52 protein-coding genes (2 of these 52 only partly in view) are annotated in these 57671 nt (G+C 34.8%); 17 read left to right on the top strand and 35 right to left on the bottom strand.

The features are described 5' to 3' along the window. From CWS01_RS01855 to CWS01_RS01840, 4 genes are all read right to left on the bottom strand, one after another. A protein-coding gene (locus tag CWS01_RS01855; RefSeq protein ID WP_101175363.1) for a carbohydrate kinase family protein crosses the window boundary here: on the bottom strand, positions 1–271 show its start. The gene continues 716 nt to the left of window position 1, outside the view; only the first 271 of its 987 coding nucleotides appear in the window; it begins with the start codon at positions 269–271; its stop codon lies beyond the left edge, outside the window. A gap of 21 nt (positions 272–292) precedes the next feature. Further along, a complete protein-coding gene (locus CWS01_RS01850) occupies positions 293–1765 on the bottom strand; it encodes a sucrose-6-phosphate hydrolase (protein WP_101175336.1) in 1473 nt (490 codons plus the stop codon). Between the two features lie 88 nt (positions 1766–1853). Continuing rightward, on the bottom strand, positions 1854–3302 hold the full coding sequence (locus CWS01_RS01845; RefSeq protein ID WP_101175335.1) for a sucrose-specific PTS transporter subunit IIBC: 1449 nt from the start codon (positions 3300–3302) through the stop codon (positions 1854–1856). A 157-nt stretch (positions 3303–3459) separates the two neighbouring features. Beyond that, a complete protein-coding gene (locus tag CWS01_RS01840; protein WP_101175334.1) occupies positions 3460–4443 on the bottom strand; it encodes a LacI family DNA-binding transcriptional regulator in 984 nt (327 codons plus the stop codon). 236 nt (positions 4444–4679) lie between these two features. On the opposite strand from CWS01_RS01840, the gene CWS01_RS01835 reads away from it, so the two are divergent. Continuing rightward, positions 4680–6266 (top strand): glycosyltransferase family 2 protein, encoded by a 1587-nt coding sequence (locus CWS01_RS01835; RefSeq protein WP_157827517.1) that lies wholly within the window; start codon positions 4680–4682, stop codon positions 6264–6266. A 290-nt stretch (positions 6267–6556) separates the two neighbouring features. Here the strand turns inward: CWS01_RS01835 and CWS01_RS01830 are convergent, their stop codons facing one another. From CWS01_RS01830 to xylA, 5 genes are all read right to left on the bottom strand, one after another. Then, positions 6557–7084: a DUF3231 family protein gene (locus tag CWS01_RS01830; RefSeq protein ID WP_101175332.1), complete on the bottom strand. Its 528-nt coding sequence runs from the start codon at positions 7082–7084 to the stop codon at positions 6557–6559. 72 nt (positions 7085–7156) lie between these two features. Next, positions 7157–8860, bottom strand: coding sequence for a GMC family oxidoreductase N-terminal domain-containing protein (locus CWS01_RS01825; protein WP_101175331.1), 1704 nt, complete (start codon positions 8858–8860; stop codon positions 7157–7159). Further along, positions 8860–9513 carry a hypothetical protein gene (locus CWS01_RS01820; protein ID WP_101175330.1) on the bottom strand — a complete coding sequence of 218 codons (654 nt, stop codon included), beginning with the start codon at positions 9511–9513 and terminating at the stop codon, positions 8860–8862. The genes CWS01_RS01825 and CWS01_RS01820 overlap by 1 nt, the downstream gene beginning before the upstream one ends. Positions 9514–10217: 704 nt before the next feature. Then, a complete protein-coding gene (gene xylB / locus CWS01_RS01815) occupies positions 10218–11717 on the bottom strand; it encodes a xylulokinase (RefSeq protein WP_101175329.1) in 1500 nt (499 codons plus the stop codon). A 91-nt stretch (positions 11718–11808) separates the two neighbouring features. Continuing rightward, positions 11809–13140: a xylose isomerase gene (xylA, locus tag CWS01_RS01810; RefSeq protein WP_101175328.1), complete on the bottom strand. Its 1332-nt coding sequence runs from the start codon at positions 13138–13140 to the stop codon at positions 11809–11811. Positions 13141–13742: 602 nt separating this feature from the next. Here xylA and CWS01_RS01805 point away from each other — a divergent pair. The 3 genes from CWS01_RS01805 (at position 13743) to CWS01_RS01795 (ending at position 16223) form a co-directional block, all read left to right on the top strand. Further along, the gene (locus tag CWS01_RS01805; protein WP_101175327.1) at positions 13743–14924 is read left to right on the top strand and encodes an ROK family transcriptional regulator; all 1182 of its coding nucleotides are present in this window, start codon (positions 13743–13745) and stop codon (positions 14922–14924) included. A gap of 304 nt (positions 14925–15228) precedes the next feature. Further along, entirely contained in the window at positions 15229–15723 is a 495-nt protein-coding gene (locus CWS01_RS01800) for a MarR family winged helix-turn-helix transcriptional regulator (protein ID WP_101175326.1), read from the top strand. Positions 15724–15755: 32 nt separating this feature from the next. Continuing rightward, positions 15756–16223, top strand: coding sequence for a hypothetical protein (locus CWS01_RS01795; RefSeq protein WP_101175325.1), 468 nt, complete (start codon positions 15756–15758; stop codon positions 16221–16223). Positions 16224–16601: 378 nt separating this feature from the next. Here the strand turns inward: CWS01_RS01795 and CWS01_RS01790 are convergent, their stop codons facing one another. The 4 genes from CWS01_RS01790 to CWS01_RS01770 form a co-directional block, all read right to left on the bottom strand. Then, positions 16602–19577 (bottom strand): EAL domain-containing protein, encoded by a 2976-nt coding sequence (locus tag CWS01_RS01790; protein WP_101175324.1) that lies wholly within the window; start codon positions 19575–19577, stop codon positions 16602–16604. Positions 19578–20183: 606 nt separating this feature from the next. Further along, positions 20184–21704, bottom strand: coding sequence for a UDP-glucose--hexose-1-phosphate uridylyltransferase (gene galT, locus CWS01_RS01780; protein ID WP_101175322.1), 1521 nt, complete (start codon positions 21702–21704; stop codon positions 20184–20186). Between the two features lie 56 nt (positions 21705–21760). Beyond that, on the bottom strand, positions 21761–22765 hold the full coding sequence (gene galE / locus CWS01_RS01775) for a UDP-glucose 4-epimerase GalE (RefSeq protein WP_101175321.1): 1005 nt from the start codon (positions 22763–22765) through the stop codon (positions 21761–21763). Positions 22766–22810: 45 nt separating this feature from the next. After that, positions 22811–24001 (bottom strand): galactokinase, encoded by a 1191-nt coding sequence (locus CWS01_RS01770; protein WP_101175320.1) that lies wholly within the window; start codon positions 23999–24001, stop codon positions 22811–22813. A gap of 201 nt (positions 24002–24202) precedes the next feature. Here CWS01_RS01770 and CWS01_RS01765 point away from each other — a divergent pair, with 201 nt between their 5' ends. Next, positions 24203–25072 carry a helix-turn-helix domain-containing protein gene (locus tag CWS01_RS01765; RefSeq protein ID WP_101175319.1) on the top strand — a complete coding sequence of 290 codons (870 nt, stop codon included), beginning with the start codon at positions 24203–24205 and terminating at the stop codon, positions 25070–25072. A gap of 37 nt (positions 25073–25109) precedes the next feature. On the opposite strand, the gene CWS01_RS01760 is transcribed toward CWS01_RS01765, so the two are convergent. From CWS01_RS01760 to CWS01_RS01730, 6 genes are all read right to left on the bottom strand, one after another. Then, positions 25110–25352, bottom strand: a complete 243-nt coding sequence (locus CWS01_RS01760) for a hypothetical protein (protein WP_101175318.1) — start codon at positions 25350–25352, stop codon at positions 25110–25112. 210 nt (positions 25353–25562) lie between these two features. After that, entirely contained in the window at positions 25563–27752 is a 2190-nt protein-coding gene (locus CWS01_RS01750) for an alpha-galactosidase (protein ID WP_101175316.1), read from the bottom strand. A gap of 22 nt (positions 27753–27774) precedes the next feature. Next, positions 27775–28593, bottom strand: a complete 819-nt coding sequence (locus tag CWS01_RS01745; protein ID WP_101175315.1) for a carbohydrate ABC transporter permease — start codon at positions 28591–28593, stop codon at positions 27775–27777. After that, complete coding sequence (locus tag CWS01_RS01740) at positions 28593–29480, bottom strand: carbohydrate ABC transporter permease (protein ID WP_407938522.1); 888 nt, start codon at positions 29478–29480, stop codon at positions 28593–28595. The genes CWS01_RS01745 and CWS01_RS01740 overlap by 1 nt, the downstream gene beginning before the upstream one ends. A 142-nt stretch (positions 29481–29622) precedes the next feature. Continuing rightward, on the bottom strand, positions 29623–30852 hold the full coding sequence (locus tag CWS01_RS01735; RefSeq protein ID WP_101175314.1) for an ABC transporter substrate-binding protein: 1230 nt from the start codon (positions 30850–30852) through the stop codon (positions 29623–29625). Between the two features lie 124 nt (positions 30853–30976). After that, positions 30977–32023 carry a LacI family DNA-binding transcriptional regulator gene (locus CWS01_RS01730; RefSeq protein ID WP_101175313.1) on the bottom strand — a complete coding sequence of 349 codons (1047 nt, stop codon included), beginning with the start codon at positions 32021–32023 and terminating at the stop codon, positions 30977–30979. A gap of 601 nt (positions 32024–32624) precedes the next feature. On the opposite strand from CWS01_RS01730, the gene gntK reads away from it, so the two are divergent. Then, on the top strand, positions 32625–34169 hold the full coding sequence (gene gntK / locus CWS01_RS01725; RefSeq protein WP_101175312.1) for a gluconokinase: 1545 nt from the start codon (positions 32625–32627) through the stop codon (positions 34167–34169). A gap of 626 nt (positions 34170–34795) precedes the next feature. Here gntK and gnd read toward each other — a convergent pair. After that, positions 34796–35692 (bottom strand): phosphogluconate dehydrogenase (NAD(+)-dependent, decarboxylating), encoded by an 897-nt coding sequence (gene gnd, locus CWS01_RS01715; RefSeq protein ID WP_101175310.1) that lies wholly within the window; start codon positions 35690–35692, stop codon positions 34796–34798. A gap of 144 nt (positions 35693–35836) precedes the next feature. On the opposite strand from gnd, the gene CWS01_RS01710 reads away from it, so the two are divergent. Beyond that, positions 35837–36682: a MurR/RpiR family transcriptional regulator gene (locus CWS01_RS01710; protein WP_101175309.1), complete on the top strand. Its 846-nt coding sequence runs from the start codon at positions 35837–35839 to the stop codon at positions 36680–36682. A gap of 233 nt (positions 36683–36915) precedes the next feature. On the opposite strand, the gene CWS01_RS01705 is transcribed toward CWS01_RS01710, so the two are convergent. Then, on the bottom strand, positions 36916–38247 hold the full coding sequence (locus CWS01_RS01705; protein WP_101175308.1) for a GntT/GntP/DsdX family permease: 1332 nt from the start codon (positions 38245–38247) through the stop codon (positions 36916–36918). A 392-nt stretch (positions 38248–38639) separates the two neighbouring features. On the opposite strand from CWS01_RS01705, the gene CWS01_RS01700 reads away from it, so the two are divergent. The 4 genes from CWS01_RS01700 to CWS01_RS01685 all read left to right on the top strand — a co-directional run bounded on the left by CWS01_RS01700 (position 38640) and on the right by CWS01_RS01685 (position 42347). After that, positions 38640–39089: a MarR family winged helix-turn-helix transcriptional regulator gene (locus tag CWS01_RS01700; protein ID WP_101175307.1), complete on the top strand. Its 450-nt coding sequence runs from the start codon at positions 38640–38642 to the stop codon at positions 39087–39089. Next, on the top strand, positions 39089–39739 hold the full coding sequence (locus tag CWS01_RS01695) for an HlyD family secretion protein (RefSeq protein WP_101175306.1): 651 nt from the start codon (positions 39089–39091) through the stop codon (positions 39737–39739). Before CWS01_RS01700 ends, CWS01_RS01695 begins: the two co-directional genes overlap by 1 nt. Before the next feature lie 8 nt (positions 39740–39747). Then, the gene (locus CWS01_RS01690; RefSeq protein WP_101175305.1) at positions 39748–41589 is read left to right on the top strand and encodes a DHA2 family efflux MFS transporter permease subunit; all 1842 of its coding nucleotides are present in this window, start codon (positions 39748–39750) and stop codon (positions 41587–41589) included. A 239-nt stretch (positions 41590–41828) separates the two neighbouring features. Further along, positions 41829–42347 carry a DoxX family protein gene (locus CWS01_RS01685; RefSeq protein WP_101175304.1) on the top strand — a complete coding sequence of 173 codons (519 nt, stop codon included), beginning with the start codon at positions 41829–41831 and terminating at the stop codon, positions 42345–42347. A gap of 110 nt (positions 42348–42457) precedes the next feature. Here CWS01_RS01685 and CWS01_RS01680 read toward each other — a convergent pair whose 3' ends face one another. From CWS01_RS01680 to CWS01_RS01665, 4 genes are all read right to left on the bottom strand, one after another. Continuing rightward, a complete protein-coding gene (locus CWS01_RS01680; protein ID WP_101175303.1) occupies positions 42458–42781 on the bottom strand; it encodes an ArsR/SmtB family transcription factor in 324 nt (107 codons plus the stop codon). Beyond that, complete coding sequence (locus CWS01_RS01675) at positions 42774–43202, bottom strand: SRPBCC family protein (RefSeq protein ID WP_101175302.1); 429 nt, start codon at positions 43200–43202, stop codon at positions 42774–42776. The genes CWS01_RS01680 and CWS01_RS01675 overlap by 8 nt, the downstream gene beginning before the upstream one ends. A gap of 106 nt (positions 43203–43308) precedes the next feature. Next, complete coding sequence (gene nrdG, locus CWS01_RS01670) at positions 43309–43794, bottom strand: anaerobic ribonucleoside-triphosphate reductase activating protein (RefSeq protein ID WP_101175301.1); 486 nt, start codon at positions 43792–43794, stop codon at positions 43309–43311. Continuing rightward, entirely contained in the window at positions 43791–45635 is a 1845-nt protein-coding gene (locus CWS01_RS01665; protein WP_101175300.1) for an anaerobic ribonucleoside triphosphate reductase, read from the bottom strand. Before CWS01_RS01665 ends, nrdG begins: the two co-directional genes overlap by 4 nt. Before the next feature lie 277 nt (positions 45636–45912). Between CWS01_RS01665 and CWS01_RS01660 the strand changes: the two genes are divergently transcribed. The 4 genes from CWS01_RS01660 to CWS01_RS01645 all read left to right on the top strand — a co-directional run bounded on the left by CWS01_RS01660 (position 45913) and on the right by CWS01_RS01645 (position 48704). Beyond that, positions 45913–46638 carry an alpha/beta hydrolase gene (locus CWS01_RS01660; RefSeq protein WP_101175299.1) on the top strand — a complete coding sequence of 242 codons (726 nt, stop codon included), beginning with the start codon at positions 45913–45915 and terminating at the stop codon, positions 46636–46638. A gap of 168 nt (positions 46639–46806) precedes the next feature. Beyond that, positions 46807–47322 carry a 2'-5' RNA ligase family protein gene (locus CWS01_RS01655; protein WP_101175298.1) on the top strand — a complete coding sequence of 172 codons (516 nt, stop codon included), beginning with the start codon at positions 46807–46809 and terminating at the stop codon, positions 47320–47322. A 7-nt stretch (positions 47323–47329) separates the two neighbouring features. Beyond that, positions 47330–47758, top strand: a complete 429-nt coding sequence (locus CWS01_RS01650; protein ID WP_101175297.1) for a GNAT family N-acetyltransferase — start codon at positions 47330–47332, stop codon at positions 47756–47758. Between the two features lie 247 nt (positions 47759–48005). Beyond that, positions 48006–48704: a DUF421 domain-containing protein gene (locus tag CWS01_RS01645; RefSeq protein ID WP_235851952.1), complete on the top strand. Its 699-nt coding sequence runs from the start codon at positions 48006–48008 to the stop codon at positions 48702–48704. A 57-nt stretch (positions 48705–48761) separates the two neighbouring features. Here the strand turns inward: CWS01_RS01645 and CWS01_RS01640 are convergent, their stop codons facing one another. Next, positions 48762–49034, bottom strand: a complete 273-nt coding sequence (locus CWS01_RS01640; RefSeq protein WP_101175296.1) for a hypothetical protein — start codon at positions 49032–49034, stop codon at positions 48762–48764. Between the two features lie 219 nt (positions 49035–49253). On the opposite strand from CWS01_RS01640, the gene CWS01_RS01635 reads away from it, so the two are divergent. Beyond that, complete coding sequence (locus tag CWS01_RS01635; RefSeq protein WP_101175295.1) at positions 49254–51524, top strand: UvrD-helicase domain-containing protein; 2271 nt, start codon at positions 49254–49256, stop codon at positions 51522–51524. Positions 51525–51839: 315 nt separating this feature from the next. On the opposite strand, the gene CWS01_RS01630 is transcribed toward CWS01_RS01635, so the two are convergent. The 8 genes from CWS01_RS01630 to CWS01_RS01595 form a co-directional block, all read right to left on the bottom strand. Then, entirely contained in the window at positions 51840–52094 is a 255-nt protein-coding gene (locus CWS01_RS01630) for a stage VI sporulation protein F (protein ID WP_101175294.1), read from the bottom strand. 206 nt (positions 52095–52300) lie between these two features. Beyond that, on the bottom strand, positions 52301–52426 hold the full coding sequence (locus CWS01_RS01625; RefSeq protein WP_101175293.1) for a YjcZ family sporulation protein: 126 nt from the start codon (positions 52424–52426) through the stop codon (positions 52301–52303). A gap of 100 nt (positions 52427–52526) precedes the next feature. Then, positions 52527–53228 carry a DUF421 domain-containing protein gene (locus CWS01_RS01620; protein WP_101175292.1) on the bottom strand — a complete coding sequence of 234 codons (702 nt, stop codon included), beginning with the start codon at positions 53226–53228 and terminating at the stop codon, positions 52527–52529. 26 nt (positions 53229–53254) lie between these two features. Further along, the gene (gene spoVAE / locus CWS01_RS01615; RefSeq protein WP_101175291.1) at positions 53255–53611 is read right to left on the bottom strand and encodes a stage V sporulation protein AE; all 357 of its coding nucleotides are present in this window, start codon (positions 53609–53611) and stop codon (positions 53255–53257) included. A 55-nt stretch (positions 53612–53666) separates the two neighbouring features. Further along, positions 53667–54686, bottom strand: a complete 1020-nt coding sequence (gene spoVAD / locus CWS01_RS01610; RefSeq protein WP_101175290.1) for a stage V sporulation protein AD — start codon at positions 54684–54686, stop codon at positions 53667–53669. Then, positions 54687–55166 carry a stage V sporulation protein AC gene (gene spoVAC / locus CWS01_RS01605; protein WP_101175289.1) on the bottom strand — a complete coding sequence of 160 codons (480 nt, stop codon included), beginning with the start codon at positions 55164–55166 and terminating at the stop codon, positions 54687–54689. Between the two features lie 13 nt (positions 55167–55179). Further along, positions 55180–55659 (bottom strand): YhcN/YlaJ family sporulation lipoprotein, encoded by a 480-nt coding sequence (locus CWS01_RS01600; protein ID WP_101175288.1) that lies wholly within the window; start codon positions 55657–55659, stop codon positions 55180–55182. A gap of 419 nt (positions 55660–56078) precedes the next feature. Continuing rightward, positions 56079–56438: a DUF1360 domain-containing protein gene (locus CWS01_RS01595; protein ID WP_101175287.1), complete on the bottom strand. Its 360-nt coding sequence runs from the start codon at positions 56436–56438 to the stop codon at positions 56079–56081. A 171-nt stretch (positions 56439–56609) separates the two neighbouring features. Here CWS01_RS01595 and CWS01_RS01590 point away from each other — a divergent pair, with 171 nt between their 5' ends. Next, entirely contained in the window at positions 56610–57107 is a 498-nt protein-coding gene (locus CWS01_RS01590) for a CotY/CotZ family spore coat protein (RefSeq protein ID WP_101175286.1), read from the top strand. Between the two features lie 316 nt (positions 57108–57423). Here CWS01_RS01590 and CWS01_RS01585 read toward each other — a convergent pair whose 3' ends face one another. After that, positions 57424–57671, bottom strand: the end of a protein-coding gene (locus tag CWS01_RS01585; protein ID WP_101175285.1) for a CotO family spore coat protein. 301 nt of this gene lie beyond the right edge of the window; only the last 248 of its 549 coding nucleotides appear in the window; its start codon lies off the right edge, out of view; its stop codon occupies positions 57424–57426.

Below are 57671 nucleotides of genomic sequence, written 5' to 3'. Positions count from 1 at the left end.
CAAGTCCAGTATTTGCTTGAGAAGTTCTTGAAACTTTATCTATTTGAACTCCTGCTTCTATCAGTTGCTCCAATAAAAAATCACCAAAGGCATCATTGCCTAATTTCGTTATCATCGAAGCCTCTGCTCCATATTTTGCAACCGCTGCAGCAACATTCGCTGGTGCCCCGCCTGGAGCTCGTTCAAAAGCAATGGCATCCTTTAACGCCTTTCCTTTTTCTAAAGGAATAAAATCAATCAATACTTCTCCTATTGAAAATAAGCGGTTCATCCTATCTCCCCTTTTCACCATCTAGATTTGCCACATCGTCGCTTCAACTGCACAGCCTCCTTCTTCTGCAAAAAATACAATTCCTTCGCTCCCTTCACTTGGAAATATTCTGCTTGTAAATACTTCTTCACCATCGTTTATAAAAATTTCCACGGAAGATACATCTACAAAAAGATGGAATGTTACTGCAGCAGCATCTAAATGGCATTTTCTAATCGTTCCATTAGTTAAAGCAAATGGTTCTCCTGCATCGGTGCGGTCTAATATTACCTTTTTTTCTAAACTGTTGTACATGATAACTGTCTTTTCCCCATTATTCGTTGCACGAAATTCAATTCCTACTAATGATGCATCAATAGAATGAAATGTAGCTGACATTTCATAAGTTTTCCCGTTAAAACCTTCCAATGATTTTCTTTCACTAGTAAGAACAGCCTTTTTAGACTGCTCATCTTTACGCAATAACTTTAGTTCTGCAGCTGGCTTTTGTACCAACTTATTATTTTTTACAGATAACTCTCTTGGCAATGTTAAACAATGAGCCCATCCATTTCTATCTGTTGGATAATCAATTTCTGGAAGCCCCATCCAACCGACTAGAATTCTGCGTCCTTTCTCATCCGTTGCAGTTTGTGGTGCATAAAAGTCAAAGCCGCGATCAAGCTCTGTAAAGCCAGTATGATGTAAACTTTTATCTTTAATATCTAAAGGTTCTCCCAACAAGTAGCCTGACTGATAGATATTTTGATAGATATCACCAGTCGGCTTTAAACCTTGTGGAGAAAAGATAAGTACTCCATGGTTATCTAATTCAAAATAATCTGGGCATTCCCACATATATCCAAAATCATTTAAACCAGTATCCACTTCTCCTAAAAGCTGCCACTCCAACAAGTCAGGTGATTCATATAATACAATACATCCTGTCTCATTCTTTCGCTGAATTCCTAGGACCGCATAAAATAAATCATTCTCCTTCCAAACTTTCGGATCACGGAAATGATCTGTATATCCAGCCGGCACTTGTGTAATAACAGGATTGTCTAATTTTTTAATCTGGCCTTTTTTATCCATAATAGCCATACATTGATACGGATGCCTTATCCAGTTTTCATCTCTTGTATTCCCTGTATACATTAAATAAAGTAAATCATTATGAACAATGCCACTTCCAGAGTATGCTCCATGGCTTTCATAATAATTCTCTGGCTTAATGGCAACTCCTTGATCTTGCCAATTGACAAGATCTTTTGAACTCATATGATACCAATACTTTAATCCATGAACAGGTCCTAATGGAAACCATTGATAAAATAAGTGATATTCTCCATTAAAAAAAGAAAATCCATTTGGATCATTCAGAAGTCCTGTATTCGGCTGAATATGGTATGTTTGCCTCCATGAACAGTTTGTTACCTCTCTTTTTAAGTCTGTTAATTCCTTTTCACTCACTTCTTCCAGTCGACGATATCGCTGTTCTTTCGTCCATTCCATCCAAATCGCTCCTTAAAATAAAAGAGAGAAAATAGTATTCTCCCTTTTAAGTTATATAAAATTTATTTTGAGTAATATCTTCTTAGTATTAAGCTGCTTTACCGTTCACTCCATTTGCCGTTTTCACTGCATCTCGTTTTGCAAGGAAAATAGTAACCACAAATGCAACAACAAATGCAACTGCCATACTAATCACATAAGCAATGATTGATCCTGGTTTGATCGAAATAATTCCAGGCAAGCCTGCTGCACCTAATGCAATTGCTTTTACTTTAAGCATGGAAATAAATAGAGAACCTGCCGCAGAACCAATAATGGCTCCTATAAATGGATAACGAAGCTTTAAATTTACTCCAAACATCGCCGGCTCTGTAATTCCCAATAATGCAGAGATGCCTGCTGCTGAAGCTACTCCTTTTACTTTTTGGTCTTTTGTTAGAAGCAATACCGCAAGTGTTGCAGCACCTTGAGCAATATTGGACATTGCTGCTATCGGGAAAATAAAAGATCCTCCTGTTTTAGCAATATCAGCCAGCAACTGTGTTTCAACTGCAATGAAACTATGATGCATTCCTGTTATAACAATTGGTGCATAAATTAAACCAAAGATTGCTCCACCAATAAATCCAGTAGAATCATATAACCATACTAAGCCATCTGTTAATAAGTTTCCTGCTGATCTAGTAAGCGGTCCTACTAATGTAAAGGTCAAAATTCCTGTAATAAAAATGGAAAGCAACGGTGTTAATAAATTATCTAACGCAGATGGTGTTATTTTTCGAATATAGGTTTCTAACTGGGCTAAAATAAAAGATGCTACTAATACTGGCAGAACTGTACCTTGGTATCCTACTTTTTCTATTTCAAATCCAAATATTTTCCAAACAGGAACATCTCCACTCAAAGTAGCTGCTCCGTAATTGTAGCCATTCAATAAATCTGGATGCACCATCAGCATTCCTAAAGCTACACCTAAGTATGGATTACCCCCAAATCTTTTTGTCGCTGAAAATCCAATTAAGATTGGCAAAAATACAAAGGCAGCGTTTGCAAAAGTATTAATAAGTGCAGCTAAATCTGTTAAACCTGGGTTAGCATCAACAAGGGATTTACCGTCAATAAATAAATCCTGTGCCGTTAATACATTGTTTATTCCCATTAACAAACCGCCTGCAACAATTGCTGGAATAATAGGTACAAAGATATCAGAAAGCATCTTTACAAAGCGTTGAAGCGGGTTTAGCTTTTTGCTGCTGGCACTTTTCACATCACTTGTGGACATCTCTGAAATACCAGTTAGTTTCGTTAATTCTTTGTATACTTCATTTACAATTCCTGCGCCTAAAATAATCTGGAATTGCCCGCCGGTAGAAAATGTTCCTTTTACTGCGTCCATTTGATCCAACGCTTGCTGATCTACTTTGCTTTCATCCTCTAACACTAATCGTAGTCTTGTTGAACAATGAGCTGCGGCGCTGATATTTTCTTTATCGCCTATGCTTGCCAGTATCTCTTTAGCAATTTCTTGATAATTCATAACAATCCTCCTCAAATATAATGTAAGAATGGAACCGGTTTCTAATACAACTAAAAAAATATTTATATAATAACAAAACCTTAAGGAACCGGTTCCTTTTTTGTCTTTTTTATTGAAACCGATAATAGGAACCGGTTTCAACACGATTATAGGATAATTAAACTATACTGTCAACGCTTTCTCTGAAAATTAATTGAAAACTTGAAACATTTAATAATTCCAGTTCTTCTTGCCGAACTAGTTTTACAATGCTCCTTGCCGCAAGTTGACCAGCTTCCTGATAAAAGAATTTAGCTGTCGTTAAACCGGGATGAATCATGCCAGTAATTTCATAACCTCCAAATCCTGTTATTGATAAATCTTTAGGTATATTTAATCCTTTTATAGATGCTGCTTTCATCGCACCAAGTGCAATATTATCAGTAGCGCAAACCAGGATGGACGGTTGAAACGAATCAATAATTTCCGGAACCTTTTCAAGAGCTTCAGTGATATTAAAGCTTGTCTCATAATACTTCACTTCACAGTCTGAAGTAGATTTCATGCTTTCTTTAAACCCTTGTTTTCTTTTCACTCCGACAGCAATATCCTTTTCTGTTACACCTAAGTAAGCGATTTTTTTATGCCCTTTATCCAAAATATATTTTCCCATTTCATATGCTGCATGATAATCGTCATGAATCACACTGTATATATGTTCATGCTGCTGTCCTACTAATAAAACCGGAACATCTATTTTAGCGAATGCTTCCAAATGCATTTCTGTTATTTCTGCCGCAAGCAGGATAATGCCTGCAACTTTTTGTTTTGCTAATGTATAAATATTTTCTATTTCTGTTTCCAAATGCTGATTGGAATTAGAAATTAACATTTGATAATTTAGTTCCTTTAATTGTTCGTCAATTCCAATTAATGTTCGAGATGTAGCATAAGAATCTAATCTTGGAACAATTGTGCCAATTATATTTGTATTTTTTGCTTTTAAACTTTGTGCAAAAGCATTAGGAGTATAACCCGTTTCATTAATTACTCTCTCTATTTTCTTTTTGGTTCCTTCGCTAACAGAGCCATCATTTAAGTAACGGGAAACTGTACTTTTTGCAACACCTGCAAGTTTTGCTATATCTGCGATCGTTGTCATGATTCCCTCCATAATATAGATAATAATTTTATTATACTATATGGCCAATTTTCCAGGGAGAATTTCACTATAATATTCCATTTGTCGCCGATTAACAGGCAATAAGACAAGGATTAGAGTATTCAAGAGAAGTTTAGTTGGGAAACCAGATTGGTTCAACTAACCATATATTGCAAAAGAATTCATCCGTTCATGTATAGCTACAGAAAAATCTATAAATAATGGAGAATAACTATATGGAGAAAGAAAGGGTCACAATGAATATTATTCCTTTTAATTTACGTAATAATCTAAAGCCTAAAGCAAAAAAAATGGCATATGAAATCATTCAGCATAATCGTACCTCGCAAAAGCCATTGGTTTCTATTATTACACCGATTTTTAATAATGAAAAAAACATCCATCACACTGTAGAATCTGTGTTAAACCAGTCTATCGGCCATGATCATCTAGAATATATACTTATAGATGATGGCTCAACAGACAACACTCGCAATATTTTAATAAAGTATGCAGAAGAATATCCCTCTATCACTCTTGCTTTTTTAAAAAGCAATACAGGAACTCCAGCATTCCCTAGAAATCTTGGCATGGAGTTAGCCACTTCTCCATATTTAACATTTCTTGATGCAGATGATTGGCTGGAAAAAACAGGTTTAGAAAAATTATATTCTGTATTAGAAGAAACGGGCGATGATTATGTAGTTGGCAGAACAATAAAAATGGGAATGAAGCAGCCAAAAGTGATGGCAGAACATGAATCATGTATAGATAGACGAAGTGTGTCACCATCCTCTATTCCACATATTTTTCATCACTTAGGTCCAAGAGCAAGAATGATTAAATCTAGTATTGTAAAGAAGCATAATCTCACCTTTCCTGAAATGAAATACGCGGAAGACAAACAGTTTTTTATCGACTATCTTTTACATGCAAAAAAAATTTCTACTACAACTAGCACGGTTTATTATTTAAACCGTTCAGATGATAACGACCACTCTTTAACCAAACAAACCAATGTTCTAAAAAAAATGCATTGCAATATGAAAGTGATGCATTATTTTCACCAAAAAAAAATGGAGCCAGAATTAAAACAGATGGTGATGAACCGCTTATATGAATTTGATTGCTTTAACCAGTTTATGCACCGATACTATACATTACGAAGCGATGACTCATCCTACCGAATAAAGACAAAAGATTTTTTCAAAAGGATTGCTTACATACGAACATTTCGCAGCATATTAAACAAAACTGCAAAGCTTAATGAAGATGTTGCAAACTATGTTAACGAGCCAATTAATCATATTTGCTACGAGCTTTTTCAAAAGAAACAGTATAAAAAGATAGAGGAACTTTTCAAATGGCATAAGGAAGAAAAAATCAAGCAATATGTTATTAAAAAAAATAAGGCATGTATGATATCTCCCTTAATGGAACCTTATCATTTAATTCCGATTCCAATGTATGCAGAAGTTATCAAAATATATATATTAGATAATAAATTTCATTTACATCTTAAGATTGCTGGTGATTTTCTAGACACTTCCGCTGAATTACTGTTCCGTGATCGAAAAGCTATAGATAATGAATTCTCTGTTAAACTTTCAGCTGTATCCTTTGAAAATGCAGTTGTAAAATTGCCAATATCTTGGTTTCAACCATTCAGCTCCACCGTTTACAGCATCTTTTTCCGCTATAAAGAGTATCATAAAATTCATATACTAATACCACACTCTAAAGCTAAAGTTCAATTTACAGACAAAAAGAAATATCTGTTTTATACAACAAATCATCATCAACTCGCTTTAAAGGTGGAATAAGCCCTGACAATATTGAATAAAAAAGGACTGTACATATAACATTTATAGACAGTCCCCCTTATCTTTTTTTAGTTATTTATTTTTTAATCTGTTTAATATATGACTAGGGATTTATTAAAGCTTGTCATTTTTTGATTTCTGCTAAGAAAGATAAGGTATACTGATGAACTCTCGAAAAAGAGTATATGCTACAAAAAGAAAAATATAAGTGTTTTATCTATCAATTAGAAGACTAATTATTAAAAATCCTACAAATCTCTGATGATCTTTGAAAACTCATAAATATTCTTCTAAGCTTTATAATAAGGCGGGATACGAAGCCATTTATGCTGATCTAAATATTGTTTAACGGTTAAGCCAGCAATAGTCTTCTTCAAGATAAATTTGGAAAAAAGCAATCCAACATCTGCGCGAATGGATTCCGTAAGTCCTTTGGCTGCATAATTTACTCCCATCGCAAGATTATAGGACATTAAATTAGCCGTTTCTTCGTCATTTAATTTAGCCCCCTCCGGTATATTATGAAAATCTCCAAGAGGTTTTTCTGGAGTCGATTGGGGTAATTGAATGCCTTCTTTCATTAGGAAATCTTTAAGCTCGTCTCTCATCGGTGCATGTACCGATGTTGTTATATCCCTTATTATTTTTCTCAATTCTGGATCCTCAACTAGGTTGTCAGCAAGTTCCTCATTACGCATCGTCGTTTCCGTTCCTAAAAGAAAAAACCAAAGGTTGGAAACCTCCATTACATTTAATGGTCTTTTCTCTCCATCCAAAAAGGGTTCAAATGCATCATGAATCACTTCAAATAGTTTCATTTTTAAAAATCCCACCGATCTTCAGATATAATTTGTTATGATGGTATTTTTTCCATTTTGATAAAAAACATGCTAACAAAAATAATTTTCAAATAGCTTTTCAGCTGTTCGTACAGCCAAGGCTTGTGTTGTAAGGGTTGGATTTACTCCGCCTAAACTATTGAAATGTACGCTGTTGTCAGCAATATACAGCCGCTTTACTTGAAATGCTTCACAATTCTCATCCACTACGTGACCTATTCTCATTGTGCTTTCTATATGAATCATCATGCCTGGCGACCAATTGGATCTGATGATTTTTTTTGCTCCTGCTTTTCGTAAAAGATCAGCTGCTATTTTAACCAGCTCACTGCGTTTTTTGATAGATTGTTTGGTAGGCGTATAGCTTATTACAGGAACAAAGCCATTTTCATCGCTGATTAATGGATCGAGAGTAACTCCGTTTCGCTGATCAACTTCATCATCAGTAGTTACTAATATACTTAATGATTTTCGGTAAGAATCCATCAACTCTTTTAATTCATATCCAAAAGAACGACCTTCTATATTCCATGGAACATTCTGTTTGGGCGGGTATAAGAAAGAGTATCCAGATTCACTCAATCCATGAAAAGAAGCCGTTAATCCAGGACTCATCCCAACTGACTGCAATGCCCCTAATCCTGGATAATCCAACCTTGCCCCGCATGTATTTCCGACAAAGGGATTAATATCAGTGGTACCCAGAATAGAAATTAAATCTTTTTCATCAAAAATTCCGGTTAGCCAGTCCATATAATGATTTACTAATCCTCTCCCCACCCAAGGATTTTCCGGCAAGTCTGAATTTAACCATAAACGCGGGCTTTCTATACTTCCACAAGCCATAACAACAATCTTTGCTCTTATGACTTCTTGTTCTCCCGTCCATGTGTTCCTTATTTTTACGCCATTGGCCCTCAGCTTATTAGAGCTACTCTTTTCAGTTAGTATTTTCACGGCAAAAGCATTAGGATGTATGCTGACATTTCCAGTCTTTAAGGCAAGAGGAACATAACTGACATTTGTTGAACGTTTTGCCACTTTATCCATAGATGGTCCATGTGGACAACCATTGATGCAGTGTCCCGCAAGTGTACAGCCTTCCATCCAAGAAAGTTGCTCATCAGAAATATTTGGATTGGTAATATTTTCATTAGGAGGTAAAATAGCATTCGGCTGCGATCTATACCCAGGCACTATCACATCTAATGTAGGTATCATAGGCCAGCCCATCTTTTTAGCTCCATAATAAAATAATTCTTCTTTGGCAGTTACAGCGGCAAAGTTTACAGGCAATGTAGCCTCAACCTTTTCATAATAAGGAATAAGTTCCCGATAAGAAAGGGGCCATCTATCATTTATAGCCATTGGATATGCCCTGGGACAATTCGCCGTATAGATTTGAGTTGTTCCCCCGACACCAGCGCATTGCCAGATCATTGCCTTTTGCTTTATATTTCGAAACCATTGAGCACGGCTTCGATCTGCTGGCCCCCAACGAAACCTTCCGGAAACCAAATCATTCATATTCATTTCATACTTGTTTAATAATTGTTTATATAAATTTATATCCAAATCAGCCGTTGAAGAACTAAATTGATCTCCGGGCTCTCCATTTGGGATGGGCCACTTTTTGTTTCCATACCATGGACCAGCTTCCAGCACCAATACCTTTAATCCTTTTTCTCCCAATTCCTTTGCTATAACGGCTCCGCCACCGCCTGCTCCAATGACAATCACATCCTGATTCTCCATTAGTTTTTCTCCTTTTTATTTGGCATATATGCTAAAAAACCACGAAAATCACGGTAAGCAAAAGATGGGCCTGGATAATGGGAAAGGATCCATCCCGTTGGAAAATATTCGACTCTTCTCATTTCAGGAGAAAATTGCTCTGTTGTTCCGTATCCGGTCCATTCCGAATAGAAGCCAAATAATGTGAGTTGATTTATTACATCTATCATATTTGGAATAAGTCCCGGATTATTTTGATAAGGAGGACTTACCTTTTCCAAACTCCATTCACAGCACTCTAAGAGGGCAAGTGCTCTTAGCCGGTCAACTGGCGATAATTTAGAGAATGGTCCGCCATCAGGAAATTCATTTATATGAAGGGGATACACATTTTGAGCAGTCTGGACTAATTGAACCGCACCCAGATCGAGCAGTTCAACAGTTGACTTCGTCATAGATGTTAGATTTATTTTCATCTTTGCCGGAAGAGCGATAGAATGGTCCAACACCCACATAACATATTTATAAACTTTAAGTTCCAATGCTCCTGGCACTTGAACAGGCCCTAATGCTTTTGCAATAATAAGAGATGATGGAATAATAGCCTGAACAAGCGACTGAAAAGTGGACCTTATATAACGATCGCCAATTCCCTCACTTCCTCTAATCTCCATCCCACACCCCTTATACCATTTTAGAAAGATTCTTTACCATCCTAATATTATTCCTGTATTCATTTTTATATGTCTGCAAGTGTTTTAGTTTAGGTTTTAACAAGTCAATTCTTTTATCTTATACAGCCTAATGGAAGATTGGAGAACTAATAAAAATCATTTCTCTTCTAAAAAGAACACCAAAAAGCAAATAATTTAATTAAAGAGGCTGTCTCAAGAGGACAAATCCATTGAAGTCTAAAAAACAAGGAGGGTGATGTACCAACATTCTTTCATATGAAAAGGAGCATCCAACAGCCGAAAAAATTGACTTATTGGACAGCTCCCCAGGATATAGAAAAAGTTTATTTTGCTAACTTTTCAAGGTAATCAAAAACATTTGTCTTTTAAGTCTTGAAGCCTTAGGAAGAACTGAGTTATCAAGGCAGGTAATAAGCACCCGAGCAAGGAAAACAACGAAGAAAGCGAACTATTTGTCGGCAGCCTGTTCTAATACTTGTTGCAGTGTTAGGCTTTATTATTTTATTGAACTAATGCCCGAACCCTTAGTGAAAGAAGGATAAACTACAAATAGATATATTTTTAAATAGCTCTATTGTCCCTTAATGCTTCATCATCATTTATTTTTCCCCCATGCGCTGACCTTAATTCTTGCACTCCCTAAATCTCTGTATTTCATCCCCCCTCCATATCGGCTGCACATTTTACTTTCTAAATTCTAGCAATTCATCATTAATTGACTTTGTTTGCTGATAGACTTGTTTGTATATCCGGAACAGCTTTTGATATTGTTCTGCATTCTCAGTCACAGGATTATAAGTCTTTACTGATTCCAAAAATTTTTCTGCACATTCCTTTAATGAAGAGAACCAGCCAGCTCCATATGCTGCGAGCATTGCTGCTCCCATTCCAGGCCCCTGCTCGCTCGAAAGTTTAACGATTCTAGCGTTAAAAATATCTGCCTGCATTTGCAGCCACGTTTCATTTTTTGCTCCGCCTCCTATGGATATAACCGTATCAATTTTTTTGCCGTTTTCTCTGAAGATCTCAATCGATTCATTCAGTGAAAATGTAATTCCTTCCAGTACAGCCCGAACAAAATCGCTTCTTTTATGGGAAGCATCCATTCCAATAAAGCTGCCACGAATATTCGCATCCGCATATGGCGTTCTTTCACCAGCTAAATATGGGGTAAATAGAAGTCCATTTGCACCAATTGGCACCAAATTAACATCATTTAATAAATTTTCGAAATTTTCATGCTGTGCAAAGTTATCCTTAAACCAGCTTAAACTATGGCCTGCGGCTAATGTTACCCCCATTGTATAATAAGTATTTTCTTCCCCATGGTTAAAATAATGGACCTTCCCTTGAAAATCTTGGTCATTTTTTTCTTCATAGGAAAGGACAACTCCTGATGTACCGACACTGCATAATGTCCTGCCCTCAGACAAGATTCCTGATCCTATCGCGCCGCAAGCATTGTCAGCACCACCTGCAAAAACCTTTGTTGATTCTGCTAAACCAGTTTTACTTGCGACATCTGAATTAATTTCTCCAACAAAATCATGAGATTCTACTAAGGGAGGACAAATATCTAGCTGAAATCCAAATAGATCACAAATTTCAGTGCTCCACTTTTTCTCACTTACATTTAAAAGAAGTGTTCCTGCTGCATCTGAATACTCGCTATATATTTTACCTGTTAAGCGGAAACGAAGATAATCCTTAGGCAGCATAAATACAGTTGCTTGTTCAAAAATTTCTGGCTCATATTGTTTCACCCATAAAAGTTTAGGCAATGTAAAACCTTCTAGCGCAGGATTTTTTGTAATAGCGAGTAATTTCTCTTTGCCAACAGTTTCATAAATTTGCCGGCATTGCTCTGTTGTTCTTGTATCATTCCAAAGAATAGCATTTCTTAATACATTGTTTTCTTTATCTAACAACACAAGACCATGCATTTGTCCGGAAAAGCTGATGCCTTCAATATCTCTTGAATCTCCATTAAACTCTTGCAGAAGTTCAGAAATGCCTTCTATTGTTTTCTCTATCCATTCTTCTGGATTTTGTTCGCTGTATCCAGATTTTTCATGAATTAAAGGATATGCTTTTGAAACTTCACAGCTAACCTCTCCTGCCATATTTATAAGCAATATTTTAACCGCACTTGTTCCAAGATCAATGCCAATAACGTATTTCATTTCATTCCCCTCTTTTCTTTGATTCAAAAAATGTGCTGGACTTTTTACATTTCCAGCACACTTCTATGATGATATTAATTCTAATTTTTTGTTATACAGAAACAGTAGATAATGTTTCTAATAAATATTGATTCACAGTTGCTTTTAATCTTTCTTGTCTGCCAGAGACATTTTTGATTTCTCCAAGCTGCAATGCATATTCTTCCAGCTTGCGGAAATCTGTTTTTCCTTCTACCACTTCTAAACCGATTCCTTCTTTAAAGCTGCTGTATCTATCAGCGATTACATCTTCTAATACTCTGTCTTGCAAAAGTTTATTCGCTACTTTTAGGCCAATAGCAAATGCATCCATTCCAGCAATATGTGCATGGAAAAGATCTTCAGGTTCAAAAGATGCTCTTCTGATTTTAGCATCAAAGTTCAATCCACCTTTGCCGAGACCTCCATTTAATAAAATTTCATACATTGCTAATGTCGTAGAATATAAGTCTGTCGGGAATTCATCCGTATCCCAGCCGATTAGTGTATCTCCTTGGTTTGCATCTACAGATCCAAGCATTCCATTAATGCGGGCAACTCTTAGTTCATGCTCAAATGTATGGCCAGCAAGCGTTGCATGGTTTGCTTCAATATTAAATTTGAAGTAATCTTGCAGATCATATTTTTGCAAGAAAGCAAGTCCTGTTGCAACATCAAAATCATATTGATGCTTTGTTGGCTCTTTAGGTTTTGGTTCAATTAAGAAAGGTACATTAAAGTCAATCTCTTTTGCATAGTCAATAGCCATATGGAAGAAACGAGCTAAGTTATCTTGTTCTAGCTTCATATTTGTATTTAATAAGGTCTCATATCCTTCACGACCGCCCCAAAATACATAGTTTTCTGCACCAAGCGCTTTTCCGATTTCAAGTCCCTTTTTAACTTTTGCAGCAGCATACGCATAAACATCTGCATTATTTGTTGTTGCAGCGCCATGTACATATCTTGGATGTGTAAACATATTGGCAGTATTCCAAAGCAGTTTTGTTTTGCTTGTTTTCATGTATTCCTTAATCATAGAAACAATTGGATCAAGGTTGTCATATGTTTCTTTTAATGTATTGCCTTCAGGAGCAATATCAGAATCATGGAAACAAAAGAAAGGTGCATTAAGTTTTTCAAACAATTCAAATGCTGCTTCTACACGTGCTTTCGCCAAATCCAATCCTTTATATTGATCCCAAGGTCTTATCATTGTACCTACACCAAATGGATCTGATCCGTCTGCAGTAAATGTATGCCAATAAGCTACAGAAAAACGCAGTGTTTCTTCCATTGTTTTTCCATTAACCAATTCTTCTGGATTGTAGTATTTAAATGAAAATGGATTTTTTGATGTTGGGCCTTCATACTTGATTTTGCTAATATTTTGAAAATAAGTCATGTGAGTTTCCTCCTACTTAATTTAAGTACTTTGAAATCCTTCATTTTGTTACCGCTTACAAAACACTGAAAAAATTATAGGAAATTTCCTATATACTTTCTCCTTTCAGCTTTAGTATTTGAACTTATTATATCAACAACAACTTTGTTTGTCTACTGACTAAACAAAGTTGTTTAATAATTTAATAGATACTATAAACGACAAATTAACATACTTTTATTTCTTGTAATGAATAGACTACTTCAAAAAAGTTTAGCTTTCTTTTTACAGATATCCTACTATAAAATAAAGGGAATCTTCAATCAGTGTGTTTTTCCATCCTCCACTGCTTATTAGTTGTACCAGTCAGACATTATCCCTCATCTCTTCTAGTCTCCAGGTGAGAGTCAACTGCCCGTTAAATAGAGATAAATTATATTCCCAAAAAGTTTGTTTATCTATCGAACTAACTTTTTGTATACTATCTATATAATAATTCATCATGAGTGCTTTTTCATTTTATATAGCTATGTTGTCCTTTAATAGCAGATAATTTAATGAAATCACTGCTTCATGCTAAATTTAAAAAGAATAGGCTCAAGAAAAAGGAGATAAACCTTATTATGCATGTTACTTGGAATCAGCAGTTAGTAAAAAAAGAAAATAAATCCCTTGTTTTAAGTTTAATTATCAGCCACTCTCCTATTTCCCGCGCTGACATTGCTCAACAATCTGGATTAAATAAAGGGACCGTTTCATCATTAGTTTCTGAACTTCTTGAAGAGCAATTAATCTATGAATCAGGTCCAGGAGAATCAAGCGGTGGCAGACGCCCTGTAATGCTTCTATTTAACCAAGGAGCTGGCTATTCTATAGGCCTTGATCTTGGAGTAAATTATATTTTTGGAGTATTAACAGATCTTCAAGGAAATATTGTCGTTCAGAAAAACGAAAAATATAAAAACAGTTCTTTTGAAGAAACCCTTCAACTTATTCAAAAGGTTATTTCTTTTTTAATAAGTGCTGCTCCTTCTTCTCCTTATGGCATTGTCGGAATAGGAATCGGCGCACCAGGCATTGTCAATAAAGAAGGGGACATCTTATTGGCGCCCAATCTTGGCTGGAAAAATATCTCTTTAAAGACAGAGATAGAAAACGTCTACAATGTACCTGTTATAGTTGAAAACGAAGCAAATGCCGGTGCTTATGGAGAAAAAAAATTTGGGAGTGGCAAACATTTTGATCATTTGGTATATGTTAGTGCAGGTATTGGCATAGGCGCAGGCATTATTATGAACGGTGAGTTATATAATGGATTTAATGGTTATTCAGGTGAAGTTGGACATATGACAATTGATCGAAATGGCATCAAATGCATATGCGGGAATAAGGGATGTTGGGAACTATATGCATCAGAACAAGCCCTGCTGTCTAAAGCACAAATAGTAAACATAAATAATAAAACAGAATTAAGTTTAGGAGAATTAATGGAACGTGCCCGAAATGGCGAACAAGCTGTCATCACTCTTCTAGAGGAAATTGGCCAAAACCTTGCAATTGGGATTATTAATATTATCCATACTTTTAATCCTCAGCAAATTATTATTGGAAACCGTCTTGCTGCTGCAAAACAGTGGATTGAACCACAAGTTCAATCCACGATCAATAATTTCACATTGCCTTTTCATCAAACAGATATCAAAATTAATTTTTCAGATTTAACGCTGCCTGCTTCTGCTTTAGGTGTAGCTGCATTTTCATCAGAGAATTTTCTTAAGTCAAGACTACAAATGAATAAGGAATAGAAAGAGGGAGTAAAAAATTACTCCCTCTTTCTATTCCTCTTATAAAATTCTCCAACATGTTCAACCCAGTTTTCTTGGCTATGTTAATGCAAAATCAACAGAATTGTATAAAGGGAAGAATTCAACTAGCTTTATCCTATTTATTGAATATTTTTTTCGTTTAATCCAATCTGTTCAAAAGTGCTTTGTTACAGAGTGGATTTTTCATTTCCTATTTTTCTAAATTAAAGTATAACCTTTCCATTAATTACTCATAATGATTATAGTTGCATATACAATTGTACTTACAAGTAAGGAGGTCGCCATGAATTTTATTTATAAACAAAATCTTGTTCTCTTAATAAGAGCCTTATATTTTTGCATGGAAGAACAATGGGCAAAATTAGGAAAAGAGTATGATCTTTCACCAGCACAGCAGCATATCTTATTTATTCTAACTACCAACAACAAAACTTTAACACCTTCGGAAATCAGTGCAATTGGCTGTTGGCATTTATCTACTGTTACTAGACTGTTGAAACCCTTAAAAGAAAAAGGTTTTATATCAATAAAAAGGGACCAAAACCACTCCAAGTTTAAAAGAGTGACCATAACAAAAGATGGGGAACAATTATTTATGAGGATTATTTACAATATTATAGAGAATGACTTTTTCCCATTTAAAATGAATCAGTTATGCGAAAAAGAAATAGAAATTTTTTTGCAATGCGGACAAAAAATTTTAGATATTAATAGAGGATTATCTATTAGAGAAAAAATATTTGATGCTAAAATTGACGGCATCCATTATGAATACTGATTTTGAAACTTATAAAACCGAGGTAATTTAGAATGCTTCTAGTTTTTATCAGCATTTTTTTGCTTGCTTTTACAGCTATTTGGGTTCCTAAAAGAATTTCCCAAATAGAAATTTATGCTACTTCATTTTTTGCCTATTCTTTTGGGATTACAACAGATATTATTCTTAATTTTAAATATGATCTGTACGGCTATGGACAAGAAGGTGCACAAATATATACTACTCTTTGCATAATAGCTGTTTATTTTTCAATAAATATTTTATATTTGAATTTTTTTCCTTTGTCGAAAAACTTTCTTTATAAAATACTTTACGTGGCGATTTGGTCTTTATTTTCAATTTTATATGAATTATTTATTGTCCATACAGACATGTTTTATTATAACGGCTGGAAACTATGGCACTCTGCATTTCTGTATCCAATCATTTTCAGTATCTTATTCTTTAATTGGATGGCTGTAAAAAAACTTTTGTTTAAATATATACAAAAGCAAATTTAAACATAGTCTATAGTATTTTTCATATACAATCGAAAAGACATATTATCAATTGCCCTTTTTCATGCTTTTGTATCCCAAATTAATAGGCAGTATGACCTCTACCCCAAGATTAGAAGAGAAAATAAGAAATCTAAATGGAGATAACTAACTGCCTATAAAAGCCTGATTGTTTTCACTAATTGAAGTTCACTTTACTTCTTGAGTACAGTAGACTATTTTTTAATGCAGAAATTAGTTATTAGAGGTCATTAACAGGAAAATTTTCTTATGCAATATAAAAACTCATCATCTCATTCTAAAATATTAATGATAACCTTTATTAAAATTAGTTTATAAAGTGTTATCAACTAACTTTGTTTTGCTTTCGGCAAATATAGCCTATAAATCAAAATTCATAAGATAATCAATTTTATCCTCTTTAACAAAACTGCAATTCGGAACTAATGGATTACTGCGATATTGTTCTAAGAAATTATTTAATGTTTCTGTGATATGTTCTTTATCATTTTTATTAAAGGTAAACTGAAGACCGTATTCATAGATATCATGCATTTCCTGTTTCCAGATAACATATCCATTCATTGCTACTTTTTCATTCATTATTTTTGTTTCAAATTGAAGAAGGATTTCCGGTCGTACCGGCAAATCAATAGCAGAAAGAAATCTTATGCCTCGAAAGCTCAATTCTTCCACTAAAACCTCCGTTTTTCCCAAATTAACCTTTTTATCCTTTATTGAAGTTACAGACATTTTTGTACTGAGTGGATACTGTAAAATGATTCTAGACTCATACCTCCTATCAACCATTTCATCCATTTTTGAAAGTTGGCTGTTAGGCTTAAGTTTAGTTTTATTTAATAACGATTGAAATTCTTTTTCTGCAACAGGTTTACTAAATAAATATCCTTGAATTTCATCACACTCTTGCTGTCTTAAAAAAGACAGTTGTTCATTTGTTTCAACACCTTCGGCAACTACCTTCATCTGCAATCCTTTTGCTAAAAAGATAATCGATTTAACAATCATCTCATCTTTTCCAAAAACTGAAATATTTCTGATAAAGGATCTATCAATTTTTATTGTGTCTATTGGATACTGCTTTAAATAGGTTAAGGAAGAGTACCCTGTTCCAAAATCGTCTAACGCTATACTTATCCCCATTTCTTTTAATAATTGAAGAGCTGAACTTACAGCTTCTTCATGATGGATTAATGTAGTTTCTGTTATTTCAAATTCTATTAATTTTGGATTGATTTTTGTTTCTTTAAGGACTTTTTTCACTGTTTCAATAAAATCATTTTTTAAAAATCTTTGAGCTGATATGTTAATGGATATGGGAATAATAGATAGTTTTTTTTGTTCCCAACTCTTAATGAAATAACATACTTGCTGAAATACCCAGTCTCCTATTTCTAAGATTAGCCCATTCTCTTCTGCAAGGGGAATAAATTCTCTTGGAGAAACAATCCCCCATTCAGGATGCCTCCATCGCAGCAATGCTTCTGCGCTTACGATAGTCCCTGTAGAGGCATCTACCCTTGGCTGAAAATGAAGAAAAAATTCATTGTTTTCAATTGCTTTACGCAAATCTCTTTCAAGAGCATATAGCTTATATGAAGAAATATTTAATAAGGAAGAATATATTTGATAATTGTTTTTCCCTATTTCCTTTGCTCTATGTAAAGCAGCATCTGCGCTTTTTATTAAATTTTCTTTCGTTTCTCCATTCATAGGAAAAGTACTTATTCCAACACTTGTGGTTATATATAATTCAAAATCATCAATTAAAAATGGTTTATTCATGCAATCGATAATGTTTTTGGCAACCGTAACAGGAAAGTCAGAACCTTCGTATCCCCAAAGAATGATTCCGAATTCATCTCCTCCAATTCTGGCAAATAAAGAATTATCCTTTAATAATCCGCCAACTCTTACTGTAAATTGTTGCAATAATTTATCGCCAATACTGTGCCCAAGAGTGTCATTAATATTGTTAAAACGATCAAGATCTAGGTACATAATAACAAAATCTGTTTTATTTATTTCAAAGCGGTTTACCAGTTCTTCCATCTTCTCATCAAACATTCTTCTGTTTGGCAAGTTTGTTAAATAATCATGATAAGCTAAATGTTTGATCTGCTCTTCTGCTTTTTTTATTTTTGTAATACCTGAAACAATGCCATCAATTCTAAGTAATTTCCCTTCACTATCAAGTACTGGAATTTTCTGATCCTGAACCCATTTTATATCCCCATTTTTTGAAACAATACGATAATTTTGATGAAGACTTTCTCCTAAATAGAGCTTTTTTTGCAGAGTATTGAATTCCAAAAGGTCCTCAGGATGTATAATGGATTCCCAGGTTCTTTCTATAATTTCCTTTGACGTATAACCGGCAACAGCTTCAACTCCTGGTGAAGCCAATTCAAAAGTATTATTTATTACATCATATGACCAAATGCCAACTTCTAAGTTATCATAGATATTTTTTAATTTTTGTTCTGTTTCTTTAAGCTTAATTTCAGCTATTTTTCTTTTGGTTATATCTTGTATTGTTCCAATAAACCTGACAGGCAGCTGATTTTCATCTAAAATAACATCTGCTTGTTCATATACATATATATAATTACCATCTGCATGCATAATTCTAAATTCCATATTATAGCTTTGCCGTTTTTTTATTGCATTCTTAAAAGTAAAGTCAAAATATTCACGGTCATCTGGATGAATCCTTGACAAAATCTTCTTATAGGTCGGCACGAAATCTTTTTTACTTTTAATGCCATACAATTCAAAAGTTTGATTCGACCAATACGATTCATCCTCAATAAGATCATAATCCCAACTTCCAATTTTAGCTACCTGCTGTGCTAGTTCAAGCCTCTCTTTTACTTTTAACAATTCCTGTTCCTTTTGAATATTTTCGGTTATATCCTTTGCTATTCCATATATGCCTATTACTTGCTTTAAATCATTAAATATTGGAAAATAATTAAATTCAACGTGTATTTTTTTTCCGTTTTTATGATAGATATCAGCTGTAAACTTTTGAACTTCCCCATTAAGAACTTTTCTTATATATGTTTCTCTTAAATGCTGATAATTTTCTGCATAACATTTCCCTAAATCCCCGTTTAAATCTTCTTCCTCATATCCAAACAATCTTTTTATAGATTCGCTAAAGTTTTTTAAATTCCCATTACCATCCAATATAAAAACAGCATCTGGATGGTTCCTAAATAATGCTTTAATAGTTTCTTTATTCAGAAGATAATCATCATTTTTATCCGTTAAAAAAGAGTTTTTTGTTAATTTTTTTTTCTTTTTATGCTTTAAGCTATTAGAATTTTTCATAAAAATGTCTCCTAAACATAAATAAAGTTGGTAGTTATTCTAGAAGGGCATCCAATATAAGCTTTTATTTTATTATCACTGTTCATTTTCTTTTTTTCTAGGAATTAAGTCACAAATAATCCTAACAGGAATTAATCCATTTTAACTATATGTACTAAGAATATAGCAAAAAACAAGATTTTCCAATAGGGATTATTAACCAATACTTGTTAAGGAATTTAAATAAATTGCAGAAGATTCTTTTTACTATTAAATATGTTGAAGATGTAGGAGGAGCGTATGCAGTCTGATATGAACCGCTTTAAAGATGAATTATTGAGACGATTTTTTTGTATGTAATTTTAAAAACAGCTATGTTCATGCTGATAATTGATTTTGGCACCTTGTTGATTGGAGGACTCCTGCGGGAAAAGCGTGTCAAAGGGAGACCCCTAAGACTTTATGCCGAGGAGGCTCCCAGACCGCCCGCGGAAATCAAACGCCTGGAGCGGAAATCAGCAGGCAAGTTTAATAGCACTAAACATAAACAAGAAGAAGAGGCTGTACTCAAAAGTCATTTTTTAATGACTTTTGGGACAGCCCCATTCTTTATGGCACCTAAATTAATTAATTGCCTCTTAATTTTTTAATAAACTTTAAGAATGCCAGTTTACCAGCATCTGTTCGTTTATAAACACCTGCATGATGCAGTATCTTTTCAAACACGATGCCAATTTCTTTTTTAATGATCGTTCCAACATTTTCTTTGGAAAGGTCATGATACTTTCTTTTTATTTCTTTAGCCCAATCTAAATGTTTAACAATTTCAGCATGATTATAAATATTTTGTTCGCAATCTTCCAATAGCAATAGTTCTTCTAATAATGCCATCTCTTCTTTTAATCGACCAGGAAGCACTGCTAATCCCATTACCTCAATCAGTCCAATATTCTCTTTCTTAATATGATGCACTTCTTTATGTGGATGATAGATTCCTAGAGGATGTTCATCATTTATACAATTATTGCGAAGAACTAAGTCGATTTCAAACAAACCATCACGCATGCGAGCAATAGGCGTTATTGTGTTATGGCGAATGGAATCTGTATATGCAATAATTTCTGCACCAGGATCACTGTAAGCAATCCAACTCTGTAAAATATAATCAGAAGCATCGATTAAGTCTTGGATTGATTCTCCCTGTAAGCGAATAACGCTCATCGGCCATTTTACGATTCCAGCACGAACATTAGGAAGTTCCTCCAATAGGAAATATTCCTCTATTTCTGCCTTAGCCATCGGAAACTCATGACAGCCCCCTTGGTAATGCTCATGGGATAATATAGAGCCTCCGACTATAGGCAAATCAGCATTGGAGCCAATAAAATAATGCGGAAACTTCTCTACAAACTGCAATAATCTTTTAAATGTTTCCTTTGTAATTTGCATTGGCTTATGTTCAGCAGAAAAACAAATGGTATGTTCATTATAATAAACATATGGAGAAAATTGAAAAAACCATTGTTCTTTATTTAATTCTACTGGAATAATCCGATGATTTTGTCTCGCTGGATGATTGACTCTACCACCATATCCCGCATTTTCTTTACATAATAAGCATTTAGGATAATTATTTTGCGCTAGTTTTTTTGCTGCAGCAATTGCGACTGGATCTAATTCAGGTTTGGAGAGGTTAATGGTAATTTCTATGTCGCCATAATCAGTCCCAACAAGCCATTCTTCGTTTTTGGCAATTCTGTCTGTCCGAATATAATCTACATCTTTTGATAATTCATAAAACCATTTCGTTGCTTTTTCTGAACCTTCGTTATCGTATGTTTTATAAAATTTTCGATTGATTTCTGATGGTAGAGGAACAAAACAACCCATTACTTTTGTATCCAATAAATCCCGATACGTAATTGTGTTTTCTGGAAGTCTGTCATTATCAGCTGCCCAATCTAAAATATTCCCCATAATCTCCTGCAGTATATACTTTTCTTCTGCTAATTGATTAGACCATTCAAAATCAGTTAACTCTAGCACTTCTAGTATTTTATTGCGAACTACTTCAATGTCCCATTGTGTTATTAATTTTTTCTGTAATCCATATTGAATAAGCTGTTCTATTTCATTATAGATATTCACTTTGTATCCCTCGCCCTTTAAAAAAGAGAGTTGGTTTGTTTCCTATTCTCTTCCTCTTATTTGGTTTTCGCTTTTATCTGATAGCCGTTTGGATTTTTTTGAAACCAATTCCAGGCACTATGGATGATTATTTCTAATGATGGATATTTAGGTTGCCAGCCAAGCTCTTTTTTTGCTTTTTCAGCAGAGGCCACAAGTCTTGCTGGGTCTCCTTCCCTTCTTGGAACTACTGTTGCTGGAATAGCATGGCCTGTTACTTTCCTCGCCGCATCAATTACTTCTTTTACAGAAAATCCATTTCCGTTCCCTAAATTATAAGTGCCGCTTGTTTCGTCACGATATAATTTATCTACTGCCATTAAATGAGCTGCCGCCAAATCTGTTACATGTATATAATCTCTAACGCATGTACCATCCTCTGTATCATAGTCATTGCCAAAAATGCTGATGCTCTCGCGTTTTCCCAATGCTACGTCCAGTATAATTGGAATTAAATGTGTTTCAGGAGAATGGTCCTCTCCTAATTTACCTTCCATATGTGCACCTGCTACATTAAAATAGCGCAATACAACATAGCGAATACCGTAAGCTGCTTCTGACCACTTAAGCATTTTTTCAATGGCAAGCTTTGTTTCCCCATAAGGATTGGTAGGAACCGTTGGATCGTTTTCTTGAATAGGAAAGTTTTTTGCTTCTCCATACGTTGCTGCTGTAGAAGAAAAGACAATTTTTTTTACAGCATGCTGCTTCATCACTTTTAATAAAACCAATGCTCCATTTACATTATTATCATAATATTTTAATGGCTCTATTACACTTTCGCCAACTAGCGAATCTGCCGCAAAGTGGATGACTGCATCCACTTCATTGTGTGCAAAAACTTCATGCAAAAATTCTTCATCTCGCAAATCTCCTTGGTAAAATGCTGCCCCTTCTAAAATTGCTTCTTTATGCCCTGTCTGCAAATTATCAACAACAATTACTTCCTCCTTTCGATCCAATAACTCAGAAACAGTATGACTGCCAATATATCCTGCTCCACCACAAACTAAAATAGCCAACTTTTTTCCTCCTTCTATCCCCTTTTTTAATTGCGTTACAAAAGGTTATTTTGTTATTTCTGTTTGACTGATTTCTTTTGCTCCTTCTCCTACTTGAACCACATAAAAATCTGCTTGCAGACCCGTTTTAGCAGTATACTCTTCTCCGACTTCTTCAATAAATGAATCCAGCTGGCAATTCTCCACAATACTAATAGTGCAGCCGCCAAATCCTGCTCCCGTCATGCGTGAACCAATAACACCAGGTTTAGTCCATGCAGCTTCCACTAATGCATCCAGCTCTTTTCCTGTTACTTCATAATCATCCCTCAAAGAAACATGGGACTCATTCATTAAGCGGCCAAAACCACTGATATCTCCGTCAGTTAATTTTACTACCGCTTCTTTTGTTCTTGCATTTTCATAAACGGCATGTTTTGCTCTTTTTCTCTTCATCTCATTTTTTATTAAATGCTGATTCTTATCAAACGCTTCTGGTGTCATATCTCCTAATGATTGAATAGCCATTTCCTTTTGCAGATCTGCTAATGCACTTTCACATTCACTGCGTCGCTCATTATATTTGGAATCAGCAAGCCCTCTTCGTTTATTTGTGTTTGCAATAACAAGTGAGGCATCCTTTAATTGTAGTGGACTATGCGTATATTCTAATGTTTGGCAATTTAGAAGAACTGCATGCTCCTGCTTTGTCATTCCAATCGCAAATTGATCCATAATTCCGCAGCTTACACCGACAAATTCATTTTCTGCCTGCTGACAAAGCTGCACAAGCTTAATTGAATCGACATCTAACCTATAAAGATTTTTTAATAGAGTTGCTGTTACTACTTCAATAGAGGCAGAGGAAGAAAGACCTGCCCCATTTGGTATTTCTCCTGTAAAAAGAACATCAAATCCTGTATCAAGCTTCATTCCGGCTTGAGCAAAAACATAGATAACGCCTTTTGGATAATTGGCCCAATCATGTTTTTCTTCATATTTTAATTCATTTAACGAAAATTCAATCAAACCAATCTCTTCAAAGTTGACTGAATACATGCGAACAAGATTGTCTGATCTTTTTTTTGCAATCGCATATGTGCCAATTGTCAGCGCACATGGAAATACATGTCCTCCATTATAATCTGTATGTTCACCAATTAAGTTAACACGACCCGGTGCAAAAAAAGTGCGTGCTCCTTCTGCATTTGTTTGAAATACATCTGCAAATTTTTTTATTAGTTCTGTCTTTGTCATATCTATCACCTATCTATTCGTATTTTTATATTAAGCGTTTACATATTTTTATTTTATGGTTTTTACTTTATCTGCTCAATGGTAAAATTAATCGTAGAAAAGGGTATTATTTTGCTTTTGATTTATTGGAATGGAAATACTTTATTCCCTATTCCAGAGAATCCGCCTTTTCTACTCTTCCATAGAAAGTAGGTAAATATTTTGCAAAAAAAAGATTATAATATTTTTGCCTATCGCTTTAGCGAGCAATTGACAAAAGAAGTGGCGCAAATCTGGTCTATTGGCTGGGAAAAGCAAACAAGCTCCCTGTATAACTGGAAAGGAAAAAAGCGTAAAGAAGATAGCATGTTTGTCTTTCAATATACTGTTTCTGGTTTTGGGATTCTTGAGCTTGGAGGAAAAGAATATAAATTAAACGCTGGGAAAGCATTTTTAATCGATATTTCCGAGGAATATTGCTATTATCTTCCAAAAAACAGTGATCATTGGGAGTTTATTTTTATTACTCTTTATGGAGATGCGGTAAAAAAATGCTGGGATTTCATTTACACACATGACAAACCAGTGATTCATTTGCATACAGAAGCAAATCCGATTCTTCACCTTTTGCAAATCTATCAAATGGCTAGTGAAAAAAATATAAAAAATGCCTATCAAGCTTCTAGTCTTGCTTATCAATTTGTAATGGACCTTTACCAATATATAAAAAATTCAAGCAACAAGGATCTGCCTGAAAGCATATTAAATGCTACTCTCTTTGCTCAACATCATTATCATGAAGAAATCGGTCCCGATGAAATGGCGGAAGCTTCTGCTCTTTCAAGATTTCATTTTACCCGCCTATTTAAAAAAACAACGGGCATTACTCCCATACAATACTTAACAAATTTACGTATTTTAAAAGGTGCAGAATTACTATATGAAACGAAATATTCCATTGAAGATATTGCTAAAAATATTGGATATGCTAATGCTAATTATTTTACGAAAGTGTTCCGCCGTTCTACTGGCATTACTCCAGGGGAGTTTCGAAAAAGCAATCAAATCCCCTCTAATGATATTTTTCTTTAATAGAAGATGCTTAAATCACCGAAAATAAGAAAGTGATTTACTCATCTTCTTTTTCTTCGGCAAAAATTTCAAGATGCAAGGAACCTTTTTCATAGATAAAATTTAGTTTTTTCCCTGGGATTAGCATATTTTCTAAAATATCTTTTGATGCTTGCAATGCCATTTCCATTCTCTCTACTTTTTCTGCATCAACTTCTGTTAATTCCTCCTTATTAATCTTCTCCACACTTTTTAAATGATTATAAACAGATTGATAAATTTGATCATATAATTCTTCCATATTCCTTTACATACTCCCTTTCAATTTAGCAAATATCTTAAATAATGTTAATAATAGCATATTTTTGCTCTTTATTAATGAAATCAACAGCAAAAATTTCTCTTCTTGCATCCTTACTATATAAAGAACTTATTTGCCAAAGTCTTCGAGTTGATTTATCTACATAAAAAAAGCCTGCAGACTTATTCTGCAGACTTTTTATGTAGATAATTAAACCTCTTTTATATGCCAAACATAGCTTTGAAAATCTCCTTGAATATCATGAGGCACACTTAAACCAACATATGCTAACTCATCGCCGCCATGAACCTGTTCCGTATTGTCCACTAAATATTTCTTTTTGGCATCCAAGCCTTTTAATCGAATAGAACGTAATGGTGCAGCAGGCTCTGCCAATACACGGAAATAAAAGACTAGGCTTTCCGTTTTTTCTTTATTTACAAACAACCACGCCGTTTCATTTCCTTCAAATGGGCTTAATAAACGATAAAAATCTCCAAATTGAATTAATTTTCGATGCTTTTTATAAAAGGCTGTTTGTTCTTTTACTGCTTCTTTTTCTTCTCCCGTTAATTTTGTTAAATCAAGCTCATAACCTAAATTTCCAGACATCGCTACATCTCCACGCATCTCAATGGACGTAATTCGATGCACTTGGTGGTTAGGAACAGCTGAAACATGAGATCCCATCGATACAATTGGATAGACTAGACTTGTTCCATACTGAATTTTCAAGCGAGAAATGGCATCCGTATTGTCACTCGTCCATGTTTGCGGCATATAATAAAGAATTCCTGCATCAAATCGACCGCCACCGCCAGAGCAGCTTTCAAATAAAATATTAGGAAATCTAGTTGTGATTTCTTCCATGACTTTATATAAACCTAACATATAGCGATGGGCTGTTTCTCGCTGCTGATCGCTTGGCAATAGAGCAGATCCTATTTCTGTCATATGGCGATTCATATCCCATTTCACATAAGAAATCGGCACACTTGAAAGAATAGCACTTACTTGTTTAATAATTTCTTCGCAAACATCTTCTCTTGAGAAATCAAGCACTAATTGATTGCGACTTTCCGACTTGCGACGATTTGGGACATGCAGACACCAATCTGGATGTTCTCTATATAAATCACTATCAACAGAAATCATTTCTGGTTCAAACCAAAGCCCAAAATTCATATCGTAAGTTTCTACTCGTTCCGCTAAATCTTTTAAACCATTTGGCAGTTTTTCTTCATGAACAAACCAGTCCCCTAATGAGGATGTATCATTATCCCTTTTGCCAAACCAGCCATCATCTAAAACAAATAGCTCAATGCCAAGTTCTTTGCCTGCAACTGCTATCTCTTCTATTTTTTCTGCATTAAAATCAAAATATGTTGCTTCCCAATTATTAATTAAAATGGGTCTTTCTTTATCCCGATACGATCCTCTACATAAACGATTGCGGTACAATTCATGGAAAGTTCTCGACATTTCTCCAAGACCTTGATCTGAATAAGTCATGACTACTTCAGGTGTTTGGAATGTATCACTCGGACCTAGTTTCCAACTAAAATCAAATGGATTAATCCCGATTGTAATCCTAGTGTTTTGGAATTGATCCACTTCTGCTTGTGCTAAGAAATTCCCACTATACACTAAATTAAAGGCAAATACTTCACCAAAATCTTCTGTTGTATTTTTTCTTGCTAATGCAATAAATGGATTATGCTGGTGACTGCTTGCCCCCCTGACACTTTCAATCCCTTGCAATCCTGGACGAAGCGCCTGTCTTTCGATTTGTCTTTCTTTGCCCCATGCACCTGGCAAATGAATAAAATCAAAATCAGCTTCACGAAAATCTACATTTGCGCTTAATGCTCGTAAAATTTTTAGATTTTCAGCTCCCTTATTTGTAATAGCAGCAGAGCGCGTAATCACATTATAATCAGCAAAAACCGTATAGGTTAATTTTACTTCCAGGCCTGCAACTGGATCTTCTAATAAAATGTTTAACGTCTCTGCTTCTTGATTATTTTCTACATATGTTGCAGGAAGCCCAGGCAACTTCTCTTTTCCTTGTTTAATTTCATGAGATTTATAGCGTAAATCAGTTATAGTTGAACCATTCTCTAATTGAATTTGAAAAGCTGGTTTGCGAAAATCAGTATTTCCATACTGTGAGTATTCTTGTGGAGTTGTATCTAACGAAAAAGTACGATCTTCCTTATTTGGATTTCCTGAAAAAGCCCGATCTAAAAACTGCAAAGGATTGCTGTTTCCAAACGCTTGCACTTTTTTCCCCCAATAAAGATGCACTAAATAATTTTCTTTTAATATTTCCATTGCATAACTAGCATCTTTAGCACTTAAATGAAAAATCTTTTTCTGTTCATCAAAATGTATTCCCATAATTTGTTTCCTCTCTCTCTTTCTATTTAATTGCTCCTCTTACAACTCCTCCAATTAACCATTTCTGTGCGAAAATATAAACTATCACCATTGGAGCTAGTGCTAAAATATAGGATGCAAACGCTAAGTTAAAATCGGTTCCAAATTCAGTTTGGAAAACATATTGAACAAGCGGCAACGTGTAATCTCCTGAATCGTTCAAAATAATAAGTGGAAGCATAAAATCATTCCAAGTCCATAAGCATGTTAAAATGCCTACTGTAGCATTAATTGGTGATAATAATGGAAAAATAACCTTCCAGAATACTTTCCAAGTACTGCAGCCGTCTACAATTGCTGCTTCTTCCAATTCTTTTGGAATAGAACGGATATATCCTACATAGATAAATACATTTGTGGACATTCCATACACAATATACAATAAAATTAATCCCCAAGTATTATTCATTCCAAGCAATGAGGTTTGTTTTACAATCGGAAGCATAATGATTGGAAACGGAATAAACAAAGCACTAACAAAATAAAAATATAAACCTTTAAAAAATTTGCGATGCATATTTCTTGCTATTGCATATGCAACAAGGGAATTTGTCAATATGGTAAAAACAAGTGTAACTACTGTTATCAAAACACTATTTTTTAATGCCTGGAAAAAATTTGTTGCTTCAATTGCACGTACAAAGTTTTCAAAATGAAGTCCGATTGGAAACGCTAGTGCTGATTTTGCTAATTCATCCGGCGTTTTAAGTGCAATAGATAACGCGATATATAATGGAAATAGTACCAGCAAGGATCCAAGGGCAATTAACGTCGTTACACCCCAATTCTTTTTCTTTGCCATTACATGTTCATCTCCCTTTTTTGCAGAACTTTAATTTGGAAAACAGATATTAACATGATCACGATAAAGTAAATAACAGCATTTGCAGATTGATATGCAAATTCTCCACCCATAAATCCACCTGTATAGATTAATAGAGAGATTGATTCTGTTGCACGTCCTGGACCGCCATTTGTTAATGCAATTATTTGATCAAAAACCATTAAGAAATTTTTCATCGATAAGACCATATTGATTGTAAAAAATGGTGCAATGACTGGAAATGTAATTTTCCAGAATGATTGCCATTTATTAGCCCCGTCTAGGCTAGACGCTTCATATAATTCAATCGGCACTGTCTGCAATCCAGATAGATATAAAATGACGTTAAACGCACATGCCTGCCAAACAGCTACAATTAAAATTCCAATCCAGGCCAAGCTTTCACTTCCAAGAATATTAGAAGATAAAAAGCCAATATTCATTTTTTCACCAAGGTCTGGAATAACATTTGCAAATAAATAATTAAAGATAAATCCGACGACAAGAACACCTAAAACATTTGGCAAAAAGTAGACTGCCCGAAAGAAGTTCTTACCTTTAATCTTAGAATTAAGCCCAACTGCAATCGCTAAACTAAATATATTTACAAGAATGGTTGCAATAATAGCAAATTTAAAAGTAAATAAATAAGAGTTCAGTACATTAACATCTTTAAATAGATTGATATAATTTTTAAAACCGACAAAGTTATAAACTAAGCTCAATCCATCCCAGTTGGTAAAAGAATAGTAGATTCCTTGGAGAGCAGGATAGGTGTGAAATGCAGCAAATAATACGACAGCAGGAATTGCCATTAAATAATAGGCTAAATTTTTCGAAATCTTTTTCCGCTTTTTCTGAATCATTGTTTTTGGGGGAGTAATGGTATTTTTTTCAACATTCACATAATTTTTTTCCATTTTATCCACTTCCTATAATTTAGATAAATACTTGTTTATTTCAATACCGTCTTTGCAAAAGACGGTATTGAATGAAGCATTTTAAGCTTTACTTACGATCTTGAACTTTTTCCCATTCACTTTGTAACGTATCTAGGAAACTATCAATATCTTTTTTCTGTGCTAAAGTTTGCAAGTTTTTATCAAGAGCAACCCCTACAGGAACATAATGATCTGGGAAATCTGTTAATGCGCCTGAATCAAAGTTTGCTTGAAGTCCTTCTAAGATAGTATCTTTTTGCTCAATTCCAATTTGTGCTGAAAATGCCTTTTGCTCATCAATATACGTTTTTGTGTTTTCTTCATCTAATAAAAATTCAACAAATTTCTTTGCTTCTTTAGCATTTTTTGTTTGAGAAGAAACACTTAATTGTAAATCTACACCAGATACTAATTTATTTTTCGCAGCATCATTAATTGCAGGGAATGGAAATACGCCTAAATCAATATCCGGGTTAGCTTTTTGAATTTCAGGAATTGCCCAAATTCCTTGTAAATACATAGCAGATTCACCATTTGCAAATGCTGTATTACCATCAGAATAAGCATCTCCAAATTGGTCTTTATGCCCTAATTCTGTAAGCTGAACAAATTTTTCTGCCGCTTCTTTATATCTTGTATCTACTTTAACCTTTCCTTCTTTAAGCAAGCCATAGAAATCATCGCCTTGAGTATTAGCCGCTAAAGCATTAAATGAAGGCAATGTTGTCCATGCGTCTTTAAATGTAAGATAGAATGGAATTTTGCCTGCAGCTTTTACCTTTTCTGCTGTTGCAATAAATTCATCCCATGTTTTCGGCACTTCTAACCCCAATTCTTTAAAAATTGCTTTATTGTAGATAACGCCAACTGCATTTGCTACATAAGGAATAGCATAAATTTTATCTTGCTCACTAACATCCTTTAACATTTGTGTATAGGCTGGCTGAATTTTTTCCAAATTGCTGTCTTTTGATAAATCTTCAAAAACACCTGCCTTTGCCAACTCTTTATATGTAGAATTTGCTCCAATCCCAATAATATCGGGAATATCTCTTTTTGCTATTCGAGTTTTCAAAACAGTTTCTGCTTCTGGCGGACTTTTTTGTTCTATATCAATATTAGGATTTTCTTTTTCAAATTTTTTGATTAGCTCATCAAAAGTGCCTATTGCTTCTCTTTTATAATGGAAAAACTCAATTTTTACTTTTCCATCATCACTAGATGCATCTTTAGAGCAGCCGCTGAAAATAGATAACGATAATAGTCCTGCCGACAATAACGCAATTGTTTTCTTCATTGTTTTCCCCCATTTTAAGTACTATTTTAGAAAATAATTAGTTAAAATAATTTTCAAATAATTGAATTCGGTTACATTTTATCTTAATAGAAACGATCCGCCTCCTTCCTAATAAAGTTTATTTTTAATTCCTTTTTCTACTGATAGATTCTCTTTCAATTAAATCTGTTTGTAAAACCGATTTAATTGGCACTACTCTGCCATTTAATCGATCCAATAGAAGCTTAGCCGCTGTTTTTCCCATTTCCTCTGTATGTACCTTTACCGTCGATAATCTTGGATACAGGTAAGCAGCTGCCTCAATATCATCAAAACTAAAAATGGACACATCTTCAGGAACTTTTATATTTGCTTCATGAAGTGCACGCATTGCTCCGATTGCAATCGGATCACTTGCAGTGATAATCGCAGTAGGAAAAGGTGTCTGCTTACTTGTTTGTTCCAGCATTTTTTTGATGGATGAATAGCCCCCATTTGGTCCCCACTCATCAATATAAATATTTCCCTCATTATATAAATCGTGATCCTGCATTTTTCTTGTAAAGGCCTCTAATCTAACATCCTTAATTTCTTGCATCCCGCTATTGCTGATTGTTTTTATAATAGCTTTTCCGCCTAAATAGGCAATATTTCTATGTTCTAGCGCCATCAATCGATCAATAATTTTTTCTGTGGCCTGTTCAAAATCCGATATCACTACATCAAAGGATCCCGATTTTGAATCAAAATCACATAAAACCACATTATGATTTGCCTGAAAAATTGTTTGTAAATCGACTACATCAACTCTTCCAATAACAATAACACCGTCTAACGCATTTAATTCTTCAACAAGGAATTTTGATTTTCCAACAATTAAAACACGCGCAATATTAAGCGGAAGTTCTCGACAGATACTTTCGACACCTAAACGAATAGATAAAAAATATGGATCAATTATTTCCTCTTCTTGTGAAACTGTTAAAATTAAACCGATATTATAGGATTTTTGTTCTGTCTCCTCTTTATTTGCCTTTTTTCTAGTTGGTTTATAATTTAAACTTTCAGCAGTTTCCAACACTTTTTTTCTTGTTTCTTCTGAAACGGATAAAGTAATATCTCCATTTAATATTCTTGATACAGTGGCATTCGACACACCTGCTTTATTTGCTACATCCTTCATTTTTGTCATTATGCATCAACCGCCTAACTTCCATTTACTAAAATTCAGTAAAATTATTAAATTAAATATAACAAATAAAACGTTTTCATACAATATTTTTTCGAAAATTTACTTAAATATAATTTTTTCAGTAAATTTTCATGCTTTCTTTTTGTAGAAAAAAAGAAATTCACTGCTACTAAATGGCTTAAATCCTGCATTATCTTATTAAATAACCTTTCTTTTATAATAAAACAAGAATTTCCCCTCATTTCATCTTCATAAACCCCACTTATAACCACCCTAAATTTTTACTAAAATTATAAGTAAACAAAATATTTTCCCTAAAAAAACAACACATTCTTGCTGAATAATTCAAATAGAAAAAAGAAATATTTTATTTTACTGTATATTTCCCCAAAAAAATTCTAATTCTTAACTATATTAAAAGAAAAATAAAAGGAGTTTATTATAAAATAGAATGGAAATATTTTATGAAAACAGTTCCAATACCTTTTGTTTTCCTATAAAATAGAATGAAAGAAATATTTTTTCTTACTTTCAATTATCATCGATAAATTTTTTTCACACTTTCTTTTACTTAGACTTTTTATATAAAGGAGACTTATATATGTCACATGATTTCTACTATTTAGGCGTTGATATCGGAACAACTAGTACAAAATCTGTATTATTCGGTGAAGCAGGCAAAGTAATTAGCATGCATCATGTTGAATATCCTCTTTACAGTCCAGCACCTGCCATTGCAGAACAAGACCCTGAAGAAATCTTTCAAGCAGTGAAAGAAACAATAAAAACTGCTTTAAAAAAAGGAAATATCAATAATAAAAAATTAAAGCTTGTTTCTTTCAGTTCTGCTATGCATAGTGTTATTGCATTAGATGAAAAAGGAAAACCGTTGACTCGCTGCATCACATGGGCAGACTCTAGAGCCAGTGAATGGGCAGCTAAAATTAAACAAGAATATAACGGGATGGAGATTTACCGAAGAACAGGAACACCGATCCACCCAATGGCACCGCTTTCTAAAATAGCGTGGCTGCGAACTGATTTCCCAGAGATTTTTTCCAAAACAAAAAAATTCATTGGGATTAAAGAGTATATCTTTTATAAACTATTTAATGAATATGTAGTGGATCACTCTATTGCATCGGCAACTGGGATGTTTAATATTTTTGAATTAGATTGGGACAAAGAAGCATTAGAAGTTGCGGGAATATCTAAAGATCAATTGCCAAAGCCTGTGCCAACTACTCATTATCTGCAAAATTTAAAAGAAGAGTATGCAAGTGAACTTGGCATTTTGCCAACTACTCCTTTTGTTGTCGGCGCAAGTGATGGCGTTTTATCCAATCTTGGTGTAAACGCTATTGATCCTGGGGTTGTTGCTGTGACAATTGGTACAAGCGGCGCCATTCGCACGGTAACAGATAAGCCGGTAACCGATCCAAAAGGAAGAATTTTCTGTTATGCTCTAACAGAAAACCATTGGGTAGTAGGGGGTCCTGTCAATAATGGAGGGATGACATTCAGATGGGTGCGAGATGAATTGGCATCTTCTGAAGTGGAAACGGCTAAACGCCTTGGCATTGATCCATACGAAGTATTGACAAAAATTGCATCACGAGTCTCTCCTGGCTGTGATGGTCTTCTTTTCCATCCATATTTAGCTGGTGAAAGAGCTCCGCTTTGGAATGCAAATGCAAGAGGTTCTTTTTTCGGCCTAGGTTTGCATCATAAAAAAGAGCATATGGTTCGAGCGGTGCTAGAAGGTGTTATCCTAAACCTTTATACCGTTATGCTTGCATTGCAGGAAGTGATTGGTCAGCCTAAACAAATTCAGGCCACAGGAGGATTTGCTCGCTCTGCATTATGGCGTCAAATGATGGCCGATATATTTGATCAAGAAGTAACCGTTCCAGAAAGCTTTGAAAGCTCTTGTTTAGGTGCCATTGTATTGGGAATGTACGCACTCGGCGACATTAAAGACTTCTCCATCATGAAAGAACTAGTCGGCAGCACCCATTCCCATGAGCCAATTAGAGAAAATGTTGACATATATCAAGATTTAACATCTATTTATATTCGCATTTCTCGCTTATTGGAAACTGAATATGATCAAATTGCAGACTTTCAGAAAAAATGGGTAAAATAAAATCCGTTGCTATAAAGAAACATACTAAGTTTAGTAGGAGCCGTCTGATAAGTCCCTAAAACAAAGCCAGTGGAAAAAACGAGTTTTTCCCACTGGCTTTTGTTCTGGTTTTTTGCTGAAAGCAGCTGGCGAATGCCTACTACTTTCAGGATGTTATTACCTTCAAAACTCTCCATATGCTTGATCGAGTCCCCGCAATCAAAACATGTGGAATGACTAATTATTCTTAATATGATTGAACTTACTTTCTACTCCAACTTTATGTCGTGAATAGAAAGAAGACTGTTTGAGAAGCATGGTGTCACCTCTATTATTTATCTATATTTTAAAGCCTGAATGTTTGAAATTCTATACTTAATGGGTGGAAGATAGGTTGATTGGAGTGGAAGGGGTAAGACTCCTACGGGATTAGCGAGACAGTCCGAGACCCTGCAGGAGCGAAGCGACGGAGCGGCACGGCGCTCGCCCCCGTGGAAAGCGAACCCCTGAAGTGGAAATCAACCTCCCCATTTAAAAGAAAGAAAGAAAAATAAATAAAAAAATGTAAACAAACTTCCTTTTTAAGGAGAATTTGTCTACATTCTGAATCATCCTATTATTCAATAATTATATTATCATCGATATGCTTAAGCATTTTCCACACTATGCCCACCAAATTCATTTCGCAGAGATGCTACAACTTTTCCTGCAAATGTATCTTCTTCCAATGAACGATAGCGCATCATTAAAGATAATGCTGTTACCGGAATAGCTGCCTGTAGCTCCAAAGCCGTTTCCACTGTCCATTTCCCTTCACCAGACGAATGCATAACTCCTTTAATTCCCTCTAAGTTAGGATCTTTGGAAAATGCATTTTCTGTAAGCTCCATTAACCATGATCGAATAACAGACCCATTATTCCATACTCGTGCAACACTTTCGTTATCAAAATTATATTCACTTTTTTGCAGCAGTTCAAACCCTTCTGCGATCGCTTGCATCATACCATACTCTACACCATTATGAACCATTTTTAAAAAGTGTCCACTTCCACTTTCACCTGCAAACATATAGCCGTTATCAACACATAAATCTTTGAATAACCGTTCAATTGACTGAAAGATTTCTTTGTTTCCACCAATCATCATGCACGCACCATTTCTAGCTCCACTTGTTCCCCCACTAGTGCCAACATCTAAAAAGTGAATGCCCTTTTCCCCAAGTTCCTTTGCTCTCTGCTTCGAATCTTTATAATGGGAATTTCCTCCCTCGATAATAGTATCTCCTGCTGATAACAATTCCTTTAATTCTTTAATAACACCTGTTGTTATCTCTCCTGCTGGAACCATAACCCATATCACTTTTGGACTTGGCAATGTCTCTACAAGTTCTGCAATTGAATAAGCGCCATTTGCACCTTCTTTTTTTATTTTATCTACAGCGCTTACATTTACATCAAAAGCTGTTACACTATACTTATGGTCCAATAAATTCATTGCTAAATTATAACCCATTTTTCCAAGACCAATTAATCCAATATTCATAGTCGATACTCCCTTTGAAAATTTATTTCATTTCTTATTATTATTATACGAAATTTTTTTCGTAAAATAAACCTTTTTGAAAAATATTTTTCCAAAAGAAACTATGCTATAATTTTTATATTACAATCGAAAGGATAGAATACTATGGCGCAAAACTGTATAGGTAAAATTCGTTCCTATTATGCGAGATTAAGTGAAAAAGAAAAGAAAATTGCCAATTATATTCTAGATAACCCAGAAAAAATAATTCATTCTACCATCAATGAATTAGCAGAGGATTTAAATGTGGCAGACGCAACTGTTTTTCGCTTTTGCAAGCGGATTGGCTTTAAAGGATATCAAGCAATGAAAATTGCCCTTGCCTCTGAAATCATTAAGCCTATTCAACAAATTCATGAAGAAATTTCAGAACATGATACAGTAAAAACTGTTACAGAAAAAGTGTTCAAATCAAATGTACAAACCTTAGATAATACCCTACAGATTCTTAATGAACCATCTATTCAAAAAGCGGTTGACTTACTGAGAAATGCAAAACGAGTAGAGTTTTATGGTACAGGGGGTTCTGCTGTTATCGCGATGGATGCATTTCATAAATTTGTACGCACAGGAATAAAAGCGTTTTCATTTATTGACTCTCACTTTCAGCTTATGTCTGCTTCTCAATTGTCCGAAACCGATATTGCAGTGGTTATTTCACACTCTGGAACCAACAAAGACACGTTGAATATATTAAAAACAGCAAAAGCCAATGGAGCTAAAACACTCAGTATTACTGGATATCCGAAATCTCCTATTGCGCAAATTGCTGACGTTGCATTATTTACTAGTTCAGAAGAAACAGAATATCGTTCTGAAGCATTATCTTCTAGAATTGCCCAACTTAGCTTAATAGATGCACTATATGTTAATATGATGATATTGAATAAAGAAACTGCTAATAGATCCCTTGATAAAATACGAAGTGCCATATCCGATACAAGAATGTAATATAGCTTACTTAAAGATCCTACTCTACCCTTTGAGAGGATCTTTTTTTATTCCTATTTTACAGTCTTTTTGTCCACTAGCTCCAGATGAGAAACGATCAGGAGAATTCTTAAGACTTACTAATTAAAAGCCTGATTTGTTCAACATAAAAAGGTGCGCTATTCTAGAATAGCTCCCCAAGTTTATAAAGGGAAAACTAATTCTTTTAATAGCACACCTTTTTTAACAAATGCTTAAACAAATAAATCTAAAAGTAAAACACCGCCAAATGCTACAAATGATAATACTGTTTCTAAAACAGTCCATGTTTTAAATGTTTCTTCTACAGACAAGCCCAGATACTCTTTTACCATCCAGAATCCTGCATCATTTACATGGGAGAACATTAATGAACCCGCACCTGTTGCAAGAACTAACAATTCTAAATTAACCCCAGACATATGTTCAATAATCGGCGAAACAATCCCTGCCGCTGTTGTCAATGCTACTGTTGCAGATCCAGTTGCGATTCGAATTAATCCAGCAATTAAAAAAGCTAAAACAATTGGTGATAAGGACAAGCTTTCTGACATATTTCCTATTGTTGCACCTACACCACTGTCGATTAATACTTGTTTAAATGCTCCGCCTGCTCCAATGATTAATACAATAGAACCAACAGGCAAAATGCATTCTTCAGTAAACTTTTTAATTTTATCTTTATCCATTCCTTGACGGAAGCCAAGGAAATAAAAAGCAAAGAATACAGCAAGCAATAAAGAAACTAACGGGCTGCCGATAAAAGCCAATGCACTTCTAACATCGCCTGAGAAAAATTTCATATATGGAGCAGCAGTTCCAATAATCATTAAAATAACCGGCAATAGAATGGCAAAAAATGAAAGTCCTGTATTCGGCAATTCAGATTCACTTTTTTGTTCTACCTTAATTAACTCAGGATTACCCTTTGGAACCACTCGTTTATTTACCCATTTCGCAAATAACGGTCCGCCAATAATACCTGCAGGCAATGCAATAATTAATGAATATAATAGCACTTTTCCTAAGTTTGCTCCGTAAATGCCAATTGCAGCAATCGCTCCAGGATGCGGCGGCACAAGACCATGTACAATGGAAAGTCCAGCAATACCTGGAAGAGCAATCAATAATATATTTTTTTTCGTTGCTTTTTGAATAGAAATAACAAGCGGCAATAAAATTAAAATACCAACTTCAAAAAATACAGGTATTCCAATAATAAATCCTGAAAAGAACATCGCCCAAGGCAGTTTCTTCTCACCGAAAGCCTTTACAAAAAAGTTTGCAATTTGTAAACCTGCACCAGATTCAGACAACATTTTTCCTAGAATCGTACCAAGAGCAAGAATTCCGACTAAATGTCCTAAAACACCGCCAACCCCAGTTTCATAAGCGCTTACAATTTTATCCCATGATAAACCTGCAAATATAGCTAAAAATAAACTCGCAACTGTTAAACTAATAAATGCATGCCACCTAAATAAGGAAACTCCTAAAATGACAAGAATAATAGAAAGCAGTGTGATGATTAATAAATAGGCATCCATAAAACTACCACCTTTGTCCATTTGTATATCAAATATGTTTTGTAAGCATTTTCATTTGATAATTGTATTATACGAAAAAATATTTCTTAAATCAACAGTAAATCGAAAAAAAATTTTATTTCAGTATATTTGATTTTTTCCGATTTTTACTTTATATATATAGCTTATCTACTTCTTTTCAACGAAACCCTATTTTATTTTCTACAGAATTTAATTTCTTAATGCATTTTTCATTTTTATTTCATGTATCTTTCATGTTGCCTCCTTATTATTAATCCGAAGAAAATGGAACCATTTTTATGTTTAGACAAAAGGACGTTGTTTCTATGATAGTTCGTATACGAATATTTCGCCCTCGAACTAAAAATATTAATTTCTAAAGGAGACGTGATATGAAAGACGCTTTAAATAATGAACTTCTACGTTCGTATGCGAATATTAACAAGGCTTATTTTCAGCTTCTTAAAGTAGATGCAGAAAGAATGGGAATAACAGTCGTCCAATTAAAAACAATGTATCGAATATCAGCTCACCCTAATACCGGATTAGGAGAACTTGCCGAGATTTTGCGATTAACAAAAAGTACAGTTAGTGGTGTCATTGATCGCCTGGTTCACCAAGGTTTAGTCGAACGGACCATTCCATCAACTGACCGCCGTGCGGTTAATCTCAAACTGACTGACAAGGGACAAGAAACTTTAAAGCAACTATTTGAAGGAAAAACTGTTGTATCCGAAAAAATGCATAAAATAATGAATATGCCAAAAGAAGATATAAATAAACTTTTATCTTTGAACAATCAAATCTTATCTATTTTAACCGCTAGGGAGGACATTTATTAATGAACGCAAAACGTATGATTTTAATCAACATCATTCTGCTGATTGTTTTAGTAGGTGGTGGCTTTACAGGATATTATTTTTATGATAAATCAGTTTCTTATATTTCTACTGACAATGCACAAATTGCTGGGCAACAAATCAGCATCGCTGCACCTGCATCTGGAAAATTAACATCATGGGATGGAAATGTTAGCGATCATTTTAATAAAAATGACAAAATTGGAACAATTAAAGTAACAACAGAAACAGGTACAGTTGATATGCATGTTGCTGTTCCTGCCAACAGCACAATTGTACAATCAAGCGCAGTAGAAAATTCTTATGTAGCTGCTGGTACATCTCTTGCAAAAAGCTATGATATGAGCAATCTTTGGGTAACAGCCAATGTAGACGAAACAGATCTAAACGATGTAAAAATTGGGCAAGATGTTGACTTATATGTTGATGCATATCCTGATACTACTTTAACAGGTAAAGTTGATTCATTAGGGTTAGCAACATCAGCAACATTCTCTCTTCTTCCAACAAGCAATAGTTCTGGAAACTATACGAAAGAAACACAAGTTATTCCTGTTAAAATCTCCATTGATAATTACGGTGGTTTAGATCTAGTACCTGGTATGAATGTAACTGTGCGAATCCATAAGTAGGTGATGACATGACCATATATATCGCAAGTTATGCTGTAATCAGTGTTTTATTATTAATTGTAGTAAACTACATGATTCGAAAAAGAAATAAACGCTCCACATTCGATTCGTCTCAACCTATTACAGGCAAAGATGAATGGACAAATAACGACACAGCAGAACCTGAGTCGATTCAATCAATGGATAATACAATGAAAGAAACGATGCAGACATCTGCTATAACAGAACCTGCATTAGAATATATAAGTGATCCTAGTGATGCTGCAACGAAAAAAACAAACACTGCTTCTAATAAACCAAAAGAACAAAAAGATTTTAGTATGGATTTTGAGGGTGGCCGAGGCAAAATTATTGCAGCAGTAATGCTTGGCGCATTTGTAGCTATTCTCAATCAAACTTTATTAAATGTAGCTATTCCTCATATTATGAATGATTTAGGTGTATCAACGAGTACCGTTCAGTGGCTATCTACTGGCTATATGCTGACAAATGGCATCTTTATTCCCATTACACCATTTCTAATAAACAAGTTAGGAACAAGAAAGCTTTTAATACTAGCCATGACTGCCTTTACGATTGGTTCATTAGTTTGTTCCATATCAACGGGATTTTCTATGCTCATGATTGGCCGCGTTATTCAGGCAGCTGGAGCAGGCGTTATTATGCCATTGTTAATGACCGTTTTCTTAACGATCTTTCCTCCAGAAAAAAGAGGTGCGGCAATGGGACTCATGGGTGTAGCTATGATTTTTGCACCAGCAATCGGGCCCACATTATCTGGTTGGCTAATCGGCCACTACTCATGGAGAGTCTTATTTGATATTGTTATCCCATTTGGAATAATTGATATCATTATTGCTGTTCTTTGGATGAAAAATGTTACAAAAATCACCAATCCTAAATTTGATACTTTGGGTTTTATCACCTCTACTGTTGGATTAGGTTTCCTTCTTTACGGATTCAGTGAAGCAGGAAATGATGGATGGGACAGCAAAACGGTTGTTATCTCTCTTCTTATAGGGATTGTGTTTTTAATTTTATTTGTCTGGAGAGAGTTTACGACAGACACACCAATGCTGGATTTGCGCGTATTCAAATATGATATTTATGCTTTAACGACTGTTGTAAGTATGGTTGTGAATATGGCCATGTTTGCTGGAATGCTCTTGCTTCCTATCTACTTGCAGAACATCAGAGGATTTACAGCACTTCAATCTGGTTTATTAATGCTCCCTGGTGCAGTAATCATGGGGATTATGTCTCCTATTGCTGGTAAACTGTTTGATAAGATGGGAGCTCGACCACTTGCAATCTTTGGTCTGATTATTACGGTTCTGACAACATGGGGCTTTACACAATTAACCATGCAAACAACTTATGCCCATATTATGATGCTATATATTTTCCGGATGTTCGGCATGTCCTTTATTATGATGACCGTTATGACAGAAGGCATGAATCAGCTGCCTCTCCATTTAACAAGTCATGGAACAGCTGCTTCTAATACAGCAAGAACAGTTGCTGGAAGTATCGGAACTGCATTTTTGGTTACGGTAATGACAAATCGTACTCAGTTTCATACAGCCAACTATCATAATATTATTACAAGCGATAATCCTTATATTGCGGAAAAAATGGCACAGCTTGGCCAAGGATTTTCTGCACTTGCAGGTCTTCCAGCAAGCTCAGGCAATGCATTAGCTATCTCCACTATTTATGGAAAAGCTGCACAACAGTCTACCATTAATGGTATAAATGATGCATTTATTGTCGCAACAGGAATCACAGTAGTTGCTTTGATATTAGCTTTTTTCATTAGAAGATCTGCTACTGCAAAAGCATCTAAATAAATCTAAACGCTCTTTTAACCTTAACAGGCATAAAAGAGCGTTTTTTTATGCCAAAACTCCTGTATTCTATTCACTGCACCGCTCATTTGGAACCAAACCAAAAAGATATTCACAAATTGTTCAAAAGATTATGTTCCATTTGTGAAATTAATCACATTATTATTTTATTTTCTTCTTTTTTTGTTATATTTAATGTGTAATCATCATTTACTATATCTTTTAAAAAGGAGAGATTTTTTATGTTCGTTTCTTTTATTAGAGAAAATAAAATTGCAGCAGGGATTTTAACGATTCTTCGATTATATCTAGGTTATTCTTGGCTTACTTCTGGCTGGGGGAAATTAACGGGGGGCAGTTTTGATGCAGGGGGATTTTTAGCGAATGCGGTCAATAATCCTGTGAAAGGACCTGATGGCACTGCAGTATATGGCTGGTACACCACTTTTATTGATGGCTTCGCGCTTCCGAATGTAGGACTATTCAATACTCTTATTCCTATAGGTGAAGTATTAGTTGGATTAGGAATAATACTCGGATGTTTAACAACTGCCGCTGCCTTTTTTGGATGTTTAATGAATTTCTCCTTTCTGCTTGCAGGCACCATTTCTCATAATCCAACAGATATTCTATTAAGCGTTTTTCTCCTGACTGCTGGTCTGAATGCAGGTTACTATGGCTTAGATAGATGGGTCATTCCTTATTTGAGAAAAACTATTTGGAAACGTTCTGCTAATCAAATAACCAATACTCCACTATAAATGCTTCCTTTCATATTAGGCATAAAGTGAAACTTCAATCAGTGGGGGTTTTACTGCCGTTAATGCCGGTTAAAAAAGGTCATGTGCATAAGACATGACCTTTTTTGTTATTAATCTTCATTTTCTACTAAATGTTTTAACATGGATAATTTATTTTCCCAGAAACGTTCATAATATGAAATCCATTCTTTTACATCCGCTAATGGTTCAGAGGAAAGTGTATAAAGCTTTTCCCGCCCGGCTTTTTTAGAAGTGACAAGTTTTGCTTCTGATAAAATATGCAGATGTTTCACAATTGCTGTGCGGCTTATTGGAAATTGTTCTGCAATATCTGTAATTGCTAAATCTTGTTTTGCTAATAATTCCATTACCTTTCTTCTTGTAGGATCCGCTATTGCCTGATAAACATCATGTTTTTTTGCTGTATTATCCATTGCTCTCTATAGCTGCTTTCAGCTTAGCAACAATCTGCTCCCATCCGCCATTCATGCGATCGCGAATAACAGATGCTTTTTCATTTGCTTTTTCAACCGTTTTATCAGATTCTTTCCATCCCCCATGAATAACGGTAAATTCAGTTCTATTGTTTTCCAATTCTGTTAATAAAAAAGACACAATCCAACCATCTAGATCCCAAGTAAAGGTTAATTTTTTCGGTGGATCTACTTCTATTACTTTACAAGGGGACGGCCCAAAGGGACCATGCAAATGAAATTTGTGCCCTTCTTCTAACTGAAAGTCATTTGGCATAAACCATGCTGCTATTCCTTCAGATGTTGCAGCTTTTTTCCATACCTTTTCTATTGATGCATTTATTACTATCTTCTGAACAATATCCTGTACTTTTTCACTCAAAGTAAACACCCATTCCTTTTAAAATATAACACCTTTTGGTTACATTCATTATAACACCTTTTAGTGTTATATCAAGTTTTTATTATTAGAGATTTCCTTAATACCATTATTCATATAAGACAAGTTTATTTTCAAGCAAACTTTTTTGGCAATCTATCAAGCGCTGATTACTGCTTCCTTTAAATAAAAGCGCTAAATCTCTTTTTTGCAAAATAAATGGACCATCCACTAATATATCTATCTCAGAACAAAACTCCAGAAACTTTGCCCCATGTAGGTTCACCAGATTCTCCCACTTATATCCAGTATAGCACCAGATATTTTTTCTCCTTTGCTTTAATTTTTTTGCCAAAATAATAAGTTCATCTAATTGAAGAAGAGGCTCTCCCCCGCTGAATGTAATATTTGTTAATGTATTCATCATCAGTTCTTCATAAATGTCATCCACCGAACGGCTTGCACCAAAGTTTTCAACCCAGCTTTTAGGATTATGGCAGCCGAAGCAATGGTGAGGGCAGCCAGCAAAAAAGACCGTACTTCTTAAACCAGGACCATCTACAATACTATCATGAATAATTGTTATTACTTTCATTGATGTTTCACTCGTTCCCGCTCTTCTGCACGTTTTGCTGTATTCCATTTATCCAATGATCCAACAAGATATCCAGTAATTCTGCGTATTCTTTCTATATTCTGTTCCATTTTTTCTCCGCAGCTTGGACAATCCCTATTAATAATTCCAGAATATCCACATGATAGACATCGATCAACTGGATGATTAATGCTTCCATAACCAATGCCTGCTTCCTTCATGGCACAAACAATCGTTTTTACTGCATCTATATTTTTGCTTGCATCACCATTCAACTCCACATATGTTATATGTCCTCCATCAGTTAATTCATGGAATACAGCTTCTTTTTGTATCTTTTCCAATGCTCTAATAGGATAATAGACAGGAATATGAAAACTATTTGTAAAATACTCTCGATCTGTAACTCCCTTTATATAGCCAAACTTCTTTTTTGTAATTCTCAACGCTTTTCCAGCAAATGATTCTGCAGGTGTCGCAATCAAAGAATAGTTTAGACCGTACTCTATTGTTGCTTCATCAGTGTATAATTGCATCTTTTTAACTATCTGAACCCCTAACTCATACGCATCCATACTTTCCCCATGATGAACACCTAATAAAGCTACCAAACATTCTGCTAAACCGACAAATCCAATGGATAATGTGCCTTGTTTTAATGTTTCTGCTAAATGATCATCAAGCTTTAACTTTTCTCCATCTGCCCATACTCCTTGCGTGTAAAGAAATTTAAAATTTGCTGCCTTTTTTGTACTTTGATATCTATACCGCTCCCATAATTGTCTAACCACAACTTGGCAGTACTTCTGCAACTCAATAAAAAACTGTTCAATAGAACCTGTTTCTAATGCAAGCAAAGGCAGATTAATGCTCGTAAAAGATAAATTTCCTCTTCCTACTGATTGTTCTTTTCCATGAATATTGCCCATCACTCTTGTTCTGCATCCCATCGTAGCTATTTCCGACTGTGGAGTGCCATCGTAATATTTGGAATTAAACGTGGCATCTAAAAAAACAAAATTAGGAAAAAGTCTTTTGCTTGTTGTTTCAAGAGCCAAATCAAATAAAGCATAATTTGGGTCCTGTGGTGCATAATTAATTCCTTCCTTTACTTTAAATACAACAATTGGAAAAATTGGCGTCTCACCTTTTCCCAATCCTGCTTGTACAGCTTTTAATAAGCATCTTGTGAGCATTGCCCCCTCTTTTGAAGTATCTGTTCCTAAATTAACAGACACAAAAGGAGTTTGACCCCCGCCCCGAGAGTTCATGCTATTGCAATTATGAATAAAAGCTTCACAAGCTTGAAATGTGTCTTTTTTTGTCCATTCCCATGCTTGTTTTTCTAATTCCTCTTTTGTCTCTATAAAATTTTGCAAATTCATTCGATGTTTTTCATATGTCTTTTTTATATATGGAGCCAAATCATAATCTAGCATAGGAATTGCTTGTCCCCCATGCTGCTGGTTTTGATTTGCCTGCAAAATGATAGATGTTAGCGCCATTGCACTCATAATGCTATTCGGCTCTCGCATATATCCATGTCCTGTATTAAATCCATCTTCTAATAGTTTCCCCAAAGGAATCTGGCAGCAGGTAGTTGTGCCAGAAGAATAAAAATCCAGATCATGTATATGTATGTATCCCTCTTTATAGGCAGTCTTCACTTCCTCGGAAAGAAGGTTTTCAATCGTATAATGCTTTGACGAAGAAGCAGCAAAATGCATCATATGCCCCATTGGAGAAAGGCCATCCACATTCGCATTCTCCTGAATATAGTCTGGATTATCACTTTTCATAATCTCTTCGAATTCCCTAATAAGTTCTGTATAATTAGTCATTTTTACCCCTCCATATTTTTTCCCTAATGACATTATAAAGGAAGACGGAGGAGTAAATACTATATATTGTGCATATTTCATTAAATATACACAATATATAGTTCGTCTCGCTATTCTCAAAAAATCAGCTACATTTTTAAAAATACTAGCTATCTTCATCACTTTTTATGTATATATGATTATTTCCCCTCATAATTAATGTTAAATCAACTCTTCGCTTCTACCTTCTGCTTTATGTTACACTAAAAAAAACAAAGCATAACAAAGGAGGTTTTTTATGAAAACTTCAAAAGGCACCATTCAAGAATTAACTTTTAAAAGCAAGGAATTAAAGGAAGAAGTGACATTGCTTGTATACCTTCCTCCCGCATACTCTCCACTGTATAAATACAATGTTCTAATTGCCCAAGATGGGAAAGACTATTTTCAATTTGGTCGAATTGGAAGAGCTGCAGATGAACTGCATACAGCAAATAAAATGGAAAATACTATTATTATCGGTATTCCATATAAAAGTGTTCAGGATAGACGGGAGAAATATCATCCAAAAGGCATTCAAAATAAAGCATATATCCGCTTTTTAGCACATGAGCTGGTTCCATATATAGATGAAAGTTTCCCAACACTAGCTATGGGGCTTGGCAGAGGATTAATCGGCGACTCATTAGGTGGGACTGTGTCTCTTATGACAGCGCTGCAATACCCCCATACATTTGGAAAAATAATGCTTCAATCACCATTAGTAAATAGCGACGTTCTTAACATGGTCCATAGCTTTGAACATTTTCATCTTCTTGAGATCTTCCATATTATAGGAAAAGAAGAAACAGCAGTAAAAACAACAGCACAGACGATTGAAGATTTTTTAACGCCAAATCAAGAGTTGGCTGATTATTTGACTCGTACAAATGCCGATTATTTTTATGAAGAATTTAATGGAGATCATACGTGGAAATACTGGCAGCCTTATGTAAAAAAAATACTTGAAGCAATGTACACATAAACGCACTCACTATTTTATATTTTCATGATAAAAATGGTCTAAATATTAAACTAAATTTTCATTATTTTGTTATAATATCTTACATAGTAGCTGACAGGTTGTAATGGTATAAGTTGTCTTGTGTTTATCTAAGCCTTTTCGCTTCATCAAAAAATGGAGGTTATGAATATGAAATATGGTATTGCTATTTTTCCAGGAAAAGAGTTGCAAGATTTAGCCAATTCTTTACGAAAACGGTTTGATCCTAAGTATGCATTAATTCCCCCACATATTACACTTGTAAGTGATTTTGAAGCCAATAATGAGGAAATCAAAGAAATTAGTAAAAAGTTAGAGCAAGTAGCGAACCATTTTCAGTCTATTGACTTGAAAATAAAAAAAATAAGCACCTTTCAGCCTGTAAATAATGTTGTTTATTTAAAAATTGAACCTAATGTTGATTTAACAGATTTACATACGGAGCTGTTTAGCACACTTCATTTAGAGAAGCCAACTCATGCTTTTGTTCCTCATATCACACTTGGTCAAGAATTATCCCATGACCAGCATTTGGATATGTACAGTAGTTTGCGTATGCGAAAGTTTAACTATGAAGAAACAGCAGATCGATTTCATTTATTATACGAATTAGAAAACGGTTCTTGGACTGTTTTTGAAACATTTCGTTTGAGAAAGGATAAGTGAAAAGTACGTGAAAGTTACTATCGTAAAAACCGAAAAAGAATTAGAAGATGCATTTGCCATTCGTCGGACTGTTTTTGTTGATGAACAGCAGGTTCCTTTGGAAGAAGAAATGGACCAGTTCGAAAAGGATAGCACTCATTTTGTTTTATATAATAACCAAAAGCCGGTTGGTGCTGGCCGGTATCGCTTAGTCGACAATTATGGCAAAGTAGAAAGAATTTGTATCCTTAAGGAAAACCGCAAAGACGGCGCTGGAAAAATACTAATGAATTCTATTGAAGAATATGCCTATGAACACAAAGCGCCCGCATTAAAATTAAATGCCCAAACGCAGGCTATTCCCTTTTATGAAAAGCTTGGATATAAAATCGTCTCCGAAGAATTTTTAGATGCCGGTATCCCGCACAAAACAATGACAAAAATATTCAATCATTAATAGCCTAAAAAGAGGAGCTGTCCAATGCATGAATTTTTCGCTGTGGACAGTTCCTTTATTTTCTAGACACTCTCCTTTTCACCAATTCCTCCTCTTTTTTGCTACAATCCCTCGCTTTTTTACTGAACTTTCATTTCTTTTTACCAATTCAGCGGATGAATTAGACATCCCGCTATTTTCTCTCTGATAAATTTTATATATATGTAAGTCCGTCTTTTTTCGTTTAAATTTTTGCCATTTGCCTACAATGATAGAGAAAGGGGGATTTTTTCTGAACTTTTTTCATATTTTTATTGAACTATTGATTGGCTTTATTGCTTTGCTGCTTTTAACAAAAATATTAGGAAAAACAGAGATTACTCAAATAACTACGTTTGATTTCGTATCTGTACTGGTTCTTGGTGAACTGGTCGGAAATGCTTTATATGATGATAAAATTGGCATTCCTGAAATTTTATCTGCTGTCGGTATATGGGGATTTCTTATTTATTTAACAGAGTTTTTTACACAAAAATTCCGTGCATCCCGAGCTATTTTAGAAGGAAAGCCATCCATTATTATAGATAAAGGAAAAATCGACTATAATGAAATTAAAAAAAATCACTTAGACTTAAATCAATTGCAGCATCTTTTGCGTGCTAAAGATATATTTTCGTTCAGTGAATGCTATTATGCCATTTTAGAAACAGACGGCACAATCAGCGCAATGAAGAAGCAAATGTTTTCAACTCCTACAAAACAAGATTTAAACCTTCCATTGCAGAATACATCCTTGCCGATTAGCGTGATAATGGACGGAGAAATTATACAGGAGAACTTGTCTCTTATCCAATATGATGAGGATACATTAAGTAAAGAGCTCAAGCGTTTAGGTATATCCTCATATAAGGAAATTCTTTATGCAGAATGGCAAGAAAACATGCCTTTGTATATACAAAAATATTAATAAAGCACATGATATACCTGTTGGAGCTCATTTTTAAAAAGTGAGTTCCTTTTTTGTTTAGACAAAGAGATCAATATGCGTTCCTTTTCCTGTTGCTTTCGCTATTAATTCTTGTATTTCTTTATTTTTGACTGCATCTCGCTTCTCTCTTGATTCCTCTTTTTGCAATTGTTCTCCATTTGTTTGCCTGCCTATTCTATTCTCCAAAGAATTAGTTATAGGAAATAACTGAAAAACTTCCTGCTGTTTATAGGGATTCTTTTTTCTGCCAATATCACGTAATGTATACTGCTCATATTGATAATTATTTACTGGAAGAATATAGCCCATCCTTTTTCCCCCTTATAATAATATAGTTTCAACCATCTTTTACATGCAATCTCTCTTTATTGATACTATTAACTATTTATTAATATTTTCCACTATAGGAATAGGTTTAAACCTTTGACTCTCTTTCTTCTCTCCGATGATTTTGATATGATAGAATGTATTCCTTGTTTTTTTAAAATAGCCTATAAACGTTACAAAACAATAGATTTGAGGTTAGATATGTTATCTGCTTTTTACGTAAATACACTTATTCATTTATATTCCATTAATAGAGAAAATCTACAAAAAATATATGAAGATGGAAAAAAAGGGCTGCTTGCATGCCCAGCCTGCGGGGAAGCAGTAAAACTCTATTTAGGAATGAAAAACATTCCCCACTTCTATCATTATTCCAAGAAGGCAGATTGCAAGGAAGATGCTAGGGCCTTAAGCAGCGAAACAGCTGCTGCGATAGAATATGAAGAAAGAAATGGATTTAAAATCCCTAAATCGCGAGCCATCATAAATGAATCGACTATGACAGAGTATAAAAAAACAAAACAATTAACCGTACAGGCTAATTTTCAGCCCACTGCAGCAAAACCTTCTTTCGAAGAAAATTATCTTCACCAGCTTTTTAAGTCAGGGGTAGCTTTAGATTCTTCCCAAGCAAGCGCTGTTACTTTAGATAATGGACGTGCATTAGTTATTGCAGGGGCAGGAAGCGGTAAGACTCGTGTATTAACAACAAGAGCCGCTTTTTTAATACAGGAAAAGCATGCTGAACCTTCATCGATTATGCTTGTTACCTTTACTAATAAGGCCGCAGCAGAATTAAAGGAACGTTTGCTGAAATATCCAAATATGTCCCGTTCAGTCGTTAATAAAGTAGTAACAGGCACTTTTCACCGCATTCTTTATCAAATTTTACTGTTTCATGAGCCAGATAAATGGCCGCGGCAAAACTTAATTAGCAAAGATTGGCAAAAAGAAACTTTGTTAAAAGAAGGAGCCCATCAATTAAAACTGGATACAAAAGAGTTCCCTTATGATGGGGCTATACAGCAAATCGGAGCCTGGAAAAATTCCATGCTTTTTCCAAATAATATTACTGCATCCAGCGATTGGGAAGAAACTCTACTCCTTCTGTATAAATGGTATGAAGAGAAAAAACACGAACGTAATCTTTATGACTTTGATGATATGCTTCTTGGAGGCTATTATTATTTTTCAGAAAACCCTCCTATATTAGAAATCTATCAAAATCGCTTCCGTCATATTCTGTTAGATGAATTTCAGGATATTAATAAAGTTCAATATGAATGGGTAAAGTTGATTGCTGCTAAGGCAGAAAGTATTTATGCCGTTGGGGATGATGATCAGTCTATTTATGCATTTCGCGGCAGTGATCCTAAATACCTTCTCGATTTTGAAAAAGATTTTGCAATGGCCAAAATTATTATTTTAGATCATAATTATCGCTCAGCACATGAAATTGTCTCCACTGCGAATGCAGTCGTCAGCAAAAATAAAAAAAGACGCACAAAAAAAATGATCGCGGCCTTTAAAGGCGAAGCCCCTTTTCTTTTCTATCCTTATGATGAAGAAGAAGAGGCAACAATGATTGTCACAGATATACTGGAAAAAATCAGTCAAGGATATGAACCAAAGGATTTCGCCATTCTTTATCGAACCAATACAAGCAGCCGGGCTATTTTTGAACGTCTGACATCTTCTAGCCTGCCTTTTAAATTAGAAGCTGACAGCGGCTCCTTTTACAGCCGTTTTATTGTTAAAAGCATGCTTGGATATCTAAAACTAATAGTTCATCCTGATCACGGCGAGGCAATAAAAGACATTTTTCCGTCTCTGTTTCTCAAAAAAGCAATTCTCCAAGATATAAAAGCTGCTAGCATATTAGAAGACTGCAGTCTATTAGAAGCACTGGCGAAAGTGAAAACAGGTTTTGCCTTTCAAGAAGCAAAACTAAAAAAAATCCCTGCTATCCTTGCTTCTTTAAAGCAAAAGCAGCCAGTTGATGCCATCTCTGTTATTGAAAAGGAACTAGGTTTTCAAGAATTTATTAAAAAGCGGGGAAATGAAGGAAATCAGTGGGATAAAGGTTCTGATGATATTCGTGATTTAAAAGTAGTCGCAAAAAAATTCACTTCTATCATCGATTTGGTTGCACATACAGATCATATGACTGCAATGAACGCAGAAATGAAAAAACAATATATGCATGCAGATAATACGATTACATTAAGTACAATACACCGGGCAAAAGGCTTAGAGTATAAAACAGTTTATATTCTAGGAGCAGTGGATGGTTCTATCCCCCATGATTATGCATTAGAAGCACAACGAAATAACGATCTTGCTCCCCTTGAAGAGGAAAGACGCCTTCTCTATGTTGCCATGACAAGAGCGCAAGAAGAGTTATTTGTTTCTGTTCCAATGCAACACAAAGGAAAAAAAGCGAAAATATCTCGCTTTTTAAATTTCCTATAAATATAATACTGCCATTATTCTGTTCCTTTAAGATAAAGGCTGTTTTCGTAAACTTTGTTGCTAGGTTGATTTCCGTTGGGCGGGCGGTGAGCTTCCTCGCGCAATCGCCTGCGGGGTCTCACTTGTCCCGCTAATTCCACAGGCTTCTCGCACCTTTCACTCCAATCAACCTGTTTTAACAATGAATTTACTCATGAAAACTATCCGAAAAACAACAATCTTTAAAAAAACAGCCAACATAAAACAATAAAAATGGGTTCTCTTGAAGTGACCCATTTTTATTGTTTTATGCAGATAGACTTAAAAGATGTCCCATTATTTTTTGTTAATCATTTTAGACAATGTATTAAAGTCTAATTGTTTGCCATCTGCCACAATAGAGTTAACAATTTTATCTTCTGTTTCTTTCGGCACCGATTTTCCAGCAATTTGTGAAACTTTGCGAATTACTCCTCTTACGGTTTTTTCATCTTTAAAATTAGCATTTTGCAGGGAATTAGCCAATTCAAAAATATCTTTCATATTCACGCCAGTTTTAGACTCTATATTCTTAAAGAAGTTATTGTTCATATTCGTATATTCCTCCTTCTTAAGCTACTTTACATAGTATGAAACTTAAGAAAAAAGGTGAGCAGAAAGCGAAAAATCCACACTGAACCTATCCTCAGTCCAAATTAGCATTTTTCCCCTCAAATATTTGTCAGCGAAAAATGGCAGCAATAACGAGAAAAACCACGAAGAAAAATTTCCCTCGTGGATTAGAATATAATCTTTTATTAGTTATAGAAGCTAGCACCAACAATAATTAAAAGGATAAATAAAACTACGATTAAAACAAAAGAGGATGTACCATAACCAGATCCACCGCCGTTACCACCATAACCATATCCGCCGTAACACATTATATCTTCACCTCACTTATGCCGTTTTCCTTAATAGCATATGGCTTATCTCCTATAATGTGTAGGCAAGCTACCAATAATAAATAGAATGTACGATTGTCTATGACTTAGATTCACTTTTGGTATCATCATAAAAATCAAAAGTTAAGGTTCCGTTATGATCTACTTGTGCGAGAAACACTTCTTCTAATAGTAAACCTCTTTTATTTAATGCACTTTCTACCCATTTTTTGCTTAATTTACATTTATCCATTGCTTTATCATTTAATTTTCCATCCATTATAATAGAATAAACTTCCTTTTCAACAGGAGGAGTGTCTATCATATCTTCCACTAAAAGTGGCTGTTTCGATTTTTTAAGAAGCACACTTAACTCCCCATTAGCTTCAAGTGTTGCGAATTCAATATCTTCCACCCGAAAAATACTTTTTGTTCGAAGCTGCTCCAATAATTCGTCTAAACTGTATTTCTCTTTTCGCAAATGTTCTTCTATCAGATTGCCATTTTTAATAAAAATCGTAGGTGTACCTTCAACAAAATCACGAAACCTTTTGCTTCTTAAGGAAAAAAAGCTGATAATTAACGGAATAGACGTCCATATAATGATAGAAATGATTCCTTCTTTCATGTTTAGCGCCGAATCCATAGAAATACTGCCAGCAATATCTCCAACTGTAATCCCAACAATATATTCAAAAAAGGACAATTTCGATAACTGTTTTTTGCCAAGAAGCTTTGTAATAAAGAATAGACTTATGATGATCAACAGGGCTCGAATAATGGTATAAACAGTTTCAGACATGGGATTAAGTCTCCTAGAATAATTTATTATCCTTTTGGCTTAAATAACAATGCACCTATAAACCCAAATACAATAGCTGCTGAAATCCCTGAACTGGTCACTTCAAACATCCCCGTTAAAACACCAACTAAACCGTGTACCTCAGCTTCTTGCATAGCTCCGTGCACAAGAGCGTTGCCAAAGCTTGTAATCGGAATGGTTGCACCCGCCCCAGCAAAGTCTGCAAAAGGTTCATATAAACCAAAACCATCCAAAATAGCTCCTGCAACGACTAAGGTAGATAATGTATGGGCAGGAGTAAGTTTTGCCACATCAAACATAAGCTGCCCAATTACACAGATGATTCCACCAATAATAAACGCCCAAAAAAACATGGGGAGCATACTTCATTCCTCCTTTTTATTTTTAACCAATTATAAAAGTAATTAGGGCAATCCTTTACCCTCCGTTTATTTCAATCGATACTGCATGAGCTATACATGGAATTGTTTCATTTTGCTGTACTGTTAATGGGGACAATAAAGCGCCTGTTGCCACAAGCAATATTTTCTTATATTTTCCTTTTTTCATTTCATTTAATAAATGACCATATAATACAGTTGCTGAACAGCCAGCGCCACTTCCTCCTGATTGAACAGGCTGATTTTCTTTATAAAGAAGGAGTCCACAATCTTTAAATTTATCTGGATTAATATCCCAGCCACTGTTTGTAAGCAAGGCGATAGCTGTTTCTCGACCTATTTTCCCTAAATCTCCTGTGACAACTAAATCATAATACGACGCATCTCTTCCTAAATCATTAAAATGGGCAGAAATAGTATCAGCTGCAGCAGGAGCCATTGCACCACCCATATTAAAGGGATCAGACAGGCCCATATCCATTACTTTCCCAATGGTGGCTGATGTAGTATAAGGGAGATTTGGCTGATTATTATTGGCCGCCACTAAGGCCACACCAGCCCCTGTCACAGTCCATTGAGCAGTCGGAGGCTTCTGTCCCCCATATTCTGTTGGATATCGAAACTGCTTTTCCACTGCGGCATTATGACTGGAAGCACCTGTTAAAATTTTGGTTGCACCTTGATAATTAATAAGGAAGGAAGCTAAAGCTAGTCCTTCCATAGAAGTAGAGCATGCACCAAACAAACCAAAATACGGAATCTTTAAATCCCTTGCCGCAAAACTTGTTGGAGTAATTTGATTGATTAAATCACCAGCTATAAAAAACTGTGTATCTTCTGGTTTTATTTCACTCTTCTGTAACGCAGTTTGAGCCGCTTCCTCTAATAATAAACGATGCGCTTGTTCATAAGAATCTTTCCCCATCCATAAATCATCATGAAGAATGTCAAAATCATCCGACAAGTAGCCATTTGCTTCAAATGGACCGCCGGAAACACCTGTTGACAAAATAACTGGATGATTAGGAAAAAGCCATGATTGTTTTCCCTTCAGCACTTATAATCCCCCCAATTCGATAATAATGGTTTTAATGAGTGCCACAATAAAGGCCGAAAAGACACCAAATAAAATAACGGATCCTGCCAGCTTAAAGATATTTCCTCCTACACCAAGCACAAACCCTTCTGTACGATGTTCAATAGCTGCTGAAATAATGCTGTTTCCAAAACCAGATACAGGGACTGCACTTCCTGCTCCAGCAAATTGGCCAAGTCGATCATATATGCCAAAACCAGTTAATAACATGGAAAAAAAGATAACTGTTGCACTTGTGGGATTTCCAGATGTCTGTTCTGTAAAGTGAAAAAAATAAATATACAAATAGGAAATGACTTGACCGATTGCACAAATGAGCCCGCCAACCCAAAATGCTTTGACACAATTTTTAAGAACCGGACGTTTTGTTTCAAATTTTTTTTCTAATTGCTCATACTGCTGCTGCTGAGGTGTTTTTTGTTTATTTTTTTTATTGGCCACTTTTATGCCTCCCTTATGTTAACTCTTTTTTTAAGGCAATAATTTGTTTTATTCGTTTATTTGCTTCCTTTTCCGAATATTGATTATGCTCCACGCGGTCATATAACCTTACTGTTTCTAGAAAAATTTTAAAGTCACTCGATACGGTAAATATCTCATCTGGGAAATTCTTTTTCAATTTATTTTTTAATTCCTTCTCAATGCTTTTCATCCTAAAACGATGCATATGTTCCACTTTATAAGCAACAATAATATTTTTTGCTCCTTTTACAACTGCCACATCATATATTCCATCTGTACTGCTTGTTTCTTTTTTTATTTCTTCGACCACTTGTTGATCTGAACTACTTTCATTACCTCCAATTGTGATTGGCTTTGGATCTACTGTTTTAAGCAAAGCCCATCTGCTTATGCTTGAATACTCCTTTTCACAGCCAGCAAGCAAGAAGCTTAATATAAAAAGAAAATAGACTAGTTTTTTTTTATTTTTCATAATATCCCTTCCTATGTATATGGTAATATTTCTTTAGTCTTTTTATTGTCCTCGATTTATTCTCTTTTTATGAAAACTTTCCATGATTTCCTATAAACCAATTTTTGTAAAGGATATTTTTTATTTGTCTAAAATGGTTTCATTTATACAAAAAAGAACCCCCTTTTTCAAAAGAGATTCTTTTTATTATTTCATATGGTCATAAAAATTATTTAGATGTTTTTTTGCCGCAGCCACAGCCTGATTTTTTTATTTTCTTTTTTTTCTTTGCCACTGGCTTAACAGTTTCTGCAGCTTTTTCTATTTTTTGATTAAACACTCCATATCCCTCCAAAAGTAGTAATAGATACTACTCCTATAGTATGTTTTCATAAATACACCTGTGTGAACAACTTGCCTACTGCGGACATTTTCCTTTTCTATTCTGTTAATAATAATTTTTGCAATACCGCTTCTATAAAAGCTGCCGCCCCAGCAATAGCAAAAACTAATACAAATGGTGTACAGATAGCCGGAAATAAATAATATAACAAGATAAGAAAAATAGCGGACCAAACACCTGTACACCAATAACAGCTGATTAATTCTCCAAAAAATCCTCTAACCCTGCCTGGCCTTGGCACATAATATACTGTATCTTCTCCCATTTCATTTTTTTCCGTTACTTCCTCCAGCACTACACTTCGAATAAACTCTGTGATTCTGTCATATACCAGTAATCTTGTTATTCGAAAACTTGCTAATATAAGTAAAATAAAATCCATTAAGCTAATATCCACTCTGATTCCCTTCTTTCATTAGTTACTGAAAACCCATAAGGTATTTAGGGAAAATGCCCAAATTTCAAGAAAAAAGGCGTTTGTCCGTAACCCATAAGCCCCTTTGGCAATATGTTAGTAGTGTAGTATCGAAAAAGAAAAAGAAAGAAACAAATAAGGAGGAAATAAATTATGGGTTGTGGAAAAAAAGATGATGTTTTAGGTACATCTAGCTGTGTTTGTGAAGTGGTTCGCGCCATTAAAGATATTCAAGATAATGCAGAAGATAATTGCGAGTGTGAAACAAATTGTTTCTCTGAACCACTAGGCTCCCTTGTCTCTCCGACAAAACGCCATAAAGCAGATACTCGTGTATTCACTTTAAAAACTGCTGACGGTTCACCATTCCATGCTTTCTTTAGAGGAGACGACTGTGCATGTGTATCTATTTTCTTCCGAGTAGAAGATGTATTTGACAACTGCTGTGCAGTATTAAGAGTTCTTGCTCCTGTAAAAAGAACAGAACATGGCAGAGAAACACTTGATATTGTCGGCCATAAAGGAATTGATTTAGGAAAAATTTGTGAATTAGATGGATTCCGCCGTACAAGCGACTGCATCACAGTTGATTTAAAATGCTTCTGTGCAGTTCAATGTATTGCTGATGTAGACTTAGATATTTGTGACTAATAAGTACCTAAGCAAACTAAAAAGGCAAGCGGTTATCCCTTTTACCTTATAAAACCAGTCGATTTCGGCTGGTTATTTTATTTTAGCCTTTTCTTTATGCATAATGATTTCCCTCTATGTTAAACATACTTTTCCCTCACTTTTTAACGTTCATTTTCAATACCTCTTAGTTTAGCTTTCCTCCGACTCTCTCCCATTTTATGCAATATTATATATCTTCATGTTAAAAGAAGTCCCTTTTCAATATACTTCATAAAAATTTCATATTGCGGTAAAAAAACCTCTCCTATTAGGAAGAGGTTTTTACCGCAATATATTATAAACCAATCATTTTTACTTCCTGTATCTTTTCCAAGGATATTTTCATGACGGATTCATTCATTAGCTTCAATTGAACATACTGTTCATCCTTGCCAATAACAAATCCCCTTACATTCTGACTTTCTGTAACTACAATACAAGGTACAGGTGGAAGCTGTTTTGGAAAATTCAACAAATAGATAAGCTTTTCATCTGTAGACATTTCTTTAAAACTTTTTAATCGTTTAAATGCAGTTTGTTTAT

Origin of the sequence: Niallia nealsonii (genome assembly GCF_002835805.1) — a bacterium.
Lineage (GTDB): Bacteria > Bacillota > Bacilli > Bacillales > Cytobacillaceae > Niallia > Niallia nealsonii.
The sequence above is the reverse complement of the archived record's forward strand: the minus strand, read 5'-3'. Positions and strand labels throughout refer to the sequence as shown.

What these genes read in the sequence shown, in the direction of transcription:
- CWS01_RS01850 (WP_101175336.1), bottom strand. Translation starts at nt 1,765, where the DNA reads ATGGAATGGACGAAAGAACAGCGATATCGTCGACTGGAAGAAGTGAGT.
- CWS01_RS01845 (WP_101175335.1), bottom strand. Translation starts at nt 3,302, where the DNA reads ATGAATTATCAAGAAATTGCTAAAGAGATACTGGCAAGCATAGGCGAT.
- CWS01_RS01840 (WP_101175334.1), bottom strand. Translation starts at nt 4,443, where the DNA reads ATGACAACGATCGCAGATATAGCAAAACTTGCAGGTGTTGCAAAAAGT.
- CWS01_RS01835 (WP_157827517.1), top strand. Translation starts at nt 4,680, where the DNA reads ATGGAGAAAGAAAGGGTCACAATGAATATTATTCCTTTTAATTTACGT.
- CWS01_RS01830 (WP_101175332.1), bottom strand. Translation starts at nt 7,084, where the DNA reads ATGAAACTATTTGAAGTGATTCATGATGCATTTGAACCCTTTTTGGAT.
- CWS01_RS01825 (WP_101175331.1), bottom strand. Translation starts at nt 8,860, where the DNA reads ATGGAGAATCAGGATGTGATTGTCATTGGAGCAGGCGGTGGCGGAGCC.
- CWS01_RS01820 (WP_101175330.1), bottom strand. Translation starts at nt 9,513, where the DNA reads ATGGAGATTAGAGGAAGTGAGGGAATTGGCGATCGTTATATAAGGTCC.
- xylB (WP_101175329.1), bottom strand. Translation starts at nt 11,717, where the DNA reads ATGAAATACGTTATTGGCATTGATCTTGGAACAAGTGCGGTTAAAATA.
- xylA (WP_101175328.1), bottom strand. Translation starts at nt 13,140, where the DNA reads ATGACTTATTTTCAAAATATTAGCAAAATCAAGTATGAAGGCCCAACA.
- CWS01_RS01805 (WP_101175327.1), top strand. Translation starts at nt 13,743, where the DNA reads ATGCATGTTACTTGGAATCAGCAGTTAGTAAAAAAAGAAAATAAATCC.
- CWS01_RS01800 (WP_101175326.1), top strand. Translation starts at nt 15,229, where the DNA reads ATGAATTTTATTTATAAACAAAATCTTGTTCTCTTAATAAGAGCCTTA.
- CWS01_RS01795 (WP_101175325.1), top strand. Translation starts at nt 15,756, where the DNA reads ATGCTTCTAGTTTTTATCAGCATTTTTTTGCTTGCTTTTACAGCTATT.
- CWS01_RS01790 (WP_101175324.1), bottom strand. Translation starts at nt 19,577, where the DNA reads ATGAAAAATTCTAATAGCTTAAAGCATAAAAAGAAAAAAAAATTAACA.
- CWS01_RS01770 (WP_101175320.1), bottom strand. Translation starts at nt 24,001, where the DNA reads ATGACAAAGACAGAACTAATAAAAAAATTTGCAGATGTATTTCAAACA.
- CWS01_RS01760 (WP_101175318.1), bottom strand. Translation starts at nt 25,352, where the DNA reads ATGGAAGAATTATATGATCAAATTTATCAATCTGTTTATAATCATTTA.
- CWS01_RS01750 (WP_101175316.1), bottom strand. Translation starts at nt 27,752, where the DNA reads ATGGGAATACATTTTGATGAACAGAAAAAGATTTTTCATTTAAGTGCT.
- CWS01_RS01745 (WP_101175315.1), bottom strand. Translation starts at nt 28,593, where the DNA reads ATGGCAAAGAAAAAGAATTGGGGTGTAACGACGTTAATTGCCCTTGGA.
- CWS01_RS01740 (WP_407938522.1), bottom strand. Translation starts at nt 29,480, where the DNA reads ATGATTCAGAAAAAGCGGAAAAAGATTTCGAAAAATTTAGCCTATTAT.
- CWS01_RS01735 (WP_101175314.1), bottom strand. Translation starts at nt 30,852, where the DNA reads ATGAAGAAAACAATTGCGTTATTGTCGGCAGGACTATTATCGTTATCT.
- CWS01_RS01730 (WP_101175313.1), bottom strand. Translation starts at nt 32,023, where the DNA reads ATGACAAAAATGAAGGATGTAGCAAATAAAGCAGGTGTGTCGAATGCC.
- gntK (WP_101175312.1), top strand. Translation starts at nt 32,625, where the DNA reads ATGTCACATGATTTCTACTATTTAGGCGTTGATATCGGAACAACTAGT.
- gnd (WP_101175310.1), bottom strand. Translation starts at nt 35,692, where the DNA reads ATGAATATTGGATTAATTGGTCTTGGAAAAATGGGTTATAATTTAGCA.
- CWS01_RS01710 (WP_101175309.1), top strand. Translation starts at nt 35,837, where the DNA reads ATGGCGCAAAACTGTATAGGTAAAATTCGTTCCTATTATGCGAGATTA.
- CWS01_RS01705 (WP_101175308.1), bottom strand. Translation starts at nt 38,247, where the DNA reads ATGGATGCCTATTTATTAATCATCACACTGCTTTCTATTATTCTTGTC.
- CWS01_RS01700 (WP_101175307.1), top strand. Translation starts at nt 38,640, where the DNA reads ATGAAAGACGCTTTAAATAATGAACTTCTACGTTCGTATGCGAATATT.
- CWS01_RS01695 (WP_101175306.1), top strand. Translation starts at nt 39,089, where the DNA reads ATGAACGCAAAACGTATGATTTTAATCAACATCATTCTGCTGATTGTT.
- CWS01_RS01690 (WP_101175305.1), top strand. Translation starts at nt 39,748, where the DNA reads ATGACCATATATATCGCAAGTTATGCTGTAATCAGTGTTTTATTATTA.
- CWS01_RS01685 (WP_101175304.1), top strand. Translation starts at nt 41,829, where the DNA reads ATGTTCGTTTCTTTTATTAGAGAAAATAAAATTGCAGCAGGGATTTTA.
- CWS01_RS01680 (WP_101175303.1), bottom strand. Translation starts at nt 42,781, where the DNA reads ATGGATAATACAGCAAAAAAACATGATGTTTATCAGGCAATAGCGGAT.
- nrdG (WP_101175301.1), bottom strand. Translation starts at nt 43,794, where the DNA reads ATGAAAGTAATAACAATTATTCATGATAGTATTGTAGATGGTCCTGGT.
- CWS01_RS01665 (WP_101175300.1), bottom strand. Translation starts at nt 45,635, where the DNA reads ATGACTAATTATACAGAACTTATTAGGGAATTCGAAGAGATTATGAAA.
- CWS01_RS01660 (WP_101175299.1), top strand. Translation starts at nt 45,913, where the DNA reads ATGAAAACTTCAAAAGGCACCATTCAAGAATTAACTTTTAAAAGCAAG.
- CWS01_RS01655 (WP_101175298.1), top strand. Translation starts at nt 46,807, where the DNA reads ATGAAATATGGTATTGCTATTTTTCCAGGAAAAGAGTTGCAAGATTTA.
- CWS01_RS01645 (WP_235851952.1), top strand. Translation starts at nt 48,006, where the DNA reads ATGATAGAGAAAGGGGGATTTTTTCTGAACTTTTTTCATATTTTTATT.
- CWS01_RS01640 (WP_101175296.1), bottom strand. Translation starts at nt 49,034, where the DNA reads ATGGGCTATATTCTTCCAGTAAATAATTATCAATATGAGCAGTATACA.
- CWS01_RS01635 (WP_101175295.1), top strand. Translation starts at nt 49,254, where the DNA reads ATGTTATCTGCTTTTTACGTAAATACACTTATTCATTTATATTCCATT.
- CWS01_RS01630 (WP_101175294.1), bottom strand. Translation starts at nt 52,094, where the DNA reads ATGAACAATAACTTCTTTAAGAATATAGAGTCTAAAACTGGCGTGAAT.
- CWS01_RS01625 (WP_101175293.1), bottom strand. Translation starts at nt 52,426, where the DNA reads ATGTGTTACGGCGGATATGGTTATGGTGGTAACGGCGGTGGATCTGGT.
- CWS01_RS01620 (WP_101175292.1), bottom strand. Translation starts at nt 53,228, where the DNA reads ATGTCTGAAACTGTTTATACCATTATTCGAGCCCTGTTGATCATCATA.
- spoVAE (WP_101175291.1), bottom strand. Translation starts at nt 53,611, where the DNA reads ATGCTCCCCATGTTTTTTTGGGCGTTTATTATTGGTGGAATCATCTGT.
- CWS01_RS01600 (WP_101175288.1), bottom strand. Translation starts at nt 55,659, where the DNA reads ATGAAAAATAAAAAAAAACTAGTCTATTTTCTTTTTATATTAAGCTTC.
- CWS01_RS01590 (WP_101175286.1), top strand. Translation starts at nt 56,610, where the DNA reads ATGGGTTGTGGAAAAAAAGATGATGTTTTAGGTACATCTAGCTGTGTT.